Origin of the sequence: Escherichia sp. Marseille-Q3837, from assembly GCF_916618735.1 — a bacterium.
Lineage (GTDB): Bacteria > Pseudomonadota > Gammaproteobacteria > Enterobacterales > Enterobacteriaceae > Escherichia > Escherichia ruysiae.
In genome coordinates this window covers 3,219,764-3,277,434 of the sequence record NZ_CAKAKC010000001.1, presented here as the reverse complement: position 1 = coordinate 3,277,434, position 57,671 = coordinate 3,219,764, and the positions used below count along the sequence as shown (strand labels likewise).

53 protein-coding genes and 1 pseudogene (1 of these 54 cut by a window edge) are annotated in these 57,671 nt (G+C 47.2%); 20 read left to right on the top strand and 34 right to left on the bottom strand.

Annotation, left to right across the window (positions count from 1 at the left end; translation table 11 throughout):
• The first annotated feature begins 128 nt into the window (after positions 1–128).
• The 4 genes from rspA to LG381_RS15690 all read left to right on the top strand — a co-directional run bounded on the left by rspA (position 129) and on the right by LG381_RS15690 (position 5,350).
• Positions 129–1,343 carry a starvation-sensing protein RspA gene (gene rspA / locus LG381_RS15705; protein ID WP_000706278.1) on the top strand — a complete coding sequence of 405 codons (1,215 nt, stop codon included), beginning with the start codon at positions 129–131 and terminating at the stop codon, positions 1,341–1,343.
• Positions 1,344–1,357: 14 nt separating this feature from the next.
• Positions 1,358–2,377, top strand: coding sequence for a Zn-dependent oxidoreductase (locus tag LG381_RS15700; protein ID WP_000836028.1), 1,020 nt, complete (start codon positions 1,358–1,360; stop codon positions 2,375–2,377).
• 57 nt (positions 2,378–2,434) lie between these two features.
• Entirely contained in the window at positions 2,435–3,802 is a 1,368-nt protein-coding gene (gene ydfJ / locus LG381_RS15695) for an MHS family MFS transporter YdfJ (protein ID WP_225762620.1), read from the top strand.
• An 87-nt stretch (positions 3,803–3,889) separates the two neighbouring features.
• Positions 3,890–5,350: a mannitol dehydrogenase family protein gene (locus tag LG381_RS15690; protein WP_222680569.1), complete on the top strand. Its 1,461-nt coding sequence runs from the start codon at positions 3,890–3,892 to the stop codon at positions 5,348–5,350.
• 35 nt (positions 5,351–5,385) lie between these two features.
• Here the strand turns inward: LG381_RS15690 and ydfZ are convergent, their stop codons facing one another.
• From ydfZ to ydfG, 3 genes are all read right to left on the bottom strand, one after another.
• Positions 5,386–5,589, bottom strand: coding sequence for a putative selenium delivery protein YdfZ (gene ydfZ / locus LG381_RS15685; protein WP_000214710.1), 204 nt, complete (start codon positions 5,587–5,589; stop codon positions 5,386–5,388).
• A gap of 174 nt (positions 5,590–5,763) precedes the next feature.
• The gene (rspR, locus tag LG381_RS15680; protein WP_000215570.1) at positions 5,764–6,450 is read right to left on the bottom strand and encodes a DNA-binding transcriptional regulator rspR; all 687 of its coding nucleotides are present in this window, start codon (positions 6,448–6,450) and stop codon (positions 5,764–5,766) included.
• Between the two features lie 88 nt (positions 6,451–6,538).
• A complete protein-coding gene (ydfG, locus tag LG381_RS15675; RefSeq protein WP_010346482.1) occupies positions 6,539–7,285 on the bottom strand; it encodes a bifunctional NADP-dependent 3-hydroxy acid dehydrogenase/3-hydroxypropionate dehydrogenase YdfG in 747 nt (248 codons plus the stop codon).
• Positions 7,286–7,421: 136 nt separating this feature from the next.
• On the opposite strand from ydfG, the gene dcp reads away from it, so the two are divergent.
• Positions 7,422–9,467 (top strand): peptidyl-dipeptidase Dcp, encoded by a 2,046-nt coding sequence (gene dcp, locus LG381_RS15670; RefSeq protein WP_225762619.1) that lies wholly within the window; start codon positions 7,422–7,424, stop codon positions 9,465–9,467.
• Positions 9,468–9,512: 45 nt separating this feature from the next.
• On the opposite strand, the gene LG381_RS15665 is transcribed toward dcp, so the two are convergent.
• Positions 9,513–10,031 carry a 2-oxo-tetronate isomerase gene (locus LG381_RS15665; RefSeq protein WP_032225211.1) on the bottom strand — a complete coding sequence of 173 codons (519 nt, stop codon included), beginning with the start codon at positions 10,029–10,031 and terminating at the stop codon, positions 9,513–9,515.
• Positions 10,032–10,322: 291 nt separating this feature from the next.
• Between LG381_RS15665 and ydeI the strand changes: the two genes are divergently transcribed.
• The gene (ydeI, locus tag LG381_RS15660; protein ID WP_085460713.1) at positions 10,323–10,715 is read left to right on the top strand and encodes a YdeI family stress tolerance OB fold protein; all 393 of its coding nucleotides are present in this window, start codon (positions 10,323–10,325) and stop codon (positions 10,713–10,715) included.
• Positions 10,716–10,973: 258 nt separating this feature from the next.
• Entirely contained in the window at positions 10,974–11,864 is an 891-nt protein-coding gene (gene dgcZ / locus LG381_RS15655; protein ID WP_000592847.1) for a diguanylate cyclase DgcZ, read from the top strand.
• Between the two features lie 115 nt (positions 11,865–11,979).
• Here the strand turns inward: dgcZ and LG381_RS15650 are convergent, their stop codons facing one another.
• From LG381_RS15650 to ftrA, 3 genes are all read right to left on the bottom strand, one after another.
• Complete coding sequence (locus LG381_RS15650; protein ID WP_212976461.1) at positions 11,980–12,084, bottom strand: hypothetical protein; 105 nt, start codon at positions 12,082–12,084, stop codon at positions 11,980–11,982.
• Positions 12,084–12,179 carry a protein MgtS gene (gene mgtS / locus LG381_RS15645; protein WP_000901364.1) on the bottom strand — a complete coding sequence of 32 codons (96 nt, stop codon included), beginning with the start codon at positions 12,177–12,179 and terminating at the stop codon, positions 12,084–12,086. The genes LG381_RS15650 and mgtS overlap by 1 nt, the downstream gene beginning before the upstream one ends.
• Positions 12,180–12,286: 107 nt before the next feature.
• Positions 12,287–13,258 carry a transcriptional regulator FtrA gene (gene ftrA / locus LG381_RS15640; protein ID WP_123058178.1) on the bottom strand — a complete coding sequence of 324 codons (972 nt, stop codon included), beginning with the start codon at positions 13,256–13,258 and terminating at the stop codon, positions 12,287–12,289.
• 94 nt (positions 13,259–13,352) lie between these two features.
• Here ftrA and LG381_RS15635 point away from each other — a divergent pair, with 94 nt between their 5' ends.
• Entirely contained in the window at positions 13,353–13,751 is a 399-nt protein-coding gene (locus tag LG381_RS15635; protein WP_176251454.1) for a rhodanese-like domain-containing protein, read from the top strand.
• Positions 13,752–13,786: 35 nt separating this feature from the next.
• Here LG381_RS15635 and ydeE read toward each other — a convergent pair whose 3' ends face one another.
• A complete protein-coding gene (gene ydeE / locus LG381_RS15630) occupies positions 13,787–14,974 on the bottom strand; it encodes an efflux MFS transporter YdeE (RefSeq protein WP_225762618.1) in 1,188 nt (395 codons plus the stop codon).
• 195 nt (positions 14,975–15,169) lie between these two features.
• On the opposite strand from ydeE, the gene eamA reads away from it, so the two are divergent.
• Complete coding sequence (gene eamA / locus LG381_RS15625) at positions 15,170–16,069, top strand: O-acetylserine/cysteine exporter (RefSeq protein WP_000087182.1); 900 nt, start codon at positions 15,170–15,172, stop codon at positions 16,067–16,069.
• A 30-nt stretch (positions 16,070–16,099) separates the two neighbouring features.
• On the opposite strand, the gene marB is transcribed toward eamA, so the two are convergent.
• From marB to marR, 3 genes are read right to left on the bottom strand one after another with little or no spacing between them, the layout of a single operon-like run.
• Positions 16,100–16,318: a multiple antibiotic resistance protein MarB gene (gene marB, locus LG381_RS15620; protein WP_000803538.1), complete on the bottom strand. Its 219-nt coding sequence runs from the start codon at positions 16,316–16,318 to the stop codon at positions 16,100–16,102.
• A gap of 30 nt (positions 16,319–16,348) precedes the next feature.
• Positions 16,349–16,732 (bottom strand): MDR efflux pump AcrAB transcriptional activator MarA, encoded by a 384-nt coding sequence (gene marA / locus LG381_RS15615; RefSeq protein ID WP_000091195.1) that lies wholly within the window; start codon positions 16,730–16,732, stop codon positions 16,349–16,351.
• Positions 16,733–16,752: 20 nt separating this feature from the next.
• The gene (gene marR / locus LG381_RS15610; protein WP_000843428.1) at positions 16,753–17,187 is read right to left on the bottom strand and encodes a multiple antibiotic resistance transcriptional regulator MarR; all 435 of its coding nucleotides are present in this window, start codon (positions 17,185–17,187) and stop codon (positions 16,753–16,755) included.
• A 211-nt stretch (positions 17,188–17,398) separates the two neighbouring features.
• Between marR and marC the strand changes: the two genes are divergently transcribed.
• Positions 17,399–18,064 carry an NAAT family transporter MarC gene (gene marC, locus LG381_RS15605; protein ID WP_000885044.1) on the top strand — a complete coding sequence of 222 codons (666 nt, stop codon included), beginning with the start codon at positions 17,399–17,401 and terminating at the stop codon, positions 18,062–18,064.
• Positions 18,065–18,245: 181 nt separating this feature from the next.
• Here marC and ydeA read toward each other — a convergent pair whose 3' ends face one another.
• Entirely contained in the window at positions 18,246–19,436 is a 1,191-nt protein-coding gene (ydeA, locus tag LG381_RS15600) for an L-arabinose MFS transporter (protein ID WP_032225203.1), read from the bottom strand.
• A 147-nt stretch (positions 19,437–19,583) separates the two neighbouring features.
• The gene (locus tag LG381_RS15595) at positions 19,584–20,444 is read right to left on the bottom strand and encodes a LysR family transcriptional regulator (RefSeq protein ID WP_105289758.1); all 861 of its coding nucleotides are present in this window, start codon (positions 20,442–20,444) and stop codon (positions 19,584–19,586) included.
• 100 nt (positions 20,445–20,544) lie between these two features.
• Between LG381_RS15595 and sad the strand changes: the two genes are divergently transcribed.
• The 6 genes from sad (at position 20,545) to LG381_RS15565 (ending at position 27,628) form a co-directional block, all read left to right on the top strand.
• Positions 20,545–21,933: a succinate-semialdehyde dehydrogenase gene (gene sad / locus LG381_RS15590; protein ID WP_225762617.1), complete on the top strand. Its 1,389-nt coding sequence runs from the start codon at positions 20,545–20,547 to the stop codon at positions 21,931–21,933.
• A gap of 63 nt (positions 21,934–21,996) precedes the next feature.
• Positions 21,997–22,923, top strand: coding sequence for a glutaminase B (gene glsB, locus LG381_RS15585; protein WP_000257398.1), 927 nt, complete (start codon positions 21,997–21,999; stop codon positions 22,921–22,923).
• Complete coding sequence (locus LG381_RS15580; protein ID WP_105280463.1) at positions 22,923–23,282, top strand: DUF4186 domain-containing protein; 360 nt, start codon at positions 22,923–22,925, stop codon at positions 23,280–23,282. Before glsB ends, LG381_RS15580 begins: the two co-directional genes overlap by 1 nt.
• Positions 23,283–23,420: 138 nt before the next feature.
• Positions 23,421–24,839 (top strand): diguanylate cyclase, encoded by a 1,419-nt coding sequence (locus tag LG381_RS15575; RefSeq protein ID WP_137598467.1) that lies wholly within the window; start codon positions 23,421–23,423, stop codon positions 24,837–24,839.
• A 226-nt stretch (positions 24,840–25,065) separates the two neighbouring features.
• Positions 25,066–26,517 carry a tagaturonate reductase gene (uxaB, locus tag LG381_RS15570; protein WP_000854609.1) on the top strand — a complete coding sequence of 484 codons (1,452 nt, stop codon included), beginning with the start codon at positions 25,066–25,068 and terminating at the stop codon, positions 26,515–26,517.
• A gap of 196 nt (positions 26,518–26,713) precedes the next feature.
• Positions 26,714–27,628 carry a bestrophin family protein gene (locus LG381_RS15565; RefSeq protein ID WP_010346493.1) on the top strand — a complete coding sequence of 305 codons (915 nt, stop codon included), beginning with the start codon at positions 26,714–26,716 and terminating at the stop codon, positions 27,626–27,628.
• Between the two features lie 3 nt (positions 27,629–27,631).
• Here LG381_RS15565 and tam read toward each other — a convergent pair whose 3' ends face one another.
• Positions 27,632–28,390 (bottom strand): trans-aconitate 2-methyltransferase, encoded by a 759-nt coding sequence (gene tam, locus LG381_RS15560; RefSeq protein WP_225762616.1) that lies wholly within the window; start codon positions 28,388–28,390, stop codon positions 27,632–27,634.
• 380 nt (positions 28,391–28,770) lie between these two features.
• On the opposite strand from tam, the gene LG381_RS15555 reads away from it, so the two are divergent.
• The gene (locus LG381_RS15555; RefSeq protein ID WP_000197007.1) at positions 28,771–29,724 is read left to right on the top strand and encodes a hypothetical protein; all 954 of its coding nucleotides are present in this window, start codon (positions 28,771–28,773) and stop codon (positions 29,722–29,724) included.
• Between the two features lie 145 nt (positions 29,725–29,869).
• Here LG381_RS15555 and LG381_RS15550 read toward each other — a convergent pair whose 3' ends face one another.
• The gene (locus LG381_RS15550; protein ID WP_000243017.1) at positions 29,870–30,310 is read right to left on the bottom strand and encodes a GNAT family N-acetyltransferase; all 441 of its coding nucleotides are present in this window, start codon (positions 30,308–30,310) and stop codon (positions 29,870–29,872) included.
• A 463-nt stretch (positions 30,311–30,773) separates the two neighbouring features.
• Positions 30,774–31,658 (bottom strand): LysR family transcriptional regulator, encoded by an 885-nt coding sequence (locus LG381_RS15545; RefSeq protein WP_001119030.1) that lies wholly within the window; start codon positions 31,656–31,658, stop codon positions 30,774–30,776.
• Positions 31,659–31,831: 173 nt separating this feature from the next.
• On the opposite strand from LG381_RS15545, the gene LG381_RS15540 reads away from it, so the two are divergent.
• A complete protein-coding gene (locus LG381_RS15540; RefSeq protein WP_225762615.1) occupies positions 31,832–32,968 on the top strand; it encodes an alpha/beta hydrolase in 1,137 nt (378 codons plus the stop codon).
• 177 nt (positions 32,969–33,145) lie between these two features.
• Positions 33,146–34,339: an MFS transporter gene (locus LG381_RS15535; RefSeq protein ID WP_000494214.1), complete on the top strand. Its 1,194-nt coding sequence runs from the start codon at positions 33,146–33,148 to the stop codon at positions 34,337–34,339.
• A gap of 216 nt (positions 34,340–34,555) precedes the next feature.
• Here LG381_RS15535 and LG381_RS15530 read toward each other — a convergent pair whose 3' ends face one another.
• The 17 genes from LG381_RS15530 to LG381_RS15450 all read right to left on the bottom strand — a co-directional run bounded on the left by LG381_RS15530 (position 34,556) and on the right by LG381_RS15450 (position 51,179).
• Positions 34,556–34,693, bottom strand: a complete 138-nt coding sequence (locus LG381_RS15530; RefSeq protein ID WP_157941586.1) for a hypothetical protein — start codon at positions 34,691–34,693, stop codon at positions 34,556–34,558.
• 222 nt (positions 34,694–34,915) lie between these two features.
• The gene (locus LG381_RS15525; protein ID WP_010346496.1) at positions 34,916–35,380 is read right to left on the bottom strand and encodes a helix-turn-helix domain-containing protein; all 465 of its coding nucleotides are present in this window, start codon (positions 35,378–35,380) and stop codon (positions 34,916–34,918) included.
• A gap of 176 nt (positions 35,381–35,556) precedes the next feature.
• Positions 35,557–36,903, bottom strand: coding sequence for an ISNCY family transposase (locus LG381_RS15520; protein WP_225762614.1), 1,347 nt, complete (start codon positions 36,901–36,903; stop codon positions 35,557–35,559).
• Positions 36,904–37,432: 529 nt separating this feature from the next.
• The gene (gene gspM / locus LG381_RS15515; protein ID WP_225762613.1) at positions 37,433–37,981 is read right to left on the bottom strand and encodes a type II secretion system protein GspM; all 549 of its coding nucleotides are present in this window, start codon (positions 37,979–37,981) and stop codon (positions 37,433–37,435) included.
• Between the two features lies 1 nt (position 37,982).
• A complete protein-coding gene (gene gspL / locus LG381_RS15510) occupies positions 37,983–39,161 on the bottom strand; it encodes a type II secretion system protein GspL (RefSeq protein WP_225762612.1) in 1,179 nt (392 codons plus the stop codon).
• Positions 39,158–40,123 (bottom strand): type II secretion system minor pseudopilin GspK, encoded by a 966-nt coding sequence (gene gspK, locus LG381_RS15505; protein ID WP_225762991.1) that lies wholly within the window; start codon positions 40,121–40,123, stop codon positions 39,158–39,160. The genes gspL and gspK overlap by 4 nt, the downstream gene beginning before the upstream one ends.
• A gap of 7 nt (positions 40,124–40,130) precedes the next feature.
• A complete protein-coding gene (gene gspJ, locus LG381_RS15500; RefSeq protein ID WP_000706931.1) occupies positions 40,131–40,736 on the bottom strand; it encodes a type II secretion system minor pseudopilin GspJ in 606 nt (201 codons plus the stop codon).
• Complete coding sequence (gspI, locus tag LG381_RS15495; protein ID WP_225762611.1) at positions 40,733–41,107, bottom strand: type II secretion system minor pseudopilin GspI; 375 nt, start codon at positions 41,105–41,107, stop codon at positions 40,733–40,735. Before gspI ends, gspJ begins: the two co-directional genes overlap by 4 nt.
• 5 nt (positions 41,108–41,112) lie before the next feature.
• Positions 41,113–41,667 (bottom strand): type II secretion system minor pseudopilin GspH, encoded by a 555-nt coding sequence (gspH, locus tag LG381_RS15490; protein ID WP_000946124.1) that lies wholly within the window; start codon positions 41,665–41,667, stop codon positions 41,113–41,115.
• The gene (gene gspG, locus LG381_RS15485; protein ID WP_000286808.1) at positions 41,668–42,126 is read right to left on the bottom strand and encodes a type II secretion system major pseudopilin GspG; all 459 of its coding nucleotides are present in this window, start codon (positions 42,124–42,126) and stop codon (positions 41,668–41,670) included. It lies immediately after the preceding gene.
• Positions 42,127–42,142: 16 nt separating this feature from the next.
• Positions 42,143–43,378: a type II secretion system inner membrane protein GspF gene (gene gspF / locus LG381_RS15480; RefSeq protein ID WP_225762610.1), complete on the bottom strand. Its 1,236-nt coding sequence runs from the start codon at positions 43,376–43,378 to the stop codon at positions 42,143–42,145.
• Entirely contained in the window at positions 43,378–44,871 is a 1,494-nt protein-coding gene (gene gspE / locus LG381_RS15475) for a type II secretion system ATPase GspE (protein ID WP_225762609.1), read from the bottom strand. Before gspE ends, gspF begins: the two co-directional genes overlap by 1 nt.
• Positions 44,872–44,873: 2 nt before the next feature.
• Entirely contained in the window at positions 44,874–46,931 is a 2,058-nt protein-coding gene (gene gspD / locus LG381_RS15470) for a type II secretion system secretin GspD (protein ID WP_024165166.1), read from the bottom strand.
• Between the two features lie 35 nt (positions 46,932–46,966).
• A complete protein-coding gene (gene gspC, locus LG381_RS15465; RefSeq protein WP_225762990.1) occupies positions 46,967–47,803 on the bottom strand; it encodes a type II secretion system protein GspC in 837 nt (278 codons plus the stop codon).
• 153 nt (positions 47,804–47,956) lie between these two features.
• A complete protein-coding gene (gspS2, locus tag LG381_RS15460; protein WP_225762608.1) occupies positions 47,957–48,361 on the bottom strand; it encodes a type II secretion system pilot lipoprotein GspS-beta in 405 nt (134 codons plus the stop codon).
• 57 nt (positions 48,362–48,418) lie between these two features.
• Complete coding sequence (locus tag LG381_RS15455; RefSeq protein ID WP_225762607.1) at positions 48,419–49,201, bottom strand: A24 family peptidase; 783 nt, start codon at positions 49,199–49,201, stop codon at positions 48,419–48,421.
• A gap of 115 nt (positions 49,202–49,316) precedes the next feature.
• On the bottom strand, positions 49,317–51,179 hold the full coding sequence (locus tag LG381_RS15450) for a metallophosphoesterase (protein WP_225762606.1): 1,863 nt from the start codon (positions 51,177–51,179) through the stop codon (positions 49,317–49,319).
• A gap of 702 nt (positions 51,180–51,881) precedes the next feature.
• On the opposite strand from LG381_RS15450, the pseudogene LG381_RS15445 reads away from it, so the two are divergent.
• Positions 51,882–52,738, top strand: a pseudogene (locus tag LG381_RS15445) (helix-turn-helix domain-containing protein).
• Positions 52,739–52,887: 149 nt separating this feature from the next.
• Here LG381_RS15445 and LG381_RS15440 read toward each other — a convergent pair.
• Positions 52,888–57,671: the 3' portion of an invasin domain 3-containing protein gene (locus tag LG381_RS15440; protein ID WP_225762605.1), read on the bottom strand. 100 nt of this gene lie beyond the right edge of the window; 4,784 of the gene's 4,884 nt are visible here — the last part of the coding sequence; its start codon lies off the right edge, out of view — the gene reads right to left on this strand; the stop codon is at positions 52,888–52,890.

Below are 57,671 nucleotides of genomic sequence, written 5' to 3'. Positions count from 1 at the left end.
CTATTCACGGCGCAAATATGCGCCTTTTTTTGTGATCGCTCTGGCTTTTCTTGATCTTAATACTTGTATGGTAGTAGCTCAGTTGCGTAGATTTCATGCATCACGACAAGCGATGCAAGGAATAGAACATGAAGATCGTAGGGGCTGAAGTTTTTGTTACCTGTCCGGGACGTAATTTCGTCACCTTAAAAATCACCACCGAGGACGGTATTACCGGTCTTGGTGATGCCACTCTGAACGGGCGCGAACTTTCCGTTGCGTCCTATTTGCAGGATCATATCTGTCCGCAACTTATAGGCCGCGATGCCCATCGTATCGAAGATATCTGGCAGTTTTTCTATAAAGGCGCTTACTGGCGTCGCGGCCCTGTCACCATGTCGGCTATTTCCGCTGTTGATATGGCGCTGTGGGACATTAAAGCCAAAGCCGCAAACATGCCGCTTTACCAACTGTTAGGTGGGGCTTCCCGTGAAGGCGTAATGGTCTATTGTCATACCACCGGTCACAGTATTGATGAAGCACTGGATGATTACGCTCGCCATCAAGAACTGGGATTCAAAGCTATCCGCGTGCAGTGCGGTATTCCCGGTATGAAAACGACTTACGGTATGTCCAAAGGAAAAGGGCTGGCTTATGAACCCGCGACCAAAGGGCAGTGGCCAGAAGAGCAGTTGTGGTCAACGGAAAAATATCTCGACTTTATGCCAAAACTGTTCGACGCAGTGCGCAATAAGTTTGGCTTTAATGAGCATGTACTGCATGACATGCACCATCGTTTAACACCCATTGAGGCGGCACGCTTTGGCAAAAGTATTGAAGATTATCGCCTGTTCTGGATGGAAGATCCGACACCCGCAGAAAACCAGGAGTGCTTCCGACTCATTCGCCAACATACCGTAACGCCAATTGCGGTGGGGGAAGTCTTTAACAGCATCTGGGACTGCAAACAGCTGATTGAAGAACAACTCATCGACTATATCCGTACAACGCTGACCCACGCTGGCGGCATCACAGGTATGCGCAGAATTGCCGATTTTGCTTCGCTTTACCAGGTACGTACTGGTTCACATGGTCCTTCCGATTTGTCGCCAGTCTGCATGGCTGCGGCGTTGCACTTTGACCTGTGGGTGCCGAATTTCGGCGTCCAGGAGTATATGGGCTATTCAGAACAAATGCTTGAAGTCTTCCCGCACAACTGGAGCTTCGATAACGGCTATATGCATCCTGGTGATAAGCCAGGCATTGGTATCGAATTCGATGAAAAGCTGGCGGCGAAATATCCCTACGAACCTGCCTATCTGCCAGTCGCACGTCTGGAAGATGGCACGCTATGGAACTGGTAAGGAGTCATACAATAATGAAAAGTATTTTAATTGAAAAACCGAATCAACTGGCGATTATCGAACGTGAAATTCCGACCCCGGCAGTGGGTGAAGTACGAGTAAAAGTGAAACTCGCAGGAATTTGTGGATCGGATAGTCACATTTATCGCGGTCATAATCCGTTTGCGAAATATCCGCGCGTCATTGGTCACGAATTTTTTGGTGTGATTGATGCCGTAGGTGAAGGTGTGGATAACGCCAGAGTTGGCGAACGTGTTGCGGTAGATCCCGTAGTCAGCTGCGGACATTGTTATCCATGCTCAATGGGTAAACCCAACGTTTGCACAACTTTAGCTGTATTAGGTGTTCACGCTGATGGCGGTTTTAGCGAATATGCAGTCGTTCCGGCGAAGAATGCGTGGAAAATTCCCGATGGGGTGGCTGATCAGTTCGCTGTAATGATCGAACCTTTTACCATTGCGGCGAACGTTACTGGACACGGTCAGCCGACTGAAGATGACACCGTGCTGGTTTATGGTGCCGGCCCGATTGGTCTGACTATCGTTCAGGTATTGAAAGGTGTTTATAACGTTAAAAATGTGATTGTCGCCGATCGTATTGATGAACGACTGGATAAAGCGAAAGAGAGCGGGGCAGACTGGGCGATTAATAACAGCCAGACATCGCTTGGCGAAATATTCGCTGAAAAGGGCATCAAACCAACATTAATTATTGATGCTGCTTGCCATCCTTCCATTTTGAAAGAAGCGGTTATGCTGGCTTCTCCGGCGGCACGAATTGTGTTAATGGGCTTCTCCAGTGAACCGTCTGAAGTCATTCAGCAGGGAATTACCGGCAAGGAACTCTCTATTTTTTCTTCCCGGTTAAATGCCAATAAATTCCCGGTAGTTATCGACTGGTTAAGCAAAGGGTTAATTAATCCTGATAAATTAATTACCCATACATTTGATTATCTGCATGTTGCTGATGCCATTTCATTATTTGAAAAGGATCAAAAGCATTGTTGCAAAGTTTTACTCACGTTTTCTGAATAATACCAATAATAGCGAATAAGTATTACGCATCTTACCTCTTATTTAGAGATAACAATTATGACAATAGATAAACATGAAAGAAGCACTAAGGATTTAGTGAAGGCAGCGATATCAGGATGGTTAGGTACGGCACTTGAATTTATGGATTTTCAGTTATACTCGCTCGGTGCAGCGTTAGTATTCCATGAAATATTTTTTCCGGAATCGTCAACCGCAATGGCGTTAATTCTGGCAATGGGAACTTACGGTGCTGGTTATGTTGCACGTATTGTCGGAGCATTTATTTTCGGCAAAATGGGCGACAGAATAGGGCGTAAAAAAGTGCTCTTTATTACCATCACCATGATGGGGATCTGTACTACCTTAATTGGTGTGTTGCCGACCTATGCGCAGATTGGTGTTTTTGCGCCAATCTTGCTGGTGACGTTGCGTATTATTCAGGGGCTGGGGGCAGGTGCGGAAATTTCCGGTGCCGGTACGATGCTGGCGGAATATGCGCCGAAAGGTAAGCGCGGAATTATCTCCTCATTTGTGGCTATGGGTACTAACTGCGGAACCTTGAGCGCAACGGCAATCTGGGCCTTTATGTTCTTTATTCTTAGTAAAGAAGAACTGCTGGCATGGGGATGGCGTATACCGTTCCTGGCGAGCGTTGTCGTGATGGTCTTTGCTATCTGGTTGCGAATGAACCTGAAAGAAAGCCCGGTTTTTGAGAAGGTTAACGACAGCAACCAACCTACAGCAAAACCTGCACCTGTCGGTAGCATGTTCCAGAGCAAATCCTTCTGGCTGGCAACAGGTCTGCGTTTTGGACAGGCAGGAAACTCAGGTCTGATTCAAACTTTCCTTGCTGGTTATTTAGTGCAAACTTTGCTGTTTAATAAAGCAATTCCCACAGATGCATTAATGATCAGTTCTATTATCGGTTTTATGACGATTCCTTTCCTCGGTTGGTTATCCGATAAAATTGGGCGTCGTATTCCTTATATCATTATGAATACTTCAGCTATTGTCCTGGCGTGGCCAATGCTTTCTATCATTGTAGATAAAAGCTATGCACCGGGCACCATCATGGTTGCACTCATTGTGATTCACAACTGTGCGGTGTTGGGATTATTTGCCCTGGAAAACATTACCATGGCAGAGATGTTCGGCTGTAAAAACCGCTTTACCCGAATGGCAATATCTAAAGAAATTGGTGGTCTTATCGCTTCAGGGTTTGGTCCTATTCTGGCCGGTATTTTCTGTAACATGACAGGATCCTGGTATCCGATTGCAATAATGATTATGGCTTATTCCGTCATCGGCTTAATTTCCGCGCTGAATATGCCAGAAGTTAAAGACCGCGATTTGAGTGCGCTGGAAGATGCTGCAGAAGATCAACCGCGCGTTGTAAGAGCTGCGCAACCTTCAACAAGTCTGTAAATCCAGAATCCCTTCTCTTAGTGAGGAGGGATTTTTATTCATATAACAAACCATTCAGCTTGCCATATTTAAATTAAAGGAAACGTCATGGGAAATAATTTGTTATCCGCAAAAGCGACACTCCCTGTTTATGATCGTAATAACCTGACGCCAAAAATTGTTCATTTAGGGTTTGGCGCATTTCATCGCGCGCATCAGGGCGTGTATGCCGATATCCTGGCTGCCCAGCATCACAGCGATTGGGGCTACTATGAAGTGAATCTGATTGGCGGCGAACAGCAAATCGTCGATCTTAAACAGCAAGATAATCTCTATACCGTTGCGGAAATGTCGGCTGATGCGTGGACCGCTCGCGTCGTTGGCGTCGTGAAAAAGGCGCTGCACGTACAAATTGATGGCTTAGAAGCCGTGCTGGCCGCGATGTGTGAACCGCAAATCGCAATTGTCTCTCTGACAATCACCGAAAAAGGGTATTTCCACTCTCCGGCGACCGGACAGTTAATGATGGATCACCCGATGGTAGCTGCCGACTTGCAAAATCCCCACCAGCCGAAAACAGCAACAGGCGTGATTGTCGAGGCGCTGGCTCGCCGTAAAGCCGCAGGATTTCCCGCGTTTACCGTTATGTCATGCGACAACATGCCAGAAAACGGTCACGTTATGCGTGACGTTGTCACTTCATACGCCAGGGCTGTAGATGTAAAACTGGCGCAATGGATAGAGGAAAACGTGACTTTCCCATCGACAATGGTGGATCGCATTGTACCCGCAGTGACGGCGGAAACGCTGGATAAAATCGAACAACTTACCAACGTGCGCGATCCGGCAGGCGTGGCGTGTGAGCCGTTCCGTCAGTGGGTGATTGAAGATAATTTTGTTGCCGGACGCCCGGAATGGGAAAAAGCAGGCGCTGAACTGGTCAGCGATGTGCTGCCTTATGAAGAGATGAAACTGCGTATGCTCAACGGTAGCCACTCCTTCCTGGCTTATCTGGGCTATCTGGCGGGATATCAGCACATTAACGACTGTATGGAAGATGAAAATTATCGTCATGCAGCACATGCCTTGATGTTGCAGGAACAGGCGCCCACGCTGAAAGTACAGGGTGTAGATTTGCAAAATTATGCCGATCGATTGATTGAACGCTACAGCAACCCGGCTTTACGCCACCGAACCTGGCAGATTGCAATGGACGGTAGTCAGAAACTGCCACAGCGGATGTTGGATTCAATTCGCTGGCATCTGGCGCATGACAACGCGTTCGATCTGTTGGCGCTGGGCGTCGCTGGTTGGATGCGTTATGTTGGTGGTGTTGATGAACAGGGAAATCAGATTGAGATTAGCGATCCGTTACTAGCGGTCATTCAAAAGGCTGTGCAAAGTAGTGCCGAAGGGAAAACGCGTGTGCAGTCGTTGATGGCGATTAAGGCGATATTTGGTGATAATTTGCCGAACAATAACTTGTTTGTTGCAAAGGTGACGGAAGCGTACTTGTCTCTATTAGCGCATGGCGCGAAAGCGACCGTGGCGAAATATATCGAGAGGTAAAAACAGCAATGCCGCCATCGGCGGCATTCACATGCTTAGTTCATGCCGAGACGAATCAGGTCCAGAGGCGCGAGTTTTTCATCACAACCTTCAACAACCACGGTTTTACCGCGACGGATTTGCTCTGCGGTCAGACCTTCAGTGTCAATCGACAGGATCTTGCCAGTGTGACCGGTGCCGCTAACCATAACACGGCTGCCAGTGGTGATTGCGTTACGGTTACGATCGTAGGTCGTCATAGGTGTTTTCTCCTTTCTGATTTACAGTCGAAGCCCACGTAACGGGCGCAATATAAATACTCCTGTCGAGTGAATATTTTTTTGTTTATGATCAAGTTCACATCTTTTTTGATGCTTGCATGAACCAGAAGAAAGGGATGGGCTCTCACCCCGGATGGGATGAGAGGAAATGAATTACTCTTCGCTAAACCAGTCGCTATTTTCCTGGCGGATCAGCTGCACGGATTCACTTATTTCCTGCAAATGCAGAGTCATTGCTTTTTCTACCGCATCACCATCATGTTTTTGTAGAGCAGTAAAAATATCCATATGTTGACGTAACAACATATCAGGTGGCGATACGTGGTCAAAGCTCATATAGCGCACGCGGTCAACAGTTGCTTTCAGGTTTTCAATGGTGTCCCACGCAAGCTGACAGTCGGCAATCTGCGTCAGAATTTGATGGAAGTTATCATCCAGCTCAAAAAAATCATCCAGTTGTTTGCGTTCAATGGCAATACGTTGTTGGTGGAGATTTTGCTCAAGCTGATAGCACTGGCTATCGGTAATCATGCTCGCCGCCCGGCGGGCGACGGCACACTCAATAGCCTGACGAATAAAACTACCGTTGCGTACCTGAGTCATGGAAATTTTATTGACGTAGCTGCCACGCTGCGGGCGAATTTGAATCAGGCCATTTTCTGCCAGTTTTATGAAGGCTTCACGAACCGGCTGGCGTGACACATTGAAACGAACAGAAACTTCTTTTTCCGACAACGGTGTGCCCGGTGGAATTAGACAATGGACAATGTCGCGGCGAAGAATACGATAAATCTGCTGATTGACAGGTTGTGTGGGATTAAGTTGCGTTTCGACGGTCATTCGTTCTTGCTTGTGAGTGGGTTAACTCAGTGAGTCTACCACTTTTTTGTGACAAGCAATAACCCGGCGGTTAAGCCGGGTATAAAAATTAATGGCGATGGACATTCAGTCCGGCATAGCTTTGGGTAACCGGCATCATTTCCAGTGTGTTGATGTTGACGTGAGCAGGGAGTGTAGCAACCCACCAGACTGCTTCGCTGACATCTTCTGGCGTCAGCGCAACGGTGTTTTGATAGGTTTTTTCCGCTTTATCGTCGTCACCTTTAAAGCGAACATTGGAAAACTCGGTGCCACCCACCAGCCCCGGTTCGATGTCGGTGACACGTACTGCCGTACCATGCAGATCAGTGCGCAGATTCAGGCTGAACTGACGAACAAACGCTTTTGTCGCGCCATAAACGTTACCACCAGCATATGGCCAGCTACCCGCCGTTGAGCCAATGTTAATAATATGACCATGATTACGCTCGACCATGCCAGGCAGGACAGCGCGGGTCATATACACCAGGCCTTTGTTGTTGGTATCAATCATAGTTTCCCAGTCTTCAACGCTGGCTTTATGTGCAGGTTCCATACCCAGCGCCAGTCCAGCATTGTTTACCAGAATATCGATATTACGCCACTCGGCAGGAAGCGAAGTCAGCATCTCTTCAATGGCGGCGCGGTTGCGAACGTCCAGTTGGGCGATATACAAATTATCTCCCAGTTCGTCTTTTAACTCCTGCAACCGTTCCTGGCGACGGCCAGTGGCGATAACTTTATGCCCTTGTTGAATAAAACGACGTGTAATGCATTCACCAAAACCTGCCGTTGCTCCAGTTACTAAAACGATCATCTCACTGTTCCTCAACGATTTTGTGTGTCAATAACATAGCACGTGATGCTTAAGAGCGGGTAATACTGGTTTGCAAGATTGCACTCCGTTATCAGTAAGCCTACGCTATGGAACACCTCGTTTTCAGGAGTAGAAAATGTCAACGACGAATCCTTTCCTTACGCAGAGCACTCTGCCGTATATGGCTCCTCATTTTGATCAGATTGAAAATCAACACTATCGCCCGGCATTCGATGAGGGGATGCGGCAAAAGCGGATTGAGATAGAGGCGATAGCTTTAAACCCGCAGACGCCCGATTTTACTAACACTATTCTGGCCCTCGAAAAGAGCGGGGAGTTACTCACTCGCGTTACCAGCGTCTTCTTTGCCATGACCTCGGCGCATACTAATGATGAATTACAGCGTCTCGATGAACAGTTCTCGGCGGAACTGGCGGAACTGGCTAATGATATCTACCTGAATGGCGAATTATTCGCGCGGGTAGATGCTGTCTGGCAGCGGCGTGAAACGCTGGGCCTTGATAGTGAATCTGTTCGTTTGGTAGAAGTTATTCATCAGCGTTTTGTTCTTGCCGGTGCCAAACTTGAAGATGCCGATAAAGAAAAATTAAAAGTGCTGAACACAGAAGCCGCTACCCTGACCAGTCAGTTTAACCAGCGGTTATTAGCCGCGAACAAATCCGGAGGGCTGGTGGCTGACGATGTTTCGCAACTGGCAGGCATGAGTGAGCAAGAAATTGCGCTGGCGGCAGAGGCGGCTCGCGAGAAAGGTCTGGAAAACAAATGGCTCATCCCATTGCTGAATACCACGCAACAACCGGCGCTTGCGGAACTCAGCGATCGTTCTACACGTGAAAAACTGTTCACTGCGGGGTGGACACGCGCGGAAAAAAACGATGGCAATGATACTCGTTCCATCATTCAACGGCTGGTGGAGATCCGCGCCCAACAGGCCAAATTACTTGGCTTCCCTTATTATGCCGCGTGGAAAATTGCCGATCAGATGGCAAAAACACCAGAAGCAGCACTCAATTTTATGCGGGAAATTGTTCCGGCGGCGCGTCAACGTGCGAGCGATGAATTAGCGTCTATACAGGCGGTTATCGATAATCAGCAGGGTGAGTTCAGTGCCCAGCCGTGGGACTGGGCATTTTATGCTGAACAGGTGCGGCGGGAGAAATTCTGTCTTGATGAAGCGCAGCTCAAACCTTATTTCGAATTAAACACAGTGTTGAATGAAGGTGTATTCTGGACTGCGAATCAGCTCTTCGGTATTAAGTTTGTCGAACGTTTTGATATTCCTGTTTACCATCCTGATGTCCGCGTATGGGAAATTTTTGATCATAATGGCGTGGGGCTGGCGTTATTTTACGGTGATTTCTTCGCCCGTGACTCAAAAAGCGGCGGCGCATGGATGGGGAATTTTGTAGAACAATCTACGCTTAATGAAACACGCCCGGTAATCTATAACGTTTGTAATTATCAGAAACCGGCGGCAGACGAACCCGCATTGTTGCTGTGGGACGATGTTATTACATTATTCCATGAGTTTGGGCATACGTTGCACGGTCTGTTTGCCTGCCAGCGTTATGCCACGCTTTCTGGCACCAATACACCACGCGATTTTGTCGAATTTCCTTCGCAAATCAACGAGCATTGGGCAATGCATCCGCAGGTATTCGCGCGCTACGCCCGGCATTATCAGAGCGGGAAAGCAATGCCGGAAGAGTTACAACAAAAAATGCGTAATGCCAGCCTGTTCAATAAAGGTTATGAGATGAGCGAATTGCTTAGCGCCGCACTTCTTGATATGCGCTGGCACTGTCTGCAAGAGCATGAAGCGATGCAGGATGTGAATGATTTCGAACTGCGGGCGCTGGTGGCGGAAAATATGAATCTTCCCGCCATACCGCCACGTTATCGCAGCAGTTATTTTGCCCACATTTTTGGTGGCGGATATGCGGCGGGATATTACGCCTATTTGTGGACGCAAATGCTGGCAGACGACGGTTATCAATGGTTTGTCGAGCAGGGCGGCTTAACGCGTGAGAATGGGCAACGTTTTCGCGAGGCGATTCTTTCCAGAGGCAACAGCGAAGATTTAGAACGTTTGTATCGTCAATGGCGCGGTAAGGCACCACAGATTGCGCCGATGTTGCAACATCGCGGACTGAACGTCTAATTTTCTGTAAATATAGCTGGTCTGGCGTAAAGCCAGGCCAGAAAGTCACTCCAGTAATTTCAAAAGCTGCGCCAGTGCAAATCGAACCGCCAATGCTAATACTGTTTCGCAATCACCATCAAAATGCATAACCGCAGTATGCGTATTTCCTTTTATATTCCATGCGAACCAGACTGTGCCTGCGGGCGTACCATCCTGCCCACCTTCAGGCCCACCGTAGCCGGTAATGGCAATACTAATATCGACATCTGCGCGCTCTTTGGCGCCAGTTGCCATTTCTGCCGCTATCTTCTCGCTCACCGCCGTATATTTCTCAAGAGATTGCTGACTGACGCCAAGGATTTTCATTTTGGCTTGATCGGTAAAAGTGACAAAGCCTGCGCCGTAAAACTTTGGTGTGTCTTCAGCAGCACACAGCGCGCAAGCCAACTTACCGCCAGTGCATGATTCGGAGGTAGTTAAGCGTAATTGATCAGCGATAAGTCTTTGGCTCAACGCGGATGTCAGGTTTTCAATAGTATCGCTATCTGCAAGTTGTACAATTTTATTGCTATTAATGTTCATCGTTGTTTGTCCACGTTATTAGCTGCAAAGGTGATTTGCCTTTTTGGTATGTTCTTTCACTATAATAAAAATCAGATTTATAAATCCGATTATTCTGAAAATATATTTAAGACTTAAACACAGCTTTCATTAATCTTTTTATTGTCTTTTTTGAGTTAAATTTGCAGCAAATTTTGTTGCTAGCTGACTGATTTTAATTGTTTTATAACAATCAGTACGATTCTTATTTGTCAATTATAAAAATAGCAACCAGACTTAATAAGTCAAACCAAACGCAATTAAGGAGTTAGTATGAAATTTCAGGCCATTGTATTAGCAGGTTTTCTTGTCATGCCTTATGCGTTGGCAGATGATCAGGGAGGTTTAAAACAGGATGCTGCGCCACCACCGCCACATGCAATAGAAGACGGCTATCGCGGAACTGATGATGCAAAAAAAATGACCGTTGATTTTGCGAAAACTATGCATGATGGTGCCTCAGTTTCATTACGTGGTAATTTGATTTCCCACAAGGGTAAAGACCGTTACGTTTTTCGTGATAAGAGCGGTGAGATTAATGTTGTTATTCCTGCTGCCGTCTTTGATGGACGACAAGTTCAGCCTGACCAGATGATCAACATTAGCGGGAGTCTGGATAAGAAAAGCACTCCAGCCGTCGTTCGGGTCACACATCTGCAGAAATAGTCACAAAAATAAATGCGTCTGATGGCCCAATCAATAGGGGCATCAGGCTTTACTGTTTATGTTATTTGCCTCTGTTTTATGGTGCAAGGAAGAGATAATTTACAGTATTAAACACTTTTTTATCTGCTTATTTTGTTTTAAATCACAATGTTATCTTTAACGTCGTCTCAGATTAGGATTTCTATTAAAATATTGACGTAATTTTTCTTTTCTCTCGGTAGAATAGCGCGCACAAGGAACTGTGAAAAAGGAGTGGCAATGATCAAGAAGACAACGGAAATCGATGCCATCTTGCTAAATCTCAATAAGGCTATCGACGCCCATTATCAGTGGCTGGTGAGTATGTTTCACAGCGTGGTCGCGAGAGATGCCAGTAAGCCAGAAATTACGGATAACCATTCTTATGGACTGTGCCAGTTTGGTCGCTGGATTGATCATCTGGGGCCACTCGATAACGATGAATTACCTTACGTTCGGCTAATGGATTCTGCCCATCAACATATGCATAACTGTGGTCGGGAATTAATGTTGGCAATTGTCGAAAATCGCTGGCAGGACGCTCATTTTGACGAATTTCAGGAAGGGTTACTTTCTTTTACTGCAGCATTAACAGATTACAAAATTTATTTGCTGACAATTCGTAGCAATATGGATGTTCTGACTGGATTACCTGGTCGTCGGGTTCTTGATGAATCCTTTGATCATCAATTACGTAATGCTGAACCACTGAATCTCTATTTAATGCTGCTGGATATAGACCGATTTAAATTGGTTAATGATACCTACGGGCATTTAATCGGTGATGTGGTATTACGCACCCTGGCAACTTACTTATCTACCTGGACGCGTGATTACGAAACGGTTTATCGCTATGGTGGCGAAGAATTTATCATCATTGTCAAAGCTGCTAATGATGAAGATGCATGTCGTGCCGGAGTACGTATTTGCCAGCGAGTCGATACCCATGCAATCGCATATTCTGAAGGGCATATCAACATAACCGTGACCGCAGGTGTGAGCCGCGCATTTCCTGAAGAACCGCTGGATGTGGTCATCGGAAGAGCAGACCGGGCAATGTATGAGGGTAAGCAAACTGGAAGAAATCGCTGCATGTTTATTGACGAACAAAACGTGATTACCCGAGTTTAAGCACCGTTTAACATTCATTGAGAAAAATAATGCTACTGTGTCAATGATCCGTTACCAGTGCAGAGAAAAGCCTGTTAGCGCAAAAGTAAAAACACAAATCTATCCATGCAAGCATTCACCGCCAGTTTACTGGCGGTTTTTTTTCGCCGTCAGAAAAATCAGGCCCCTTGTACACAATTGTAACAAGGGGCCGGTTAGGTGAGGGATTATCTCCGTTCATTAGTCATCCCATTTGTGGCTGAAATACGCGGCCAGAAAGCCAGAAAATAAAATTATTCCCAGTACAGCTATAAAAACATTCATATTACCCAGCATTATTTGCCTCCGTTTATGGTGTGGTGTGTTTCCTCTCTTACCTTAATTTTCATCTCAATGAGAAAGATATTAGCAGAGGTAACCTAAACGAAGGCTGAATTAGAGGGTTAATGTGATGAGGAACGGCTGTTTTTCCGATATTGTGAAGGGGATAATAAAAAACGCTGGTGAAAATGATGACGCAGTAAAGATGAATTACCAAACCCCGTCAGATCTGCAATTTTATCGATGCTAAACGACGAATTTTGCAGATAATCTTCCACTCGTATTAATCGCTCATTGAGAAGCCAGCGGGCGGGTGTCATACCCGTTAAGGCGACAAAGCGTCTTAAAAAAGTACGTTGACTCATATTCACTCGTCCGGCGAGAGAGGCAACGGTATGCGTTTGTGCCAGATTTTGCTGTAAAAAGTCGAATAATGCGCCTAACGTATGGCTTTCACGCGGCGCAGCCATCGGGCGTGTCAGGTTTTGTGGTTGCTCACCGTGGCGATGAGGCTGAATGACCAGCCGCCGGGCGACATTATTAGCAATTTCGTGACCATAATCTTTGCGCACGATATGTAAGCACAGATCGATCCCTGCTGCGCTTCCAGCGGAGGTCATCACTTGTCCTTCATCCTGATATAACACATTGTCACTTACGTGAATTGAAGGGTAACGATGCTGGAGTTGTTCCGTGTAGCGCCAGTGGGTGGTCGCTTTTCGCTGGTGAAGAAGGCCAGCGGCGGCAAGGACAAATACGCCCGAGCATATCGAAACCAGGCGAGTACCGCGTTGATGTGCTTCGCGCAACGCCTGGCATAGCATTTCTGGTACTGTTGCATCTATACCGCGCCAGCCTGGAATAATAATCATATCGGCTTCAGTCAGTAGCTCCAGCCCGCCATCCGCAACTACGTGGATCCCGCCAGTAGCTTGCAGCGCACCGGGTTCTACCGCAGCAACAGCAAACCGATACCAGTTATCGCCCAGTTCCGGTCGCGGCAGGCCGAAGATTTCAACGGCTACACCAAATTCGAAAGTGCATAGTCCGTCATAAGCCAATACAACAACCAGCGGGCGCTGCAATGTTGGCATCATTTTACTCTTTTCTGGCATATCGGAAGGCGGTCAGTGAAAGGTTGATTGGTTACATTATTGTTAACACAACAACCCAAAAGGAAAAAGCAATATGCGTTATGTCACTGAATTTACCGCAGCGAAACCGGACGTTGCCGAAGCGCATTTTCTCATGCGTTTGAGTGTTGAAACGGATTGCGCCGATGTTCATGACTCGCTGGCCTACATTGGCGATGATTTCGTTTTGCTGCATGTGGTCGGACGTGAAGAGGATTTCGCCCGTCGGCATATCCCAGGCGCAATTCATCTGCCCCATAAGCAAATGACCGAAGAGAGAATGGCTCAATGGCCGGAAGATACTCTGTTTGTGGTGTATTGCGCGGGGCCCCATTGTAACGGCGCAGACCGCGCGGCACTCAAACTGGCTCGGTTAGGAAGGCCAGTTAAAATCATGATCGGCGGGGTAACCGGCTGGGAAGATGAAGGCTACGCCTTTGCAACAGGAAAATAATGAGTCAAGCCGTGCCGTTAAGGCACGGCAGAGAGTCAACAAAGAACCGGCTGCCCCCAGGGTCTTGCGTGAATGCCTTTTAACATCAGCACCCATGCAGCAATGATCGCCAACGCTAAGATGACAAACAGCGAGGACGGCGGCAGGCGGGTGAGCACGACGCCACTCACTAATGGGTTAATCGCTGCACCAAGCCAGCCTAAAGACTGGGCGGAAAAATAGCTGGCTTTCATCCCTAGCGGTGCAATATGGTCAATCAACATATATTCACCAGGGGCATAAATGATTTCGCCAAGAGTAAACACGGCGGCTGAAATTCCCCAAAGTAGCAGGCTGTTGCCCGAAAAGATAAACCCGACCAGACCGATGACAAAGCAGAGAGTGCCGACCGTCATTAGCGCGCGGATATTGGTCGGATTAATGCGCCGGCCCACGGAATATTGCAACGTAACTACCATCGCAGCATTAACCGGAAGAACAACCGCGACCACCTTTTCGGCAAAATCACCATCAGCAATCACCATCACGTATTGTGAAATGCACGAGGCAAACGCTCCGCTCACGAAAGAAGCCAGAAAGGCTGAGCAGGTGAACCACAGCAGAGCTTTATCCTGTAACAAAACCTTTGGTGACCAGACGCTGCCGGTATCTGTGGCGATGATTTTCTCGCTGCGTTTCACCCAAATTTGGATGAAAAGCACAGGAAACGCAGAACAGATGGCTGCCAGCCAAAAGGGTAGATTGATACTTTGCATCACCAACAGCGTGCCGAGCGGTGGGCCGATGGTCCAGCCAATGTTGAGCATGGTGTAGTTGATCGAGAAGATCTTCGTTTTACTGGCAGAGGAAAGATTATCGGCAAACCAGGCCTTCAACACGGTAGCAAAAACGGAATACGCGCAGTTGATGAGCGCGAAGAACAGCACCACAAGCGTCACGTTGTCCACCAGGGGAATGGCGATAAAGCCGCTGGCGAAGGCGGTAATCGCCAGTAACATATAACGTTTCTTGTCGAACTTATCCGCCAGAATGCCAAATCCGAGGCTGAAAACGACGCCGATAGTGAGTGCAATTGTCATCGCATAACCAATCAAATCAACACCCAGACCGTACTGGCGACTCAAATAAATAGTCATAAACGGCAGCGTAGCGCCGCGTCCGATGGTTAATAACAACGACGAGGCAAGAAGGGCGCTGGTAGAGCGTCGCAGAGATAAGTTCATTTGGCTGTCCGGCAGTGCGTTTCGTTATGTTTTGTTTTAGAGATGTAAAGAAATAGCATGGCAAAAATCCGAAGTATAGCGACTTATTTGCGCATTAATGCCGTCGTAAACGGTGACTAACGAATCAACTGTTAAAAAAAAGTAAATTCCGCTAAGTTGATTGCTTACAAAAGATGAAAATTCAGGGGCGGTAGAATGTCGCGAAAAGATGGGTTGTTGGCGCTACTGGTAGTGGTTGTGTGGGGGCTTAATTTTGTGGTCATCAAAGTGGGGCTTCATAATATGCCACCGCTGATGTTGGCCGGTTTGCGCTTTATGCTGGTGGCCTTCCCGGCAATCTTTTTTATCGCACGACCGAAAGTACCGCTGAATTTGCTGCTGGGGTATGGTTTAACCATCAGTTTTGCGCAGTTTGCCTTTCTCTTCTGCGCCATTAACTTCGGTATGCCAGCAGGTCTGGCCTCGCTGGTTTTACAGGCACAGGCGTTTTTTACGATTGTCCTCGGCGCGTTTACTTTCGGTGAACGACTACATGGCAAGCAACTTGCGGGGATCGCCTTAGCGATATTTGGCGTGCTGGTGTTGATTGAAGGTAGCCTGAACGGTCAGCATGTGGCGATGCTCGGTTTTATGCTGACCCTGGCGGCAGCATTTAGCTGGGCGTGTGGCAACATCTTCAATAAAAAGATCATGTCGCACTCATCGCGCCCGGCAGTGATGTCGCTGGTAGTGTGGAGCGCATTGATCCCGATTCTCCCGTTCTTTGTCGCCTCGCTCATTCTCGATGGTTCCGCAACAATGATTCACAGCCTGGTCACTATCGACGTGACCACCATTTTGTCTCTGATGTATCTGGCGTTTGTGGCGACGATTGTCGGCTATGGGCTCTGGGGTACGCTGCTTGGGCGTTATGAAACCTGGCGCGTGGCACCGTTATCGTTACTTGTCCCGGTAGTCGGTCTGGCAAGTGCGGCGTTATTGTTAGATGAACGATTAACGGGTCTGCAATTTTTCGGTGCGGTGCTGATAATGGGCGGGCTGTATATCAATGTGTTTGGTTTGCGGTGGCGTAAAGCGGTGAAGGTGAGAAGTTAATAAGCCCCGATATGTCGGGGCCAGAATTAACTACATGGCGTGTTGATTATAATAGGGCACGCCCAGCGCATCCGACTTATCACTGCCTGTACCCATGTGATTTAAATCGAATGGTGGTTGTTCCTGCGATGGGGGAACAATCACTTCATCACCACAGGGAATAACTGTCGGCTGCGTGGTTTGTTCCGCAAAGCCTTGCGCAGAAAAGACAATAAGCGCGGTTATCATTGCGGATAAAAGTGGTTTCATGATTGCCTCAGTGACGTTGTCACGTTTCAACTAGCTATTGTAATGATTTAATGGATGTAAAAAGCGCGATTCGCCCTGAATATTAGCCATCCGGTATTTATGCGGCGGAACATCAAAGTAGTTTTTGAAGGTTCGGGTCAGCGTTTGCTGGGACTCGAAACCATAACGTTCTGCCAGATAGAGTATCGGCTCGTTGCTTTCTTTCAGCTTTTGCGCGATTTCTGTCATCTTTCGGCTGCGGATATATTGGCCTAATGAATGGCCGGTTTCTTTTTTAAACATCCGTTGCAGGTGCCATTTGGAGTAACCCGAACGCTCTGACACTTTCTCCAGTGACAGTGGCGATTCCAGGTTGTCCTCGATCCAGTCCAAAATGCTATGAATGGTAATAGCGTCAGTGTTGCGTCTGGACATCGTCATACCTCTTTTTTTGTTTACGGCAGGACTTTCTTAAGCAAATGCTCAAGCGTTGCCACTTCGTCCGCCGTCAGGTTTTTTGTTAATTCTTGATGCAGATCCTGGCCAACTAATTGATGGCATTGTTCACATATTGCTGCGCCGCTGGCGGTGAGTTTTACCAGCACGCCGCGCTTGTCATTCGGGTTTGGCAACCGTTCCACCCAGCCTTTACAGACCAGGCGATCCAGCATACGGGTCAGTGCCCCCAGGTCGACCGACAACACTTTTTTCAGTTCAACCGGCGTAATGCACGCTGCGCAGCGGATAGAGCAGAGCACCTTAAACTGTGCCGCAGTGATATCCAGCGGAGACAGATAATCGTTAAGCAGACGGTCTTTCTTCTGATTAACCATATAGATTAAGCGACCCAAGGGGATGATTTCATTGAACAGGTCGCTGGTACTTTTCACATTGGTTGCCCTGGCAAGTAATTAGTTGCAGGGGATAATATTGCCCAGGCAAGTATAAGTCAAATGAATGAATTGTCTGATGCCACGTTTTGCTAAATCGGTTCAAGTTTTGGTCAGTGCTATGCAAGATTAGTTAAAGAGTGAAACTTTCTCTTTGTTTTCCCTTTATACTTTTCGCTGATGACTCAGACACACAGGATAACAACCACCAATGTTAGATTTGTTTAAAGCAATTAGTCTGGGGCTGGTGGTGTTGCTGCCGTTAGCCAACCCATTAACGACAGTCGCGTTATTTCTTGGCCTGGCGGGCAACATGAACAGCGCCGAACGTAACCGCCAGTCGTTGATGGCCTCGGTATACGTATTTGCCATCATGATGGTGGCGTATTACGCCGGGCAACTGGTGATGGATACGTTCGGCATTTCGATTCCTGGTCTACGTATTGCTGGGGGGTTAATTGTTGCATTTATCGGTTTCCGTATGCTCTTTCCCCAGCAAAAGGCAACGGATTCACCGGAAGCAAAAAGCAAATCGGAAGAGCTGGAAGATGAACCCAGCGCCAATATTGCTTTTGTGCCACTGGCAATGCCAAGTACCGCCGGACCGGGAACCATTGCGATGATCATTAGCTCGGCGTCAACGGTGCGTCAGAGTTCAACCTTCGCGGACTGGGTGCTGATGGTTGCGCCGCCGCTGATCTTTTTCCTGGTGGCGGTCATTTTGTGGGGAAGTCTACGTAGCTCTGGTGCCATTATGCGGCTGGTGGGGAAAGGGGGAATTGAAGCGATCTCCCGCCTGATGGGCTTCTTGCTGGTTTGTATGGGCGTGCAATTTATTATTAACGGCATCCTGGAAATTATTAAAACTTACCATTAAAAAAGACCCAAATGGGTCTGAGCAGATGACAAACGCAACATTGCCTATGCGCTACGTTTATCAGGCCTACGTAATCTCTGCAATGTATTGAGTTGTAGGCCGGATAAGGCGTTCCCGCCGCATCCGGCATAAACAAAGCGCACGTTGTCAATAATCTGAAAGGCTCGTTCGTGCATGGAAGCTATTGCGTCTGTTCTTCAAGTGCCACAGGCCAGCGGCGGAATATGATGATTGACCATATCAACGCGGCGAGAGCCGGAACTGCACCCACATAACCAATCATCGACATCGACCAGTGTAGACTTACCTGATTACCCACCAGCGCCCCGGCGCCGATACCAATATTAAATATCCCGGAAAAGAGCGCCATCGCAACGTCGGTGGCATCTGGTGCCAGCGCCAGTACTTTAACCTGCATCCCAAGTCCGATGATCATCATCGCGATCCCCCAGAAAATGCTCAGCACGCCGAGGTGTATCTCGCTACTTGCCGAAGGCAACAGTAGTGCCAGGCACACCAGCAATAGCGCAATCGCCGCACTGACCAGCACAGATGCGTGCTGATTACCCAGCTTACCGAAAATGACGCTACCAATGATGCCCGCACCACCGAGCATCAACAGCAATGCTGTGGCAAAGTTGGCGCTGAACCCCGCAACGTTTTGCACAAAAGGTTCAATATAGCTGTATGCCGTGTAATGGGCGGTGACCACGACTACCGTCAGCAAATAAATGCTCATCAATGCCGGGCGACGAAACAGCAGCGGAAGACTTTTTAACGAACCAGAGTGCTCACTGGGCAGCAATGGAAGTAATTTGATCAGGCACAAAAGGGTGATAAGCGCCCCGATACCAATCGCGAAGAAGGTTGTTCGCCAGCCGAAATACTGCCCCACAATGCGCCCGATAGGTAAACCTAATACCATCGCCAGTGCTGTGCCGGTGGCAATTAAACTCAATGCCTGCGCTCGCTTTCCGGCTGGCGCCATACGGATTGCCAGAGACGCCGTAATCGACCAGAAAATAGCATGGGCGAAAGCCACACCAATGCGACTGATTACCAGAACGGTAAAGCTCCACGATAAAAACGACAGTATGTGGCTGGCGATAAACACCACAAACAGACAGATCAGCAATTTGCGGCGTTCGACCTGACTGGTCATTAGCATAAAAGGCAGTGACAATAGCGCCACTACCCACGCATAAATGGTCAACATGATACCGACCTGTGCGGTTTGCATATGAAAACTTTGCGCAATATCAGAAAGCAAACCTACAGGCACAAATTCGGTGGTATTGAAGATGAAGGCGGCAACGGCCAGCGTAACGACCCGTAGCCACGCCACTTTGCGGGAAACCATATTTGTTGTCATAACCGATTATCGGATGAGTTGCGAAAAGGTAATGAAATGATCTTAAAACGGTTAATGATCTGAATACAACGGTTTTGTGATCTATGTCGCGTTTCGCCGATTCATGTCATGCTGTATCAACGGCAGCGTGAGTAGCCGGTACAACATTTAGTCTGGTACATCCAGCAGTTCAATAAACGCCTCAAGCGGGCGCGTTTTCGCACCGCGACGCCAGACCAGCCAGGTTGTTAACCAACGCCATTGCTCAGCCAACGGCCATGCTTCAACCTGGTGATGCCCCGGCATACTTTCCAGCATAGAACGAGGGATAAGCGCAATGCCCGCACCCGCGACCACACAGGCCAGCATCCCGTGATACGACTCCATCTCATGAATAGTCCCCGGTGCGGCACCGTCAGCATGAAACCAGCTCTCAAAATGACGGCGATACGAACAATTGGCGCGAAAGGCATAGATGTTGTAACCATTAACCTGACTGGCACGGGTAACTGGCACATGTCCTTGCGGCGTGACGATCATCAGCTCCTCACGATACACCGGTATCCCGTCGATGGCGGTATGGTTAATCGGCCCATCAATAAATGCCGCATTCAGTTTTCCTTCCAGTACGCCGTCCAGCATCGTGCCGGAAGGGCCGGTGGAAAGTGAAAACTGAATTTTGGGGTAACGACGGTTAAATTCTGCCAGCGTTGCCGGAATACGCACTGCGGCGGTGCTTTCCAGCGATCCGAGAGAAAACAGACCTTGTGGCTCATCGCCAGCCACGACATTTCTCGCCTCATCCACCAACGCGAGAATTTGTTGGCTGTAGCGTAAAAAGTTATGCCCGGCGGGAGAAAGCCGTAAACGCTGATTTTCGCGGATAAACAGCTCAACACCGAGCTCTGTTTCCAGTTGACGTATACGAGTCGTGAGATTCGACGGCACACGATGTACTTTAGCCGCAGCCTGGGTAATGCTGCCTGCCTCGGCAACTGCGTTGAACATCTCCAGTTGAGTCAGATCCATAGCATTCTCGATTTGTGAATAAGTGGCTTAATATTATTCATTTTCAAACAAGAGTAAATCTACGTATCTTCAAACCATAACTCATAAAGGAGATACCCCAATGACCATCACTCCGGCGACCCATGCCATTTCGATAAATCCAGCCAATGGTGAACAACTGTCTTCACTGCCCTGGACAGGCGCTGACGATATTGAAAACGCTCTTCAGCTTGCAGTGGAAGGTTTTCGCGGCTGGCGCGAGACAAGCGTAGATTACCGGGCGGAAAAACTGCGAGATATCGGTAAAGCTCTGCGTACTCGCAGCGAAGAGATAGCGCAAATGATCACCCGCGAAATGGGCAAACCAATCAACCAGGCGCGCGCTGAAGTGGCGAAATCGGCGAATTTGTGTGACTGGTATGCAGAACATGGTCCGGCAATGCTGAAAGCAGAGCCAACGCTGGTTGAGAATCAGCAGGCGGTTATTGAGTATCGACCAATGGGGACGATTCTGGCAGTTATGCCGTGGAACTTTCCTTTATGGCAGGTGATGCGCGGCGCTGTTCCCATCATTCTTGCAGGTAACGGCTACTTACTTAAGCACGCGCCGAATGTGACGGGCTGTGCTCAGCTCATTGCCCTGGTGTTTAAAGACGCGGGTATCCCTCAGGGCGTATATGGCTGGCTAAATGCTGACAACGATGGTGTCAGTCAGATGATTAAAGATCCACGTATTGCGGCAGTCACCGTGACCGGGAGTGTTCGTGCGGGAGCGGCTATCGGTGCACAGGCTGGTGCGGCACTGAAAAAATGCGTACTGGAGCTGGGCGGTTCAGATCCGTTTATTGTGCTTAACGATGCCGATCTGGAACTGGCGGTTAAAGCGGCGGTTGCCGGGCGTTACCAGAATACCGGACAGGTTTGCGCGGCGGCAAAACGTTTTATCATCGAAGAGGGGATTGCTTCGGCATTTACCGAACGTTTTGTGGCAGCTGCGGCAGCGTTGAAAATGGGCGATCCCCGTGACGAAGAGAACGATCTTGGTCCGATGGCACGTTTTGACTTGCGTGATGAGTTGCATCATCAGGTGGAAAAAACCCTGGCGCAGGGCGCACGTTTGTTACTGGGCGGGGAAAAGATGGCTGGGGCAGGTAACTACTATCCGCCAACGGTTCTGGCAAATGTCACCCCAGAAATGACCGCGTTTCGTGAAGAAATGTTTGGCCCCGTTGCGGCAATCACCGTAGCGAGAGATGCAGAACATGCGCTGGAACTGGCGAATGACAGTGAGTTCGGCCTTTCTGCGACGATCTTTACCGCTGACGAAACACGAGCCAGACAGATGGCGGCACGTCTGGAATGCGGCGGCGTGTTTATCAATGGTTTCTGCGCCAGCGACGCACGGGTCGCTTTTGGCGGTGTGAAGAAGAGCGGTTTTGGGCGTGAACTTTCTCATTTCGGCTTACATGAGTTCTGTAATATCCAGACGGTGTGGAAAGACCGGATCTGACGTCACATATTTAGCTCTGTTATACTCGCAGGTCTTTTCAGACCTGCGAGCAAGGAGCAGAGAGTGGCAGTCGCCATGGATAATGCAATTTTAGAAAATATCTTGCGGCAAGTACGTCCGCTAATTGGTCAGGGTAAAGTCGCTGATTATATTCCGGCACTGGCAACCGTCGATGGTTCCCGTCTGGGGATTGCTATCTGTACCGTTGATGGGCAGCTTTTCCAGGCCGGAGACGCGCAAGAACGTTTTTCTATTCAGTCTATTTCCAAAGTGCTCAGTCTCGTTGTTGCTATGCGTCATTACTCCGAAGAAGAAATCTGGCAACGCGTCGGCAAAGATCCGTCGGGATCTCCGTTCAATTCCTTAGTCCAACTGGAAATGGAGCAGGGCATTCCGCGTAATCCGTTTATTAATGCCGGTGCGCTGGTGGTCTGCGATATGTTGCAAGGGCGATTAAGCGCACCACGGCAACGTATGCTGGAAGTCGTGCGCGGCTTAAGCGGCGTGTCTGATATTGCCTACGATACGGTGGTTGCCCGTTCCGAGTTTGAACATTCCGCGCGAAATGCGGCTATTGCCTGGCTGATGAAGTCGTTTGGCAATTTCCATCATGATGTGACAACCGTTCTGCAAAACTACTTTCATTACTGTGCACTGAAAATGAGCTGCGTTGAGCTGGCGCGGACGTTTGTTTTTCTGGCAAATCAGGGAAAGGCTATTCATATCGATGAGCCCGTAGTGACGCCGATGCAGGCGCGGCAAATTAACGCGTTGATGGCAACGAGCGGAATGTACCAGAACGCGGGGGAGTTTGCCTGGCGGGTAGGCCTTCCGGCGAAATCTGGCGTTGGCGGCGGTATTGTTGCGATCGTCCCGCATGAAATGGCTATCGCGGTATGGAGCCCGGAACTGGATGATGCAGGTAACTCGCTTGCCGGTATCGCAGTACTTGAACAATTAACGAAACAGTTAGGACGCTCGGTTTATTAATGCAGCCACTTGATCCACTCTTCGCGCGTTTAGCCCGTTCAAAATTTCGCTCTCGCTTTCGTCTGGGCGTCAAGGAGCGTCAGTATTGTCTGGAGAAGGGCGCGCCGGTTATTGAACAACATGCGGCAGATTTTGTCGCTAAGCGTCTTGCGCCGGCATTACCGGCGAACGACGGGAAGCAAACCCCCATGCGAGGGCATCCGGTGTTTATCGCTCAACACGCCACCGCGACCTGCTGCCGTGGCTGTCTGGCTAAGTGGCATAACATTCCGCAGGGTGTTTCGTTAAGTGAGGAACAACAACGTTATATCGTGACGGTTATCTATCACTGGCTGGTTATTCAGATGAATCAGCCATAAGAATGGTGGTAAAAGCCAAAAGATCATCTGATTGATATCTTTCTTTGTCGCCGCTGTCAGCGAACATGCTATCCTTTATGAGAATTTACTTATTGCGTTGAGATAATTGCCACTCGCAATTGTATGGACAGATAATTAATGCATGTACACCCCATATCCACTTTCCGTTTGTTCCAGGAAGGTCATCTACTACGTAATAGCATTGCAATTTTTGCGCTAACGACGCTGTTCTATTTTATAGGTGCAGAGCTACGCCTGGTTCACGAACTTTCTCTTTTCTGGCCGCTGAATGGCGTGATGGCAGGGGTATTTGCCCGCTACGTCTGGCTTAATCGTCTGCATTACTATGCCATCTGTTACGTAGCAATGCTGGTTTATGATGCCATGACCACCGAATGGGGGCTGGTTTCACTGGTTATCAATTTGTCCAATATGATGTTTATCGTAACTGTCTCCCTACTGGTTATGCGGGATAAGCGTCTGGGGAAAAATAAGTACGAGCCAGTAAGCGCATTACGGTTATTTAATTATTGTCTGATTGCCGCTTTATTATGTGCCATCGTCGGGGCGATTGGTTCGGTTAGTATTGATAGCCTGGATTTCTGGCCTTTGCTTGCTGACTGGTTTAGTGAACAATTCTCAACAGGCGTGTTGATTGTGCCTTGTATGCTGACGCTGGCAATTCCTGGGGTATTGCCGCGCTTTAAAGCAGAGCAGATGATGCCAGCCATTGCGCTTATTGTGTCGGTTATTGCCTCGGTCGTCATTGGCGGAGCGGGGAGTCTGGCGTTCCCGCTGCCTGCATTAATCTGGTGTGCAGTGCGCTATACGCCACAGGTGACGTGTCTGCTGACTTTTATCACCGGAGCAGTGGAGATCGTACTGGTAGCAAATTCGGTAATTGATATCGCCGTCGGTTCGCCGTTCTTTATTCCGCAGATGTTTTCCGCACGTCTGGGCATTGCCACGATGGCGATTTGCCCAATTATGGTTTCCTTTAGCGTGGCAGCGATTAATTCGCTAATGAAGCAAGTTGCGCTGCGAGCCGACTTTGATTTTCTGACTCAGGTTTACTCACGATCCGGTCTTTATGAGGCGCTGAAAAGTCCATCGCTGCAACAGACACAACATCTGACCGTCATGTTGCTTGATATCGACTATTTCAAAAGCATTAACGATAACTATGGTCATGAGTGTGGCGATAAAGTGTTAAGCGTGTTTGCCCAGCATATTCAGAAAATTGTCGGCGATAAGGGGCTGGTGGCGAGAATGGGAGGCGAAGAGTTTGCCGTAGCCGTGCCATCAATGAATCCCGTTGATGGTCTGCTGATGGCGGAGAAAATTCGTAAAGGCGTTGAACTACAACCGTTTACCTGGCAACAAAAGACGCTTTATCTGACGGTTAGCATCGGCGTCGGTAGTGGGGATGCTTCATACCGCACACTAACCGATGACTTCAATAAATTGATGGTCGAAGCTGATACGTGTCTCTATCGGTCGAAGAAAGACGGGCGTAACCGCACCAGTACCATGCGTTATGGTGAGGAAGTTGTCTGACAGCTTTGTTGTTTTGTCACAGTTTTAGCGTAATGTGTTCTACCACTCTGTCGACTGGAGAAAGAGGAAAATCCTCGATGGAACCATGATCTGTGCCACATTTTTATCTTAAACCTGCTAATTAATCATCACGAGTTGATCAAAACAGGGGTTCAATGTATTAAAGTTTGCTAACCTGTCGTACCAATTCAAGCAGGTTGTATGACTAATCAAAAGGGAACCCATTGTGAAAACACTAAATCGTCGCGATTTTCCCGGTGCACAGTATCCAGAACGAATCATTCAGTTTGGTGAAGGTAACTTTCTGCGCGCCTTTGTTGACTGGCAAATTGATCTCCTGAATGAACACACCGACCTGAATTCTGGCGTGGTCGTTGTTCGTCCGATTGAAACTTCATTCCCGCCGTCACTGAGCACGCAGGATGGTCTGTATACCACCATTATTCGTGGCCTGAATGAGAAGGGAGAAGCGGTCAGCGATGCGCGTCTGATTCGTTCTGTAAACCGTGAAATCAGCGTCTACGGTGACTACGATGAATTCCTGAAACTTGCACATAATCCGGAAATGCGCTTCGTCTTTTCCAACACCACAGAAGCGGGTATTAGCTATCATGCGGGCGACAAATTTGATGATGCGCCAGCAGTAAGCTATCCGGCAAAACTGACGCGTCTGCTGTTCGAACGTTTCAGCCATTTCAACGGCGCGCTGGATAAAGGTTGGATCATCATTCCGTGTGAGCTGATCGACTACAACGGCGACGCGTTGCGTGAACTGGTGCTGCGCTACGCACAAGAATGGGCACTGCCCGAAGCATTTATTCAATGGCTGGATCAGGCTAACAGTTTCTGTTCTACGCTGGTGGACCGCATCGTTACCGGTTATCCGCGTGATGAAGTGGCTAAACTGGAAGCTGAACTCGGCTATCACGATGGTTTCCTCGACACCGCTGAACACTTTTACCTGTTTGTGATTCAGGGGCCGAAATCCTTAGCGACTGAACTGCGTCTGGATAAATATCCGCTTAACGTGCTGATTGTTGACGATATTAAACCGTATAAAGAGCGCAAAGTAGCAATCCTTAATGGCGCACACACCGCGCTGGTGCCGGTGGCGTTCCAGGCAGGGCTGGATACCGTCGGCGAAGCGATGAACGATGCTGAAATTTGCGCATTCGTTGAAAAAGCCATTTACGAAGAGATTATTCCGGTGTTGGATCTGCCACGTGATGAACTGGAATCTTTCGCCAGTGCCGTCACCGGGCGTTTCCGTAACCCGTACATTAAGCATCAGCTGCTGTCTATCGCGCTCAACGGTATGACCAAGTTCCGCACCCGCATCCTGCCGCAGTTGCTGGCAGGGCAGAAGGAAAACGGCACACTTCCGGCGCGCCTCACTTTCGCATTAGCGGCATTGATTGCGTTCTATCGCGGAGAGCGTAACGGAGAAACGTATCCGGTACAGGACGATGCGCACTGGCTGGAACGTTACCAGCAACTCTGGAGCCAGCATCGTGACCGCGTTATCGGCACCCAGGAACTGGTTGCGATTGTGTTAGCAGAAAAAGACCACTGGGAGCAGGACCTGACGCAAGTGCCTGGTCTGGTCGAGCAGGTTGCTAATGACCTGGATGCGATTCTCGAAAAAGGAATGCGCGAAGCTGTACGTCCGTTGTGCTAATACTCTGAACCCGGTTTCGACCGGGTTTCTTATTTGACTATATTAGTTACAACATCCTATGTGCCTTTATCATTAACAGGTGCCACATGCAGAACCTGTTAATGTTGTAAGCTTGTAGGTAATTTGTAAGTAGTGTCTTGAGAATGTGATCGGAATCACGTTTAATAGTGCGACTTTTCCACGCCTGAAGATAATCATGATTGTTCGCCCACAACAACACTGGCTGCGCCGTATTTTTGTCTGGCACGGTTCAGTATTATCCAAAATATCATCGCGTTTGCTACTAAACTTTCTCTTTTCTATCGCTGTTATTTTCATGCTGCCCTGGTACACGCATTTGGGCATCAAATTCACCCTCGCACCGTTCAGCATTCTCGGTGTCGCCATCGCCATTTTTCTTGGTTTTCGTAATAATGCTGGGTACGCCCGTTACGTTGAAGCGCGCAAACTTTGGGGGCAGTTGATGATTGCCTCACGGTCGTTACTGCGCGAGGTAAAAACGACATTGCCGGATTCGGCAAGTGTAAGGGAGTTTGCCCGGCTGCAAATCGCCTTCGCCCACTGTTTACGCATAACATTACGCAAACAGCCACAGGCGGAAGTGCTGGCACATTATCTCAAGACTGAAGATCTTCAGCGTGTACTGGCTTCAAACACTCCAGCTAACCGTATTTTGTTGATAATGGGGGAGTGGTTGGCGGTTCAGCGACGCAATGGACAGCTTTCAGATATCCTGTTTATTAGCCTCAACGATCGGCTTAACGATATTTCAGCAGTTCTGGCAGGTTGCGAGCGCATTGCATATACACCAATTCCCTTTGCCTACACCCTGATTTTGCATCGTACCGTTTATCTGTTTTGTATCATGCTGCCGTTCGCGCTGGTCGTGGACCTGCATTACATGACGCCTTTTATCTCAGTGCTAATTTCCTACACCTTTATTTCGCTGGATTGTCTGGCGGAAGAGCTGGAAGATCCGTTCGGTACTGAAAACAATGATTTACCGTTGGATGCCATCTGCAACGCTATTGAAATTGACCTGTTACAGATGAACGACGAAACAGAAATTCCGCCGAAGATTCTTCCCGATCGCCATTACCAGCTGACGTAATAATTACTCCGTGCGCCGGGCAACAATAAACAGACGCGGAAATGCCAACAGTATCTGCCCGTTCTCCTGCAGTGGATACTGTTCTTCCAGCATCTGATGGTAGCGCGTAAGAAAATGCTGCTGCTCACTCTCCGTCAGATCCCGCAACCATGGGCGTAATCCGGTGGCTGTCACCCAGTCAATAATCGCCTGGTGCGACGGCATCTGGTGATAGTAGGTGGTGCGCCAGATATCAACCTCACATCCGGCTTCGCTCAGAATATCGTAGTAAGCATGAACGCCTGCCAGCGGTTCGCGTCCACGATCCGGATAATGCTGCTCCCAGGCGACTTCGCGCATTAACACATGCGTCGGCTCCAGCCAGTTGTCCGGCATTTGCACCGCCAGCACGCCATGCGGATTGAGTAACGATACCAGATGCGGAAACAGTTCATAGTGTTCGGGCAGCCATTGCAGCGAGGCATTGGCGAAAATCAGATCGAGTGCATGGTTAGGTTGCCAATTGCGGATGTCTGCTTCCACAAACTGACATTCTGGTAAAATTGCGCGCGCTTCGGCAATCATCGCCGGAGACGAATCAATGCCGGTAATTTTAGCCGTTGGCCAGCGTTGATGTAGCAGGGCGGTGCTATTGCCTGGGCCACAGCCAAGATCGGCTATTTCCCAGGCGTTTTCCAGAGGGACTCTGGCAAGCAGTTCTACTGCCGGTCGTGACCGTTCGGCGTTGAAGTGCAGATATAAAGAGGGATTCCAGTCAGCCATTTTTTTACTCCCGTCAGCGCATTATCCCAAGTGTAGATAAAACTGATGGATTCGCCTCACGTCATCAATCCATTGAACACACGCTTTGTACGTGGCCTACGTGATTAACTCAAATGTAGCCTGGCGTAAATTTTAATTACAACCACTTTAAAACAAATAAAATCCATATATTAAGCTTTTTGTTGATTTTATATGAATCTATTAACATACAGAATATCCAATATCTAATTTTAATATCTGCCAGCCAAATATCCATGAAGTAAATAATTCCACAGAGGATTTTTTTTGATATCCTTAGGGCAGGAGCCAGATTTGAAGGAGTTTTTTGTGCAATCATGGCATTTTGGACACTAACTCTATCGGATATAGAGATATAAAACATGACGAGAAAATTTGCATTCAACATTTTATACATCATTGATGTTTTAGGTGATGAGGATCTTGATTCCCCGAGTGACATCAAAATCAATAATAAACCAGATGATATAACGCTTAAAAGTAATACCGCCTCGAAACTATTTAAATCCATATCAAGTCTGAAAGTGCCAATTCCTATTGTTTTTGTTAAGATACATAATATCCCCATGCTGAATTCTTTCTTTAAAGAGCTGGAAAAAGGAGTCATAAAAAAAGGGTTAATTCCTATAGTGCATTTTGAGTGTCATGGTTCACCTGAGGAAGGGATGTTTTTCCCTGGAATTAAAAAGTATATCTCCTGGGGGGAGATGAATGATTTATTTTTAATGATAAACAAACATACAATGAATAACCTACTGGCCATTGTCGCGGGATGTGACAGTTTCAAATCAACAGAAAATATAGAGTTTGCAAAAGGAAGCCCTTATGGCTGCTATATTGGCGCAAACAAAGTTACTGACGCAAGTATAATTAGCAGGTTTAAAGATTTTTACCGTTATATCTTTTTATATAATGATTTCGATGGAGCTTGTGATCTTTTAGGTGCCGATTTTTCTATGGTTTTCTCATATGATATCTGTATGCAAAGCTTTTTACTTCCGTTGGTCTTGAGTTATTTCGGAAAAGATAAAAAAGAGTTTGTTGAGTATACAATCAACCGACTAATAGACAATGGACAACAGGGCTCTATAGGTGAAATAAGAAAGTTAGCAAAATACAGGTTAAAACATATTGATAAGTATTATGAACGTTCTGGTGTTCAATTCTTACATGGGCAAAAGCCGCTTGCGTTTACGGAATTAAAGCGAATTGCACAGGAACTTAAGGACAAACTTATTGACGAGGCTAAATTCAACCTCGAACTGAGGAATGCAATTAAATTGAAAAGAAATACAATCATGGGGAAGGGGGCTTGACCCTGAAAACACTGGATTTACTACTGTAGAATACCTGGTGTACATCAAGTCAGATGATATACACCAGGTGGCACAACTTACGAAGTGGTTATAATAATCAGCTTGCGCTCGTACTCGAATCCGACATGCAAACCTCGCTGGAGAGTTATTTAACAATGGGCATGTCTGCGAGAAGCTTAACAAAACGCTTCCTCACTTCCTGATAACCGTGGCTTTCATAAAACTTGTGTGCTCTGATTCTACGTTCACTGCTTGAAAGCTCAATTTGAGAACATCCCTTATCCAGTGCGATTTGCTCAGAGGCAATGAGAAGCTTCTTTCCGATACCTGTTCCTCGCGACGATTCATCTATGACCAGAGCTGAAATTAATGCCCACAAACCGTTTTCATGTACAGGGGTGATAAAATTCATCACAATAACCCCGCAGAGTTCCTTTTCTGCTTCAGCAACCAAAATACTAAGACTGGTATGCTTCTGGTTAATATGATTTTCTAAGCGTTCTACATCTGTCTGATAACCCAATTGCAGAAAGAGCTTTTGTAGAGATGGTATATCTTTTAATTCAGGAGTCCTGATTAAGACCATTGCCATAACCTTTGTCAGAAGAGTTAAGTAAAAATATCCCAGTCTCTCTAAAGTTGCCAGGGTTGCTTTTCGCTGTGAATTCAACTGATGGACGCACAATGTTGCTGAATGAGCTCACCAGTACAAGCACGTCGATCCTTGGCTACTGAATTTTGGGGGCGCGAAGCCTGCGTGGAACCAAACACGTCCTGTAAGAGCCTGAGTTGATTAACATCGGTCATTGAGAAAAACTCAGTTCCGAATGCAGTTATGAGTCTCATCCTTTGAAAGCAGTGGTGAGACTGTAGCGCGGGCATGGCTATATTTGCCAGAAATGGACATCTCAATTTAGCCTCTACAATCTATGTCAAAGCTAAGTTCAGATGTCCGGGGCAGGGTAAAGCTGAAATGTCCGCTGTGTGCCAGGAACGGACGTTGTTTTCCAACTATTACCCAGGCCTGCGAATCATCTCATCTTCATCCCTTAAATTCTCAATGTATCGATAACCGCTCGTAGAGCGGGTGACACATTTCTGTGCGGATAATAGATATATGAACCTTCCAGGCGTTGGCTGTAGCATTGCAAAACTCTGATCAGCGCCCCCTGTTCTATATCATCAGACACCAATTCCTCCGGAACATAAGCCAGTCCCAGACCTAGCCTCGCGGCTTTGGCTTCCATATAACTGTCAGCAAAGGCCCATTGTCCCTGAGGCTGATGGGTGATCTTTTTACCGTCCTGATTGAGTTCCCAGGCATACAGGCTGCCGTCGCCGAACTGGTAAGCGATGCAGGGATGACCCACTAAATCGGTGGGGGTTTGCGGAAATCCGTAGCGACGAAAGTGCTCGGGTGTGCCGACAACGGCCATCTCCATATCGGGCGAAATACGCACCGCGACCATACCGCTATCCACTTCCGAGCCCAGACGTATACCGGCATCGAAGCGTTCAGTAATAATATCGACAAACCGGCTTTCACTGATGAGCTCCAGCCGAATATCCGGGTAGCGTTGTTTAAACACCGCCAGCTTCGGCAGCAGTACTTTGTCAATGGCGTGCTGGCTGGCATTAATACGGACCGTACCCGATGGTGTATGGCGATAATGGGCCAGCGTGGCAAGCCCCATATCTAAGGCGTCAAATCCAGATTCGACGTTTTTATAGAGCAACTCGCCAGCATGGGTGAGCGATAGCTTGCGCGTGGTGCGTACCAGAAGCTGCACGCCCAGTCGTTCTTCCAGCTCGCGCACTGCACGGCTAATTCCTGACTGCGCCAGACCAAGCCTCTGTGCGGCGGCGGTAAAACTCCCTTCTCGCACGACCTGCATAAACAGATAGAGATCGTTATAGTTTTCCCTTTTCGCCATCATTCTTCCTCTGCTGCTGCATCACAATTCAGAACAATATGGTATTAATCTTAGCATTATTTACCCTCTAATCAGCACTATTAGTGCTAACTATAATATGCGCGTTGCAACAAAGCACGGCAGCGTTGGCCGTATGAAACCAGTATCTGGCACATTTTATGAAGGGGATTTTGATGACTGCTTTCACCCAAAAATTGACAGCTGCGATACCCGCCATGCTGTTATGCGCATCATTAAGTGGAGTCACAAATATGAGTTACGCTGATACAACCAATCCGAACGCGCCCGTTTCGCTGGTTGAGAAATGGGATAAAACTTTTGCTGAGAGCACGAAAGTTGATCACCGTAAGGTGACCTTTCCGAACCGGTACGGGATCACCTTAGTCGGGGATCTCTACATACCGAAGGATCGTGGAGATCGCAAGCTGGCCGCTATTGCTGTTAGTGGCCCCTTCGGGGCGGTGAAAGAGCAATCCAGCGGCCTGTATGCGCAGACGCTGGCTGAACAGGGATTTGTCACTCTGGCTTTCGACCCTTCATACACGGGTGAAAGCGGCGGCTACCCGCGAAACGTCGCATCTCCGGATATCAACACCGAGGATTTCAGCGCGGCGGTTGATTTCTTAGGCCTGCAAAAAGAGGTGGATCGCAACCGTATCGGGTTGCTCGGTATCTGCGGATGGGGCGGCATGGCTTTAAACGACGCGGCGATGGACACGCGTGTCAAGGCGGTGGCGAGCAGCGTGATGTATGACATGAGCCGTGCAATGGGTCATGGCGTGGGCGATGGCAAAGACCGCTATACCACTGCCGATCGTCGTGCCGTATTGCAGTATCTGAACATGCAGCGCTGGAAGGATGCGGAAAATGGCGCTTTCGCGCCAGGCGGGCATGACATTTACGTTGATGAGAAGGGCAACATCACCGCTTCCGATCGTATTTTACCGGAAACTCTGCCCACGAATCCTAATCCGGTATTGAAAGAGTTCTTTGATTATTACCGCATGCCGCGTGGTTTCCATGCGCGTTCGGTCAACTCAACCGGTGCCTGGAATGCAACCATGCCGCTGTCATTTATGAATATGCCGCTGCTGAGTTACGCTAATGAAGTTACTATCCCTACACTCATCGTGACCGGCGAAAAAGCCCATTCACGCTATTTTGCTGAAGATGCCTTTAACGCGATCGGCAGCAAAGAGAAAGAGTTAGTGATTGTTCCCGGGGCAAACCATGTTGATCTGTATGACAACGTTGCGGGTAAGATCCCATTTGCCAAATTTGAGCAATTTTTCAAGGCAAACTTAAGATAACCCGAAAGGTTTACCAGGCCACCTGTCGTAAACGGGTGGCTTTTAACTGCCTGGTGTGATGCAGAATATGCCACATCGCCCTCTATTCTCACCCAACTATTATGTCGTTATTCCCTGAATAACTTCTGACCCGACTGCGCCTGAATCTGGCTGGTTCGATATTAACGGATGCTAATAATGTTCACTATAAGTCTAAAACAATCATACGAAAAAACGCATGCATACTGGAGCGGCGTATTTGCCATGACGCTTTGCGTGTTTGTGCTGATCGCTTCTGAGTTTATGCCAGTCAGCCTGCTTACGCTCATTGCCCATGATTTACACGTTACCGAAGGGCTGGCAGGGCAAGGAATTGCTGTGTCTGGCGCGCTGGCGGTGCTTACCAGTCTGACTATCTCCCGTATTGTCGGAGACCTGAATCGAAAATATCTTCTGCTGGGGCTGACGGTCTTAATGGCCATATCGGGAATAGTTATCACCATAGCGCCTAACTATCCGGTTTATATGCTGGGGAGGGCTCTGATTGGCGTCGTCATCGGAGGATTCTGGTCAATGTCGGCTGCAACCGCCATTCGGCTCGTGCCGCAGCACCAGGTCCCCCGCGCACTGGCAATTTTTAACGGCGGCAACGCGCTGGCCACCGTTGTGGCTGCGCCGCTTGGTAGCTATCTGGGGACAACCATCGGTTGGCGTGGCACCTTTTTATGTCTGGTCCCCCTTGCGATAGCTGCGTTCATCTGGCAATGGATCAGCCTGCCTTCGATGGAAAGCGATAAAACACATAAACCACAGGGGTCTGTGCTTCGTCTGTTCAGTGTCGCCATCGTACCAACGGGACTGCTGGCCTGTGGGCTCTTCTTTATGGGACAGTTTGCTTTATTTACCTACGTGCGCCCCTTTCTGGAAAGCGTCACCAGAGTGGGAGCTTCTGATCTTTCTCTGATTTTGCTCGCAATAGGTGTAGCAGGTTTTGTCGGCACAATGCTCGTCTCAACATTCCTGAACACCATATTTTATAAAACATTAATCATGATCCCGTTGCTTATGGCAGCGATTACCGGTGCGTTACTGCTGGTCGGACACCACATCTGGGCTGTTGCCGTTTTACTCAGCCTGTGGGGGCTACTTGCAACGGCTGCGCCAACGGGGTGGTGGACATGGATAGCACGTGCGTTACCCGAAGATGCAGAGACGGGGGGAGGCCTCATGGTTGCGGTGATTCAGCTATCTATTGCACTTGGTTCAACGGCTGGAGGTCTGGTATTCGACAGTCTGGGATGGAGAAGTGCTTTTGGTTTAAGTGGTTTGTTACTTCTGGGAGCGGTGGCGATGACATGGGTCACATCCCGTCAAAGTAGGAATGCGCAGTAGCGCAATCCTTTTATTTCTGGCGTACGCTCTTTAAGGCATACGGCTGAGGGGCTAATGACCGCTCCTCGCTCAAAGCGGACATTAATGTCTCTGGCAATTCAGTTCTGTGAAGGGTGGGATTATGTCTGCCTTCAGAGCTTCGTCATTTCCTTGTACCGAAAATTTCTTCAGAACGGGACTGTAACGTCTTCAACGCATCAAGCATATCGTCACCATTCAGTGAACGTTGCGATTTCTTTTCGCCTGGTTTTCTGGGCCATCACCGGCAGGGAGTGCCTGTGAACGGTTATTATCGCGTTTATCCTGAAACAGTTTGATAAATTCAAGGGTACGTCCGAGTCGTTTGTTGTCCACGATAGCCCCCTGGTCGATTTCCTAGAGCCGATCATAGGTGGAGTAGGGAAGAGCTTCACCGTTAAGGCAGAGTTCTTTACGACCTTCCGGGCAATGCCAGACCTCGATATATTTCCCGATAGCCCTGCGGCTTAACTCATCTCATTATCTTCAATCAGATAAAGTACTGCACCGTTAAAGATTTTGAAACACGTCGCAGTTCCCGCCATGTGAAAGATGCGGCTAGATCATCATCAGTTTCAAGTGGCCGGTGAACATCAAAGTCATGCCGAGGCGATTTCGCAAAGCGCCGGTTGTAATCATCATTTTCCGCACGGTCTCTTTTGAAATCCGGACACCGTATTCTGTGGTCAGAATTCGCCAGATTGCAGACGGATTCATCCCCCGACCACGTGTGCGAATAAACTGCAGGGTCTGGTCTCTGATGGCAGTGTTTAACTGATGGTTGCCGGGCTTTCCCCTGCGCTGGCTGACCAGACCGGCAGGTCCCAGCTCACGGTAACGTTTATTATCAATGTATTGCTGGGTGGCCATCATGTAGTCGAACGCATTTTCTGAATCACAGAATCGCAGGTGCATCAGACGACCGGTGGCGTCATCCATGAAGAGCTGAAGCAAAGCCCGGTCAAATACTCGCTGAATGATGCCAAGTCGGTAAAGTTCTCTGTCTGTCATAGTCACCAACATAAGATTGCGGTCCTGTGCTGAGCAAAATGAAAGCTGAATTGTGGTGAGACGACAATAACGCTTTGTGCTGACAACCTTTGTTATTGCAGATTAAAAAGTCACCTGATTTAACCAGTTTTAAATGTCACCTGAAGTGACATGAAGGCACAGATAAAAAGTCCAAACAGAGCAGGGGGCTAGCGTTTCAAACTGGCCCGGAACTCTTCAGGATTAGCCAGTACCGGGTTAATGACCCTGAGTTGCTCCTGAACCCGGGCCTGTGCGCGTCGTTTAGGCATCTTTTTGCTCCGATCACGCTTACCATCGCGTTCGAGTTCATCCATTTTGCTTTGCGCCAACTTCAGAACAGCACCAAGACGTTTGTTATCAACGATTTGTCCCTGGTCGACACATTCCAGTTTGTCGAACACCTGATATTTGAGTGAACGGAAGCCGTATTTAAATGCCAGAGTGCCGTCCGGGTAATCGTAAACTGTGATCTTTTCGCCCGCAACTCTGGTATTTTCTTCTGTAGGTTCAACAAGATATATCATCTTGTCGTAACGGAACGTCAGCGTTTTCGACAGCTTACGTGATTCCTGCCAGGCGAAAATGTCATCCAGATCTTCAGCGTTTTCTAGCACCGGCCGGTGCAGGTCTTTAGGGTATTTTGCTGGCCTGGCAAAACGACGATTAAAGTCAGCAATGAAGGTATCCAGCCAGGTATTGGCTTCCTCGATGCTGCTGATGCCTTCGAGGCGCATTTCCTTGATAAGCCTGTCCTGAAGTGTCTGATTTGCTCGCTCCACGCGACCTTTAGCCTGTGGACTGTTGGCACAAATCAGCCCGATCCCCAGTTCAGAAAGTACGCGGCCAAATTGTGTAACACCGGTCGTGGTGGAACCACCATTATTGACCCTGAAAATACCGTGCTTATCACTGTAAAACGCCAGGGGTTTGCCGTGTTGCTCAAGATACTCACGAGTGGCCATCATGTAATCAAAGGCTGATTCAGTCTCACCAAAGCGCAGGTGCATCAGGCGGCCTGTAGCGTCATCAACAAAGACGAGCAGGCAGCATTTCGGCGCACGTCCTTCAAACCAATCATGCGGGGAACCATCGATCTGAACAAGTTCTCCGAGGCAGTCACGCCGGTATCTGGGTTGATGAACACGTGGCCTGCGACGCGAGTATGGAACCCAGAGTCCATCAGCCGTCATCCATTTTCTGAGCGTTTCAACAGACACCGTGATGTTATGGCGTTCGCGCAATTTTTCTGCGGCAAGCGTTGGTCCAAAGTCGCTGTAGTTATCGTGAAGTAAAGAAAGTACACGCAGCTTCAGTGACTCAGGAAGTCTGTGATTGCCGGGGCGTCCTCGTCGAAGGTTTGCCAAACCTGCAGCACCAGATTCACGAAAGCGATTCATCAGACGCTGCGTCTGACGTTCGGTCAGAGCAAGTAGATGTGCAGCGTCACGACGGCGCATGCGCTTTTCGACAACTGACTGAATGACATTAATCCTGTTCAGTTCTTTATCTGACATGGTCACTAGCATCCTGATGTCTCCATGACACAAAGGCTTGATCCTTTATGCCATAAAAAGTGACATCACTAAATGGGTTAAAAGTGACATTAGAATATTGCAGTTACAACGTCAGTGCGCATAATGTATATTATGTTAAATAAAAGATATCAGAATGCCCCTGACCACCGTACCGACCTCATAGCTCTGATGTACATGCTCCCTCCCCATTACCCGACAGGCACTATCAATCGTTTTGCCTCTGGCATTTCTGTTTTGAAATAGCATATCTGGAGGTCTTCAGTATGCACATTTCAATCTCCCTTACCCTTCAGTTATTACGGGAGTTGAAGGAACGACGTTCGCTCCTGCGTTTGTGATGCTTTGAAACTTCATCATTAAATGACATGACTCCGGCCGAATTAATCCGAAGTCTTCAGAAAGACATTTAACACTGTACTGATTTTAAGATCATAGCCTACATAGGAAAATCAATGGTTGTCCGCCTGCTGGTTACCATATTACCTACTCTATTTTAAGCAGGCTCCAATCAATATGGAGCTAATACAAGATTCTCAACTTTAATCATCCCCTTTTGTTCAATAGAGATAACATCAATTTGTATAACTTCTAGTGAGTATTTTTTACTCAGCAAACTAAGCCATTTCAGCAAATCATCAAAAATGACGGGCTCAATCGCTACCTGAATATTAACCCCATTTTGTTTTATTTGTCTGATGACAATAGAATGAATCGAAGAAGTAGTGTTGATAATCTGTGAAATCTGCGAAATTGACAAATTGTCAAAGGGTGCTCGTTTTTGTCTGGCGCTGATAATATCAGGCGTTGCTGTTTGAAGGTTTTTGAGCAGAGTGTTTAATTGTTGCAATTCCCTCTCTTGTTGCTCTATACGTATATTCAATGGCTGCCATAATAGCGAATAATATCCTGCGCAAAACATGATTAACAACGCACCGATCAACAGTCCTTTTTCTCTTAGCGAACGACCAACATAGTATTGAGTAACCCAATTTTCTACTGCATTTGACCACCGATCACGGTAGTGATTAAAAAATTGAATGAATTCATGACGTAACACGTTATTTTCTCCGTAACGTTACTGCTCCTGACACATAATTGTCCTCATTTATTAACGCGTCCTGTTGCACAAAAAAATCTACAGCAAGCGCATCTCGCAGTTTGTCGAAGCTGGAGAAGTCTGGAGCACTTAACCTGAAATGCAGTGTCTGATGTTTTTGATCATAAGTGAAACTACGGATTTCTAACTTTGAGAGCGAGGCAGATTTAAGAGCATTAGCAATAATCGACAGATGTTCGAGAAACGTCTTATCAGTTGCTCGAGACCGAGAATTATTGATCGCTGTTATAATCTGTGAGCGCAAATTAACGATTCGCTTTTGCTCCGGAAAAACCGATAAAAATTGTTTCTCAACACGTATACGGCTTTGTATTACCTGCTCATTAATGCTCCATAACGTCACCACACGATCTGCTAATAAACTAACCAGAATCAGGAATACAGGTAAAACTACTGCCCGCCAACGTATCCACTGTTTTTGATAACTGACCCGGGGTTGCCATGGCCCGGTCAGCAAATTCCCTTCAGGTTGACCGGGCTCACAGAGAGAGAGTTCGCTGGTAATTTTCAGTTTTTCACTATCAGTACCAATCCTGGCTGCTACCTCTTGAGCCGATTTCCCGATCACTGTTAGCTGGAGTGGATGGTTTTGAGCACTAATCTGCGCGCGTAATATGTCAGCTATCAGATCTGGGGCACCACTCCATCCCTGGCATATATCGATTCTAGCGATCACTCGGTCAGCATGGAAAATCATATTCCCACAAGGAATGGACATCCAGTCCGGAACGGCAGTTGCATAGTTAATATCATAACATTGCAACCAGTCAACAATATATTTCATATGTTGCTGATGTATTACTGCAACTATTGCCTGTTGTTTTACAGTCCTCAAAATTGCAAAGTGCAATTCATCAATATCTTCACTCAGATTTTCTTCCAGTAATGCCGGGATAATATTCTGCACCTGGTTGTGAGGGACGTCTGGTATTTCAACTTGCCAGACGCTGAGCCATTCACCGGGAATATAGAGTTGAATTATATCTGTTTGGCACCACTGTATAAGCAATTCGTCTGGAGTTGTGGGCCAAATACCTTGTTCCACTTCTTGTGCATGGCGTTGCCAGCGTATTACCCCGGAGGCAGAAAAGGGAAAAAAAAACTTCAGAATAGCTCTCACTCACTGTCCCCTGTATGATGTCGCTGAACCGAGAAATATTGAGGTCCCTGGCGGGCAATCAAAGAATTCATTGTCAGTTCTGTCTCATTCACAGTAATATCTGAGCGCAACCAAAAGTAATTACTCTGTACGACCAGTACGTCTTTTACTTTTCTTTTTGTATACTCATCGACACGAGTTAGTATCGGATTAGAAAGAAACTGATCGACATCTTTCCATCCTTCTGCGGGACGTTGTTGTAGTAATACGCTGGCTTGAACGGATGTTAACCACGGATCGAATAATGCTTCCAAAAGGGTGCTTTGTGAGATATCTAATGTATTGATATTGATCTGCTGCATGTTCATCGGCAGTACACAGACCAGCGGTTTCATTTTGCGATAAATATCTGCATCCATTCCCTTAACAATTCGCATCTCACTGATGTCCGCCAGTGGCTGATTTGCCGTATAGAAAGGCTCTGTTTGAGCCCCGTATTCTCTGTCCTCTCGTCCCTGCCGAGTATCTGTACCAATAAACTCCCGCAGGTTTTCAGCAATCTTTTCAGCTCGGTTGATTGGAACTTCCAGACGTAAAAGCAGAGCGATGAGTTGTTGAACAGCAAGGAAGTGTGAAGTTGTTGCCGACCTGGAGAAAATATTCAGATTAAAGCAGGCCTGAGCATCTTGCAGGGTAATGACCACTTTCCCCTGCGGTAAATGAAAAAGACGAGGACCTGAGGCCCATTCCTGCCCCAAATGTACACGCGTTTCTTTTTTCAGACTCCGACTTAATATACTCAGCGCCAGGCTTTCAACACTGGCGCTGTAACTCATTGCCTGCTGATAATCTTGCTGAATATGTGCTCTTTCCTGTTGCTGCCACATCATGGTCGAGAGGCTGGTAACCATCAGCATCATTGTTGCCAGTAACACCAGCACTACGACAAGTGCAATACCTCGTTTTGGCGGTGTTCGTATCATTATATCGTTATTTAATTTGTGGCCCATGAAGTAACCAAACGCGTTCTATCATGCCCCATTTTTGCGTATGCAGTATTATTCGCATAGCAAAGGGTAACTCCTGTGATGACTGCCAACTCGTCTGCCAGACTGAGCCATCATAAAAAAACAGGCTGAATGTATCGGCCTTAATCAATTTTTGTACGACAGGGTTTACATTATCGTCCATGTCCATCAATGGCCAGGATAAGCGTTCGAGATAACCGCTGCGGATACGATACCCGACAGTGAGTAAATTACTACGTGGTAGCTGCATTCCCGGATTGATTATCCCACTGCGGACAAAGCGTATTCCCCAGCTTTCTGAGGCCAGTACACCTTCGCCAGCCAGAAATGACGATTCCCACTGACCGTTTTCCCTTCTCATCTGGCGTGGCACAATTTGTGTCAAATCATGACTCATAAAACTCATCGTTTGTTGAAGTGCTTTTAGTTTATGATCATGTTCGGTGACAACGACGTTGACATTTGAGAGGCCGTTAGCTACCTGCTGCGCCATTAAGACCAGTGAGGCAAAAATAGCAATAGCAATCAGCACTTCAGCTAACGTAAAACCAGAGCGAACAATCTTCAAGGTAGTGCTCCTTCATCTGCGCTAAACCATGCGCGTCCAGAATTAACTACACTGGAAAAGTCTTTCTGGCGACTAACGTCAATATCCACTGCTTTTATCAAGGTGTTGTCTGCTTTTAAGGGCACGGTTCGCCAGTACCAGAGAATCCCGGCCATTTCTTCCTCACCATGCTGATCCGTCGCGCGTTGTGCAGGATCCATTAAATAAAGCAAGGTCATATGGTTCTCAACTACCCAACCCGCCACCGTTTTTTCTTCAATTTTATTCTGATAATTCAACACGCTACAGGTGATTTGTAAGATCGGTATGGAAGCAAGAGCAAAAATAGACAGGGCAATCATTACCTCCAGCAGTGTAAATCCGCGCTTCATCGTCCCTACTCATCACAATTATCAAGAGATAACTCACCATCAGACGTCATGTTGACCGCCCAGCACGTATGCTTTTCTGGGGAATTAAACTGAAGCGCGAATGGCATAGCCGGTTCAAATGGTGTGTAACGAATTTGTGGCGTTTTCCTTTTTTCCTCTTTTTTTAACTCCAGCTCAATATCATTCAGAGTCAGACGATGGTGTTCTAGTTCCAGAATATCTTCCTTCTGCCAGATACTGCTCACTGGCAGCAATATCATATGCACCTGTTTCGGCACAGAGGACTGAGCAGCTAAACGCGTTGCAGTCACAGGCTCCCATTGACCTGAGTGATATTGCATAAACTGATAGCCTGAAGGCGTGATTAATACCCCCATCATTCGTCCCTCGATCAGAGCCCTGTCTTTAAGATGTGAAAAGAGGGTCATAAAATTCTGTGCCGCTTTTTTTGCTGGAGATATGGAGGGGAAAACAAAGGTCTGCACCACGCCTGCACTAACAAGTCCGATAAGGAAAAGCACCAGCATGATTTCTACAATGGTGAATCCGCGTCTGAGCATTTATCGCTGAAATTCCCGCAAGTTCCAGTTGCCAATGTCAGTCGCAGCTCCTTCGCCATTTTCCTGGCCATCCGCGCCTAACGTGTAAAGATCAAAGACACCTCTTTCCCCAGGGCTCAGATATTGATAATCATTGCCCCAGGGATCTTTCGGCAGGCGTTTGATGTACCCTCTGGACGAGTAATCGCTACTACTGGACGTATTTACTGGTTTCTGAAGTAATGCTTCCAGACCTTGTTCTGTCGTCGGGTATCGTCCATTGTCCAGTCGGTACATATCCAATGCATTTTCCAGCGACACGATATCACTCACCGCTTTTTGTCGATCGGCTTTCTCTTTATTTCCCAGCAAGTTTGGCACGACCAGACTGGCCAAAATACCCAGAATAACAATGACTACCATCACCTCTAACAAGGTAAATCCAGCCCGGTGTTTATGATGGCGAGGAAATGAATACATTTGATAGCTCCGTAAATTATATTCCAATCATATTGTTAAGCTGCAGCATAGGCTCAAGGACTGCGACAACGATAAATAGCACTACACCGGCCATCAACATCACCAGGGCCGGTTCAAACAGCCCTAACGCTATCCCCACCAGGGAGTCAAATTCTCGTTCCTGGTTTATTGCAGCCTGATCAAGCATTTTTTCCAGTTGGCCGCTTTGTTCTCCTGATGCAATCATATATAGCATCATTGGTGGGAACAGACCTTGTTCCGCAAGCGCGGCACGTAGACTGCTGCCTTCACGTATGCGGCTTGCGGCTTTCAGCAATTGTTGTTCGACATAGCAATTAACCGACACAGCAGCTGCAGTTTGTACCCCTTCCAGCAGTGGGACATTACTGGCCGTGAGAATACTCAACGTACGAGAGAAACGAGCAGTGTAAAGCCCCTTTGCAACCCGCCCTGCCACCGGCAGGCGTAAAAGTGTCTTATCCCAGCACAGGCGAAAGTTGGCTTTTTTTAATAACCGCTGGATGAAAAAAGACAGAAGCAGAAATCCGGCCAGCCAGTAAAGGCCACCTGACAGTAACGCATTGCTCAGAGAGATAAGCATTCGGGTAGAAGCAGGTAAATCGTGCCCCAGATAATCAAACTGCTCAATAATTTTGGGGACCACTGCCGTCAGCAAAATAGAAACCACACTAATAGCGACAACCAGCAGTACTATCGGGTAGAGCATTGCCTGTTGTAAGCGGGATTTCAGGCGCTGGCGCTGTTCCGTGTAATCCGCCAGTCGATTGAGCACCACGTCGAGATGCCCGGATTTTTCTCCGGCAGCCACCATCGAACAAAACAGAGAATCAAAGACGCGGGGATGTTCGCGCAGGCTGTCCGACAGGGTATAACCTTCCTGAATCCGGCTGCGCAATGCCATTCCCAGGCTTTTCACGTGCAGTTTTTCACTTTGCTCACTGACCGCCTGTAAGCAGGTTTCCAGCGGCATTGCGGACTGAACTAATGTTGCAAGCTGGCGTGTGAAAAGGGCAAGTTCGGCAGATGCAACACGTCGGCGTGAATGCCACTGGTGCTGTAACATCCCACGTAAGTTCTTGCCAGTAAAATCATGCAATCGTACTTCAACACGTACAGGAATCAGACCTTTTCCTCGTAACAACTGGCGTGCGTGACGTGCAGAGTCCGCTTCAATCAGACCTTTCGCTTTGTGACCATTATGCTGTAGTGCCTGATAGTAGAATAGTGCCATTACTGCTCCTCCTGAGTAACGCGTAGAACTTCCCTGAGCGTCGTTTCACCAGAAAGGACTTTTTCGATACCATTTGTCCGGATCCCGGCGGAGTACTGCCGAATATAACGCTCCATCTCCCTTTCACCGGCCTTACGATGAATCAAATTACGTAGCGTTGCGTCAACAAGAATTAATTCATGAATAGCTGTTCGCCCTCTGTATCCTTTGTGATTACATGCAGAACACCCCACCGGGTGGTACAGGATGACATCACGTGCCTCGGTAAGCCCCATAAGACGTTTTTCTTCATCGTTAGCCTGAACAGCCTGACGGCAATCTGGACATAGGGTGCGAACCAGACGTTGCGCCATCATTCCTATCAAACTGGATGAAAGTAAAAATGGTTCAATCCCCATATCTTGCAGACGGGTTATGGCTCCAATGGCAGTGTTGGTATGTAGGGTGGAAAGGACCAGGTGCCCTGTTAGAGAAGCCTGAACAGCAATTTCCGCCGTTTCGGTGTCTCGAATTTCGCCAACCATCACGACATCAGGGTCCTGGCGTAAAATCGCCCGCAGGCCACGGGCGAAGGTCATCCCAACGCGGTTATTAACTTGCGTCTGGCCTATTCCTTCAATCATATACTCAACAGGATCTTCAACTGTAAGGATGTTGCGCGTGTGGTTGTTCAACTCCTGTAAACCTGCATAGAGCGTAGTGCTTTTGCCGGAACCTGTTGGCCCAGTGACCAGAAATATGCCATGGGGGCGGTGTAAAAGTTGCCGCAGTTGCGCGGTTAGAGTGTGGTTCAGTCCGAGATACTCAAGAGAGAGGCAGGCCTGGCTTTTATCCAGCAGACGAAGCACCGCCCGTTCTCCCCAGGCTGATGGCATTGTGGAGACACGTACATCAATCGCCCGACCGCCCAGTAGCAACGCGATTCGCCCATCCTGTGGAATACGTTTTTCGGCAATATCCAGGCGAGCCATCACTTTAATACGCGATACCAGCAATGAGGCCAATTTTCGTCCGGGACGCAACATTTCATGTAGCGTTCCATCAACACGAAAACGGATTACCAGACTCTTTTCAAACGTCTCAATATGTATATCGGAGGCTCCCACTTTAATTGCCTCTGCCAACATTGCGTTGATTAATTTGATGATGGGGGCATCGTCGTTACTTTCCAGAAGATCTTCGGTTTCAGGTAGTTCCTCTGCGAGGGTAAAGAAATTCCCGGCAGAACTGATATCTTCCATAAGTTGGCGAGCCTCAGAAGAGTCCCGCTGCCATAATGCATTAAGACGCTGTTCAAATTCTGCCTCACCAATTGTCCTTAGTGTGAATGGGACGCTCAATCGACGCTGTAGTTCCTGCAAGACGGAAACTGACAGTGGATAGACATGCAAGATCTCCAGCGATGATTCACGCCAGGCTATCAGGTTAAACCGACGACTAAAACTATAGGGTAATCGGACGGTACCTGCGGCCGTTTCCTCTGGCACTGCCACTTTTAACCCGACCTCCCGGCATTTTGAAACGCGCGTACTTCTGCTGGTAATGACATATTCTGGGCAGGGAGTATCGGCTGAGTGGTTTCCGGCATCAGACTTATTCCTTCCTCATCCCGATAGATCTGTTCAGCGCGCATATAATTATATTTACGCTGTGAAACACCGTCTGCTGCCATACCGTCACGTAGAATTGTCGGGCGAATAAACACCATCAGATTGCGTTTTTCTTTTTTATCTGCGGTGGACTTAAACAGATGACCAATCAATGGGATATCGCCCAGAAGAGGAATTTTTGCCACGCTCTCCCCCGCTTGTTCGTCAATTAATCCACCAAGAACTATTAATTCACCATCATTGGCGAGAACGGTGGTTTTTAGTTTACGCTCACCAAACACAACATCCAGACTGGTCTGTCCTTCCACTTTCGAAACTTCCTGCTCAATGAGCATCTGGACTGCATTACCTTCGTTGATCTGTGGTGTCACCTTCAGCATGATCCCCACTTTTTTCCTTTCTACTGTATTGAAAGGATTGCTGTTATCTGACCCCACAGTGGACCCTGTTAATACAGGAACATCCTGTCCCACCATGAAGAAGGCTTCCTGGTTATCCAGGGTAGTAATGCTTGGCGTGGAGAGTACATTTGTGCTGGAATCATTTTTTATTGCCTGCATGAGTGCCATCCAGTCACCCTTTACCACGCCAACCGCAGTGCCGCTAAAACCAGAAAGCAATTGGGAAAGTGTGGAAAGATCTCCTTCAACATCAGGATTAATGGTTGTCGCACCATTTTCACTAATGACGGTTGATCCTTTCTGGGGCTTCGCTTGGGCAATTGCTGCCCCTAACGTACCAATAGGAATTTGTGTCCCATTGGCAAATTGCATTAATCCCGCATCCTTCGACGCCCACTGGACGCCAAAATTGATATTGCTTCCCTCAGCAACTTCAACAATTAACGCCTCAACATGTACCTGAGCACGACGAACATCAAGTTGTTCAATAACCTTCTGTAAAGACTGCATAATATCTTGCGGCGCAGTGACGATCAGTGCATTGCTGTGTTTACTGGCTGCAATAGAGACAATCTCGCGTTCACTGGTAGTTGTCCCTTCGGCTTCTTCTTTAGCGGCAGTCAACGTGCCGCTGACTTGTTTCAGGACATCAACTAAATCTTCCGCTTTGCTATATTTGAGATAGAACACCTGACTATTGCCGCTGCGCTCCATTTCTGAATCCAGTCGGCGTATCAGTCTGCGCATTTTGTCACGTGCGCCAACATCGCCACTAATCACTACGCTGTTAGTGCGTTCATCAGCGACAATCTGCGTTTTAGATGCTGCAGACTGGTGCTCTCCACTATTTCTGTACAGACTTTCAAGCACTCTGGCAATTTCAGACGCTGATGCATTTGTAAGGGGGATAACCTCTTCGGTTCGATTTCCCGCGTGATCTACTCTTTGAATCACCGCAGTCAAACGTTTCACAACCGATGCACGTCCGGTCAGCATAATGACATTAGATGGTTCGTAATTGACGATGTTGCCAGAACCTGCACTATCAAGCATTTGTTGCAAAACAGGGGCTAATTCACGAACAGAAACATTATGTACAGGTACTACTCTGGTAACCATTTCATCACCGCTGTAATCTCTACCGCCTTCATCAATGAGTGGCAGTGGTTCACCTTTTGCGACAACGGATTTGACGACTTTCAGCACATTGTTTTCCATAGGAACGACGGCATATCCTTGAGCTTCAAGCAGGTTAAGAAAGAGTTGGTAGTACTGGTGTTCATTCAGTGGAGTCATGGTTCGTATACTCACTCGCCCTTCAACACCAGGTCCCATCACGATGGTTTTATTAAGATTGGCTCCAACGGTTTCAACGAACGATTTGAGATCCGTATCTTTGAAATTAGCAGTGAAGGTTGTTTCATTTGCACAGACCACTGAACTGAACAATATCATTACCAGCATCAGCAGATGTATTCTTGAATTGCAAACAACTTTCTTTTTTTTACGCCAGGCAAGTGATGTAATATCACATAAGAACACGATGAATAAATCTCCGGGATTAAATAAAAATATTATTAGTGTAGGCTAATCGAAATATCTTCATACGCCCCATTTCTTAAAATCGTAATTTGCATGGATGTCATGGAATAGACTTGCTGTCTCAGTTTATTTAAGGCATCTGGTGTTTTTAAATCCTGCTGATTTAAAGCAACCGCTATATCTCCCTCTTTGAAACCGCTGGCATCAAAAAGAGCACGGTCAACGCCCGGCTTAACTGTATAACCAACAACGCCCGCTTTACGCACGGGAGTAAACTGAATAAAGTTAAAAACTTCCTGCGGATCTTTTGCCAACATTTCACGCACGGTCATTGGGAGCACATTAGTCTTACGGGGAAAAGTTGACTCTGTAACAGGCAGAGTTTGTACTTTATGGACGTCGTCGTTTTCAGTTTTACTTTGATCGGTGGAGTAACTCTCATCGACCAGACGTAGACACTCAATTTTTCCCTGATGGCTTATCATCACATGATCTGGATAGATACCTGTAATAACAGCTTTATTGTTTGTCAGCGACTCACTCAGTAAAAGAACCTGCTGTTTATCCCCATCTTCAATAACAGCACCAGGTCTGGCACCCAAAGCGATACCGCGTAACTTCACATTGAGAGAGTTTTTTGTTACAGAAGCAGATTGAGGTTGATGTACGAATGCTGTTGTCGGTTGATATTTACCAAACCAATTTTGCTGTTGGATAAGCTTTAAAGATTCGGTGTTAACCATTACCGAATCCATCCTTTTTTTTTCGGTAACCGAATTGGAAACCTTCGTGTATTCTGTAGGTAAAGTGATATAACGCCAAAGTGATAGCGACATCTTTAAATAAAGGCTAAAAAGAAGTATCCAAAGCATATAGCGAACAATATTCAGAAAAAAAATTCTGTTCATATGGGAATGTTATACATAGTCTGCGCTTTGATTATTTTATTAATATATTCAATAAAGTTGCGTATAATATTACAATATTTCATTCGTGCAGGCTCAAACTCTTTGATATGATAATTATCATATTCTGCAGGTTGTACGATTCAACTTACTCTGATAGGAAGAACCTGAGGATATATCATTGATCATAATCTCATAAAGAATACCCCTGGAAAACATATTTACCACTGAAGGATCAGCACACATTTGTTGTTGAAAATTCCACAAAAACTTTTCAGGCGTTAAAATAGGTTGTGTCCCTGCTTCGCTGATAACGGTCATTGTTACTGTCGACCCACTACTACGGGCAAACGCTAATGTATAACCAGCGGATTGAACTGGCAGACTCTGACTAATATTCCGCGCCAATTCTTTAGCCAATGAACTGGCATTTTGATTATGACCTGAACATCCTGTTAACAAAATGCAAACGACACTAAAAAGTAAGTATGTTAATCTTTTATGTAATACTTCTTTTACTGACATGTTTTCAGACTCACTGATTCATTATGAAACGAGACTGCCGTCAAGAGATGAACGTTGTCACTGACACATTCTCTGGACATAGAGAGTCGCTAAACCGCCTAAACTGAGACAGGGTCCAAAGGGCAACAGGCCTGATTGGTTTCTCATAATGACGGCATACACTAAGCCACTGAGTGAAGCAATCAGTGCCACATAGGGCAATGATGATGCCCCTACCCAACCACCTAACCCGGCAAACAATAATACATCCCCCATACCCAGCGACTCTTTCCGTAGAACGATTCCGGCCCCCCATCTTAGGGAATAAAAGGAGGCGAATCCCGCAAGCACGCCAGTAACTGCTTCATGTAATGACAACGGACTTTGCTGTGTCCATGCGACAATCAGGCCTGTCCACAATATGCCCTGAGTAAATACGTCGGGTAACCATTGATGCTCAATGTCGATGAAACTCGCAGCGATCAGCAAAGCAGATAAAATCATTACCGCTACACTCCAGATATTGGCTGGCCAGACAAACCACGCAAGTAAAAAGGAGAAAGCGGTTAATAATTCGGTCAACGGATAGCGCAAACCAATTTTCTCATGGCAGTTACGGCAATATCCCTTTAGTATCAACCATGAGAATAAAGGAATAATATCGTAAACCCGCAGAGTCTGACGACAATATGAGCAGTGTGAGCGAGGTCGGACAAGGCTAATTTTGGGTTGTGAGCTATCAATATCTCCCTGAAATTCTGCCAGTTGCTGTTTGCACATGATTGGATAACGCCAAATTACGACATTCAGAAAACTACCTGTGATAAGTCCAATAAAGAATAAAATAAAGTAAAGTGCCAAAAAAAGTCCTTATGTTAAATTATAAGCCATTAAAGACTGGGGTCTATATTTATAGACCCCACAACCATAATTATAAATTGTGATGACAAGAGAAAACATTGAATGATGAAGTTATTCAACGACAGCTAACTTGTTGCCATGCCGCATTCAATGTAGTCCCCCATGTGGCAAAACAAGTATCTTTCCTTATATTGTTTACTTTGAATATTCTTCGCTGCGGCTCCCAGACTAATCCTGTATTATTTTTAACTTCCAGAGATTCGATTGTAGAGCCTGCAGGCACAAAGTACTCCCAGGAATTACCTGCAAGTAGTTTATCGGAATTGATCGTCTCCTGTTTACCATCCTGTGTATTGTAAATTAAAGAAACAAAAGCCTCATATCCGCCGGATGTCTTTACACGTACATAAATGGGGGATGGCGCAGGTGCCTGCGGCGGTGTAATACTTTGAGAATCCTCAAGATTAACAGTGCTTATTAGTTCAGGTTCATTTGTATTATCTACTCCCTTATATATTTTTGCAGTTTGTTTAACTGTGTCGATTTCCGCTTTGAGGTAGGTACCTAATGCGCTTGAACCAGAAAGGATAAAACCGTTGCGAGTCTCGCCAACTGAATTGTGATAATGACCAGAAAATCGTAGTTTTACCTTATATTTATAAAGGAGGTTTTGTAGATTGCCGGCATCTGCATCATCACGATGCTGGTTAAAGATCACAATCTGTTTTTTCTTGTAAGCTGAATATAATTGACTTTCAAGCCATGAGTACCCCGGATCCTGATATCTCTCAATTATATAACGCATTGCCCCATTACCCCAACCACCAGATGAGTATTGGTTTAAAGATAATGGATTTTTTCGCGATTCAAAATCATTGAGCTGAATAACAAGAATATCCCCAAAATCAATAGAATATGACAAAGAACCTTTAATTGACTCAACAATATCAGGAAATAAATACCCGTAATAGTAGTGTGCGTCAAAGCTCGCTATATTTTCTTCACCATTAATATGGTGAAATAGTTTTGTTATACTCCGTATAAAACAATTGTTTTCATGACAATCATTATAATTATTATACATGTCGTGGTTGCCTAATCCAAAATAATAAGGAATTTCCAACGTTTTGATAATGTTCTCAAAGTCGTTCCATTCACTTTCATGACCATATTCAGTAAGATCACCATTAATCAACACCGCGTCGACATCAGAATGATGTCTATTAAATATCTCATATTGTTTTTTGATATTACCTTTAGAGGTCTCAGCAGAAATATTATTGCAATTGCCCTGACATACTAATTGTGGATCAGATGTTATTAAAAATGAACGTAAAGGGGATATTTTTAAACTAGACACCTTGTCATTTAAATTTGATAATGACCCAATGTTGCCATGAAAACTTATTTTATCCCCCTCAAAGTTAAAATGTTCGAAAAGAGTCCCTGTGGAATTGACTACGCTTATAGAAGATAAAGTGTCATTTTCTTTGACATTGGGTATGTCATTATCTGAACACTCGCTAATATTTCTGTAATTTACATCTTTATAGAGACAAACCTTCGGAATATAAAACGTTTGATTAGATGAAGACTCACAAACTTCAGACGTTACAGTTTTATCTTGTGCCACCGTCAGGCATTCATCTGGCTTATCATAAGGTCTGATGGTATTTTGACTTATCGTAAACTTTTGGTTATCCTCACCATTACATTCCAAGAGAATAGCTTTGCTATCGTTATTATCTCTATTAATACTGAGACAATAATTTGTCTGAGTGGCAACTTTTATACTTCCATTTGAGTATATGAAGTTCTGATTATCTCCATTATGAGGGGTAGAAAAAATGATAGCAGAACCATTAGAAAACTGGCTATCAAATACACTCATCACCAAACCTTCATGTTTAAATGGGTGCGCCATCAAAATTTTTGGAAAAATCGCAAGAAACACGATAAAAGAATGTCTAATCATCATCTTTGCACTTTAATAACTATTTTAATGAGATAAGGGATTACTAACGTTTAAAGATTTATATCTACAATATCACCATTTGACATTATCTGCTTTATTGTATTAGCGGTTAACAATTAACCTTGCATTTTTTGTTCTTGGCCTGATCGCTTTGATATAGCAAATAAGCATACTACCGTCCATACCGTGATCTGCATACGGCCATAACAGATATGAAACAAAGTAAATTATAATTTACACGAGAGTATCAAAGTCGAATTGAGAATTGTATTTGTCTGTTATTTATTTATCGCATAGTATTAATATGTGATGATTTACTAAAATTGGCTATCTGAACAGAGGTGATGGTCTCACCTCAGAACAACACTGGTGCACTAATGAAAAGAAAAAATTTAGCCCTGAATTCAAACGTGATTCTGCTCAACTAATTGTTGACCAGAACTACATAGTGGCATTTTCCAAAACTTTATCTTGAACGGGCAGCTGATTGCCAGCGATGCACAAGCTCGGTCCGCTTGACTGAGGCCTGCCAGGAGACAAACACAGGCTACGATTTGACCTCATAGCTTTAATGTACATGCTCCCTCCCCATTCCCCGACAGGCACTATCAATCGTTTTGCCTCGGGCATTTCTGTTTTTGATATACTCAAAGCCATTGTCGCCAGGAAAATGTGCAAAGTGACTAAAGATAAATGGAGAATGTTATGATCAGGCAGAAGATTTTACAGCAGCTCCTGGAGTGGATTGAGTGCAATCTCGATCACCCTATCTCAATCGAAGATATCGCACAGAAATCTGGCTACAGCAGACGCAATATTCAACTCCTGTTCAGAAACTTCATGCACATGCCCCTGGGCGCATACATCCGCAAACGAAGACTTTGTCGGGCAGCCATTCTTGTCAGACTTACTGCCAAATCAATGCTTGATATTGCGCTCTCTTTGCATTTTGATTCACAGCAGTCATTCAGTCGTGAATTTAAAAAATTGTTTGGATGTTCTCCCAGAGAATATCGGCACCGTGATTTTTGGGATCTAACAAATATTTTACCCCCGTTATTAACGCGTCAACATCAAAAGACCGATTGCTCATTAGTCCATCTTCCTGAAACACGTATTTTTGGCAATGCATTTAAATATGATATTGAACTGTCTAATACGCCACCAGATGAAGAAGTAAAACTGCGTCGTAATCATTTATCCCGGTGTCTTCAAAATTTGAAGATGGATATCTATTATGTCTCAGCATATACACATCAACAAAATCGGTAGATTTACTCACAGTTGAAACTTTCGCCGGTACAGTCTGTAACCATACGGATACAGATATGACAAAGGAATGGATAACGGCTGGAGGGCTTTATGCATCTTTCCGCTATGAAGGAGATTGGGAGCACTACGCTAACTGGGTGCGGAATCTCTATCTGATAGAACTGCCTGCCAGGGGGTTAGTCAGAGTCAACGGCAGTGATATTGAGCGATTTTACTACGATAAAACTTTCGTAGAAAAGGATAGCAATTATGTTGTTTGCGAAATTTTCATCCCCGTTCGCCCAGCTTAGTTTGTCTCTGTGTCACATTCTCACATTAAGGATTACCCTACCCTGCTACCGTCTAATCAGTATCAGGGTAGGTATTTAGTGGAATAATGGCGTTGAGAATGTCAACGCCATTATTCTTTATTACAGCGAGTTTTTCATTGCGGGGACAATTATTTTACGACCTCCTCACCCTCTTCAGTAGCAGCTTTCACAGCGTTAATTGTCACAGTCACAGGCTGTATTTCGTACCCGCCATACGTCAGAGTGTTGAATGTAAATGTATATTCCCCTGGCTTAGTGGTACTGAATTTACGCGTGATTTTCCCGTTCACGAAATGGTCAGCTTTCGACGGCAAGAACTGGTAATCATTCTCCGTCACGCCTTCCGGAGCCTTAATGTCGACCCACATATTTCCCCCAACAGGGTTGCCAGCCGACATCAGAGTAACATCCAGCGTTGCGGTCGCCACTCCGTCTGCTACCAGTTCTTTTACATCAGATGATGCAGCAAGTACTGCATTTTTATCATCCGCAACGAATCTGGATTCGGCAGTTTTCGTCGATACCTGACCGTCGGTCCGATTCACTTTCGCTGTTAGCGTATATATCGCCGCTTTAGTGGTAGAAGCGGTGAATATAGCCTGCCCTTGCTCATTAGTTGTTGCAGTCCCGTTCGGCTCCAGATCTAATGTTGTCGGGCTGGCGGTCAGCGTCACTTCACTACCTTGCACAAGGTTGTTATTGGCATCAGTAACCGTAACTTTATAAGTCTGTTTGGCTTTACCATCTGCCAGTGCACGGTTGCCAATCACCTCAATACTCGAGATGGTTGCCGTAGCCTTGTCAGCCACAAACGTGATGCTCTGCGCATCCGACATCTGGTCATTTCCTGCCGTTGCGGTGATTGCATACGTTCCCGCAGTCACAGAAACGACTCGCAGCTCGGCTTTACCTTCATCGCTGGTCTTCACCCAGGTACTCTCGTCATTAAGCGGTGTGACGCCCCGAGGCAGATTAAAGGCGACCATAGTTCCGGGAACAGGGTTGCCGTTTTTATCCTCAACAGTTGCCGTCAGCGTAAAGGCATCTTTGCCGTTTGCTGCTTTTTGATCGACGGTATCAACCTGAAGGCTTGCCTGACCGGTTTTGGCATCCGCTTTGAACTTCACCGTGGCAGTCTTCTGATTTTTATTCACCGAGACTGTGATTGTGTGTTCCCCGGCAACTGTGGACATCAGCTCAATATCGGCTTTACCTGCCGCATTCGTTGTTACCGTATTCCCTGTCTTGCTGCTCACTCCCTCAGGCAGAGTCAGTGTTACCGTTTGATCCTGCAACGGGTTACCATAGGAATCTGTTACGGTCAGGGTAACCTTGTTGGCGGACTGTCCATCAGCCAGTTGGTTATCAACATTCACTGAAATATCGTGAATGTTAGCCTCAGAAGCGTTACCCACAACGTTCAGCAGTAGTGGTTTCGAAGCAGCATCTTTGCCATTCACTCGAGGCCAGATAACCAGTTGACCGGCTGCAGAGCCTGTGGTTAACGTCGTAACATAGGTGCCATTGCTTTGTTCCGTCCAGGTTCCTGCCGAAGGTTGTTCCGTCCCTGTGCTGGCTACGCCACTAAATTCTGGAGCATCAGGTTTCAGACCACTTACAGGGTTACCGTTCGCATCCTTCGCCGTGAAGGTCAATTGTGTCGTCGTTTTGATCATCGGGGCTTCATTATCTGCAACAAGCGTGGAGTTCACTAACGACATCTCCCCGGCGGCGATGGTGACAGAAACCGCCTGCTTCAGAGCATCAGCGCCATCAACGCGCGGCATGATGGTCAGCTCACCAACTCCCGTTGCGCCAGCAGTCAGCATCGCCGTATAGGTTCCATTGCCCTTCTCCGTCCACTGACTGACGGATGGGCGCTGCTGGTTGACGTTGTATGCATCACCACCAAATTGCGGTGTTTCCGGTGTAATACCGGTGATTGCGTTGCCGAATTTATCCTTCACAGTCAGCGTCAGCGTGATGCTTTCGCCTGCGGTAATCGACGTTTTTGATACGGTCATTTCCGAGTGGTCAACCGCAATAGTCCCCGCTTTAACGTTAACCGGAGTTGCCTGTGCTGTAGCGTTTTTGCCATCGATCTGCGGCATAATGTTCAGCGCGCCTGCCCGCGTTCCCGAACGCAGAACAGCCGTGTATTCGCCGTTGCCTTTATGGCTCCAGCCTGTAACTGAACTACCAGACGCAGCGTCACCGGAAAGCGATGCGCCAAGTTTAGCGGTGTCGATATCGGTAAGCGCGTTTCCAAACTGGTCTCTGGCGGAGAAAGTCAGTTCCGTCGTGCTTTCAATAGCAAGATTGGCATCTTTTACTGTCAGCGTTGAAGTAGAAACTGCCTGATCCCCCGCGACAACTGTCAACTGCGCGGCGTCGGTGGCTGCTGGCTGGCCATTGAATAGCGGCATGATGTGAAGATCACCCGTCTTTCCGCCGGTGGTCAGCGTAGCAACATAGGAACCGTCACCTTTCTCAGTCCAACTGGAAACGCTCGCCCCTTCAGACGCAGCTCCCGTCAGACTTGTCGACAGGGAAAGACCGCTGATTGCGTTACCATGCGCATCTTTTGCCACAAGCGTCACAGTCGTGCTTTCCCCTGCTTTTACGCGATCCGCTGCAACGGATACTTTCGACTGGCCTGAAGATAAAGCATCAGCTACCACAGTCACTTTCGCCGCATTAGCTGCAGCATCCTGACCGTTGATCTTCGGCATAACAATTAATTCACCCGCCGTAGTACCCAGAGAAATCTGCGCAGTCCACGTCCCGTCGCCATTATCCGTCCAGCCTGAAACGGAAGAACCCGCAGCGGCAGTCCCCGTTAATGACGGTGTATCTGGAGTGAGACCGGTCACCGGGTTGTCATAGGCATCTTTTGCTGCCCAGATAGCTGTAAGCGTGCCACCAACTACCGGTTTATCCGGGTTCAGGGTGATGGTTGAATGCGCTGTATCAAGCGGTCCGGCGACAAACTTCAGCGTTTGTTGTAACGTTCCCAACTGATACTGCTCGCTAAAAGCACGCACAACAATGTTTCCGGCGCGGGTTGAAGAAACCGTGGCGCTGTAAACCCCTGGGTTTATCTCCGAAATGCTGCCAATGGTAACGCCATTGCTGTCCTGTGGAACAAATCGCAGGCGGCTGGCTTCTCCCGTCACAGGGTTGCCATCGGTATCCACGGCAGTAAGCGTCAACGTGTAGGATTGCTGACCATTGGCAACCACGTCACCTGACGGCTCATTCACGCTCAGAGTCGATTTTGTCACATCCATCATAGTGGCACGCAGTTCAGCAGTGACGGTTTTGCTCATGCCATCAACGCTCACCGTAATGGTTGCTTCACCTGATTGCGTACCGGTGGTGAAGACCGACTGGTACACCCCGGCTTCTGTTTCGGTGATCTCCCCCAGAGTTGGTTGCGCTTGTGATTTAGCAGACTGAATGCCCCGCGTTACGATGTTTCCGGCAGGTTTAAACGTCAGTTCCGTTTTGATCTGATCTTTCATACCCGTGATTGGCTGCCCTTCGGCGTCTCGCAGAGACAGAACCAGCGGCTTTTGCGCACTCCCGTTAGCAAGCATTTGGATACGGCTCTGACCGTCAAGCGTTAACGTAGTACGATCGGCGCTCATACCTGCTCCGGTGATAACCACCTCAGTCTGTACGCGTTTTGAGGCATTGCCTTTGTTATCGTATGCGACCGCAGAAATTGCGTAATAATTGTCTTTGCCTGCCTGATAAGCCGGGAGCGTTACTTGCCACTGGTTACCCTGACCGGTAATTTTACCGCCTGCAGCCAGCAAGGACGGCGCTTCCCATTGCACATTTTTCAGACCGTGAGTTGCTTTGCTGACTACAAGACCAAGCGAAACCGTCTGTCCGCCCTTACCTTCAATACGATCAGGCAGAGCAATACGGATCACCTCAGCTTTGCGATACTCAAGAACAATATTGTTATTACGTTCAACCAGATCATAACGGCTGCCTGCGAGTACCCGACGCTCGCGAATGCTATCCGTATCGAGTTGTTTCTCCAGAGGCTCGCCAAACCGGTAGTTAACTTCCAGGCCAAAGCGAGTGTCATTCTGACCGCTCTTGCCCTGCTTGTGCTCTGCACTCAGTGTCAGAAGAGGCACTGGCGTATAGTTCACCTCAGCAGAAATGGCATGTGGGTCTTTCTGGCGCTTATCTTTACCAAACAGCCCTACCTCATCGCCATAATATTGTTCATACATCAGGCTTGCGCCAAGCTGCGGCCATGCCGGTAAATATCCCTCTGCGCGGATATCCCAACCATTAGCCGGACGCTCTTGATAATCCTCAATATCCGGCGATTTTTTCCAGCCAGAAGTCCGAATATAACCATTGGCACTCAGTTTCAGATAATCGCGCCAGTATTCCGCACCAACGCCAATACGGGTATGACTACGGGATAAATCATGATCGATAAATGTGTTCAGCCCCGCCATCCAGTCATTGCCTGAAAAATGACGCCAGCCGAAACCAATATTTGACTGAGTACGATCGTCGGTACGATGTATTGCCCCCTGAGTGAACAGCATATCTGAAGGCGTATCATAAATCGGATAAAGCATTTCCAGCGAAGAGTCCTTCAGCGAGAAATCTTTATCGACATTCAATTTGACACGCGCCGTACCATATTTTCCAAGCCACTCCTGGATTTCCTGGGTAGCCTTAGCTGTGGCCATTCCGGTAACAAAATTGCGTGTCGCATCGCTATCCGGCTGACTGCTTAAAAATTTACCGGCATTCGCGGCAAACGACGCGATATTTTTTTCTGCATTATTGTCAGTCGCAACCGCAGTATTTTCCGTACTTAGACGAGGCAGAGCCGCTCGCGCCGTCATTGTCGGCGTAAAGGTGACAGCCAGTG

Bases quoted from the DNA above. Each gene is read 5' to 3' on its own strand.
- rspA (WP_000706278.1), top strand. From the start codon at position 129: ATGAAGATCGTAGGGGCTGAAGTTTTTGTTACCTGTCCGGGACGTAAT.
- LG381_RS15700 (WP_000836028.1), top strand. From the start codon at position 1,358: ATGAAAAGTATTTTAATTGAAAAACCGAATCAACTGGCGATTATCGAA.
- ydfJ (WP_225762620.1), top strand. From the start codon at position 2,435: ATGACAATAGATAAACATGAAAGAAGCACTAAGGATTTAGTGAAGGCA.
- LG381_RS15690 (WP_222680569.1), top strand. From the start codon at position 3,890: ATGGGAAATAATTTGTTATCCGCAAAAGCGACACTCCCTGTTTATGAT.
- ydfZ (WP_000214710.1), bottom strand. From the start codon at position 5,589: ATGACGACCTACGATCGTAACCGTAACGCAATCACCACTGGCAGCCGT.
- rspR (WP_000215570.1), bottom strand. From the start codon at position 6,450: ATGACCGTCGAAACGCAACTTAATCCCACACAACCTGTCAATCAGCAG.
- ydfG (WP_010346482.1), bottom strand. From the start codon at position 7,285: ATGATCGTTTTAGTAACTGGAGCAACGGCAGGTTTTGGTGAATGCATT.
- dcp (WP_225762619.1), top strand. From the start codon at position 7,422: ATGTCAACGACGAATCCTTTCCTTACGCAGAGCACTCTGCCGTATATG.
- LG381_RS15665 (WP_032225211.1), bottom strand. From the start codon at position 10,031: ATGAACATTAATAGCAATAAAATTGTACAACTTGCAGATAGCGATACT.
- ydeI (WP_085460713.1), top strand. From the start codon at position 10,323: ATGAAATTTCAGGCCATTGTATTAGCAGGTTTTCTTGTCATGCCTTAT.
- dgcZ (WP_000592847.1), top strand. From the start codon at position 10,974: ATGATCAAGAAGACAACGGAAATCGATGCCATCTTGCTAAATCTCAAT.
- LG381_RS15650 (WP_212976461.1), bottom strand. From the start codon at position 12,084: ATGAACGGAGATAATCCCTCACCTAACCGGCCCCTTGTTACAATTGTG.
- mgtS (WP_000901364.1), bottom strand. From the start codon at position 12,179: ATGCTGGGTAATATGAATGTTTTTATAGCTGTACTGGGAATAATTTTA.
- ftrA (WP_123058178.1), bottom strand. From the start codon at position 13,258: ATGCCAACATTGCAGCGCCCGCTGGTTGTTGTATTGGCTTATGACGGA.
- LG381_RS15635 (WP_176251454.1), top strand. From the start codon at position 13,353: ATGCGTTATGTCACTGAATTTACCGCAGCGAAACCGGACGTTGCCGAA.
- ydeE (WP_225762618.1), bottom strand. From the start codon at position 14,974: ATGAACTTATCTCTGCGACGCTCTACCAGCGCCCTTCTTGCCTCGTCG.
- eamA (WP_000087182.1), top strand. From the start codon at position 15,170: ATGTCGCGAAAAGATGGGTTGTTGGCGCTACTGGTAGTGGTTGTGTGG.
- marB (WP_000803538.1), bottom strand. From the start codon at position 16,318: ATGAAACCACTTTTATCCGCAATGATAACCGCGCTTATTGTCTTTTCT.
- marA (WP_000091195.1), bottom strand. From the start codon at position 16,732: ATGTCCAGACGCAACACTGACGCTATTACCATTCATAGCATTTTGGAC.
- marC (WP_000885044.1), top strand. From the start codon at position 17,399: ATGTTAGATTTGTTTAAAGCAATTAGTCTGGGGCTGGTGGTGTTGCTG.
- ydeA (WP_032225203.1), bottom strand. From the start codon at position 19,436: ATGACAACAAATATGGTTTCCCGCAAAGTGGCGTGGCTACGGGTCGTT.
- LG381_RS15595 (WP_105289758.1), bottom strand. From the start codon at position 20,444: ATGGATCTGACTCAACTGGAGATGTTCAACGCAGTTGCCGAGGCAGGC.
- sad (WP_225762617.1), top strand. From the start codon at position 20,545: ATGACCATCACTCCGGCGACCCATGCCATTTCGATAAATCCAGCCAAT.
- LG381_RS15580 (WP_105280463.1), top strand. From the start codon at position 22,923: ATGCAGCCACTTGATCCACTCTTCGCGCGTTTAGCCCGTTCAAAATTT.
- LG381_RS15575 (WP_137598467.1), top strand. From the start codon at position 23,421: ATGCATGTACACCCCATATCCACTTTCCGTTTGTTCCAGGAAGGTCAT.
- LG381_RS15565 (WP_010346493.1), top strand. From the start codon at position 26,714: ATGATTGTTCGCCCACAACAACACTGGCTGCGCCGTATTTTTGTCTGG.
- tam (WP_225762616.1), bottom strand. From the start codon at position 28,390: ATGGCTGACTGGAATCCCTCTTTATATCTGCACTTCAACGCCGAACGG.
- LG381_RS15555 (WP_000197007.1), top strand. From the start codon at position 28,771: ATGACGAGAAAATTTGCATTCAACATTTTATACATCATTGATGTTTTA.
- LG381_RS15550 (WP_000243017.1), bottom strand. From the start codon at position 30,310: ATGGTCTTAATCAGGACTCCTGAATTAAAAGATATACCATCTCTACAA.
- LG381_RS15545 (WP_001119030.1), bottom strand. From the start codon at position 31,658: ATGGCGAAAAGGGAAAACTATAACGATCTCTATCTGTTTATGCAGGTC.
- LG381_RS15540 (WP_225762615.1), top strand. From the start codon at position 31,832: ATGACTGCTTTCACCCAAAAATTGACAGCTGCGATACCCGCCATGCTG.
- LG381_RS15535 (WP_000494214.1), top strand. From the start codon at position 33,146: ATGTTCACTATAAGTCTAAAACAATCATACGAAAAAACGCATGCATAC.
- LG381_RS15525 (WP_010346496.1), bottom strand. From the start codon at position 35,380: ATGTTGGTGACTATGACAGACAGAGAACTTTACCGACTTGGCATCATT.
- LG381_RS15520 (WP_225762614.1), bottom strand. From the start codon at position 36,903: ATGTCAGATAAAGAACTGAACAGGATTAATGTCATTCAGTCAGTTGTC.
- gspK (WP_225762991.1), bottom strand. From the start codon at position 40,123: ATGATACGAACACCGCCAAAACGAGGTATTGCACTTGTCGTAGTGCTG.
- gspI (WP_225762611.1), bottom strand. From the start codon at position 41,107: ATGAAGCGCGGATTTACACTGCTGGAGGTAATGATTGCCCTGTCTATT.
- gspH (WP_000946124.1), bottom strand. From the start codon at position 41,667: ATGCTCAGACGCGGATTCACCATTGTAGAAATCATGCTGGTGCTTTTC.
- gspG (WP_000286808.1), bottom strand. From the start codon at position 42,126: ATGTATTCATTTCCTCGCCATCATAAACACCGGGCTGGATTTACCTTG.
- gspF (WP_225762610.1), bottom strand. From the start codon at position 43,378: ATGGCACTATTCTACTATCAGGCACTACAGCATAATGGTCACAAAGCG.
- gspC (WP_225762990.1), bottom strand. From the start codon at position 47,803: ATGCTTTGGATACTTCTTTTTAGCCTTTATTTAAAGATGTCGCTATCA.
- gspS2 (WP_225762608.1), bottom strand. From the start codon at position 48,361: ATGTCAGTAAAAGAAGTATTACATAAAAGATTAACATACTTACTTTTT.
- LG381_RS15450 (WP_225762606.1), bottom strand. From the start codon at position 51,179: ATGATGATTAGACATTCTTTTATCGTGTTTCTTGCGATTTTTCCAAAA.